At 70.7% G+C, this 45,388-nt stretch carries 42 protein-coding genes and 3 pseudogenes; 28 read left to right on the plus strand and 17 right to left on the minus strand.

Features of this window, described 5'->3' with window-relative positions; translation table 11 throughout:
- Position 1 precedes the first annotated feature (1 nt).
- Complete coding sequence (locus VFO26_RS05480; RefSeq protein WP_325113895.1) at positions 2–271, minus strand: hypothetical protein; 270 nt, start codon at positions 269–271, stop codon at positions 2–4.
- Between the two features lie 896 nt (positions 272–1,167).
- On the opposite strand from VFO26_RS05480, the pseudogene VFO26_RS05485 reads away from it, so the two are divergent.
- Positions 1,168–2,582, plus strand: a pseudogene (locus VFO26_RS05485) (GH1 family beta-glucosidase).
- A 238-nt stretch (positions 2,583–2,820) separates the two neighbouring features.
- Here the strand turns inward: VFO26_RS05485 and VFO26_RS05490 are convergent.
- On the minus strand, positions 2,821–3,081 hold the full coding sequence (locus VFO26_RS05490; protein ID WP_325113897.1) for a hypothetical protein: 261 nt from the start codon (positions 3,079–3,081) through the stop codon (positions 2,821–2,823).
- A 224-nt stretch (positions 3,082–3,305) separates the two neighbouring features.
- Between VFO26_RS05490 and VFO26_RS05495 the strand changes: the two genes are divergently transcribed.
- Entirely contained in the window at positions 3,306–3,695 is a 390-nt protein-coding gene (locus VFO26_RS05495) for a nuclear transport factor 2 family protein (RefSeq protein ID WP_325113899.1), read from the plus strand.
- A gap of 196 nt (positions 3,696–3,891) precedes the next feature.
- A complete protein-coding gene (locus tag VFO26_RS05500; RefSeq protein ID WP_325113900.1) occupies positions 3,892–4,140 on the plus strand; it encodes a DUF378 domain-containing protein in 249 nt (82 codons plus the stop codon).
- A gap of 97 nt (positions 4,141–4,237) precedes the next feature.
- Here VFO26_RS05500 and VFO26_RS05505 read toward each other — a convergent pair whose 3' ends face one another.
- Positions 4,238–4,741 (minus strand): pyridoxamine 5'-phosphate oxidase family protein, encoded by a 504-nt coding sequence (locus tag VFO26_RS05505; RefSeq protein ID WP_325113901.1) that lies wholly within the window; start codon positions 4,739–4,741, stop codon positions 4,238–4,240.
- 165 nt (positions 4,742–4,906) lie between these two features.
- On the opposite strand from VFO26_RS05505, the gene VFO26_RS05510 reads away from it, so the two are divergent.
- Together VFO26_RS05510 and VFO26_RS05515 are read left to right on the plus strand one after the other, a co-directional pair.
- Entirely contained in the window at positions 4,907–5,392 is a 486-nt protein-coding gene (locus VFO26_RS05510) for a hypothetical protein (protein WP_325113902.1), read from the plus strand.
- A gap of 40 nt (positions 5,393–5,432) precedes the next feature.
- Positions 5,433–6,104, plus strand: a complete 672-nt coding sequence (locus tag VFO26_RS05515) for a L,D-transpeptidase family protein (RefSeq protein ID WP_325113903.1) — start codon at positions 5,433–5,435, stop codon at positions 6,102–6,104.
- Here the strand turns inward: VFO26_RS05515 and VFO26_RS05520 are convergent, their stop codons facing one another.
- Entirely contained in the window at positions 6,105–8,708 is a 2,604-nt protein-coding gene (locus VFO26_RS05520) for a DUF11 domain-containing protein (RefSeq protein ID WP_325113904.1), read from the minus strand. It lies immediately after the preceding gene.
- Positions 8,709–8,826: 118 nt separating this feature from the next.
- Between VFO26_RS05520 and VFO26_RS05525 the strand changes: the two genes are divergently transcribed.
- The 6 genes from VFO26_RS05525 to VFO26_RS05550 are packed head-to-tail and all read left to right on the plus strand — an operon-like array spanning position 8,827 to position 14,244.
- The gene (locus VFO26_RS05525; protein ID WP_325113905.1) at positions 8,827–9,765 is read left to right on the plus strand and encodes a UDP-glucuronic acid decarboxylase family protein; all 939 of its coding nucleotides are present in this window, start codon (positions 8,827–8,829) and stop codon (positions 9,763–9,765) included.
- Positions 9,758–10,918, plus strand: a complete 1,161-nt coding sequence (locus VFO26_RS05530) for a DUF5722 domain-containing protein (RefSeq protein WP_325113906.1) — start codon at positions 9,758–9,760, stop codon at positions 10,916–10,918. Before VFO26_RS05525 ends, VFO26_RS05530 begins: the two co-directional genes overlap by 8 nt.
- A 21-nt stretch (positions 10,919–10,939) precedes the next feature.
- Positions 10,940–11,170, plus strand: a complete 231-nt coding sequence (locus VFO26_RS05535; RefSeq protein WP_325113907.1) for a hypothetical protein — start codon at positions 10,940–10,942, stop codon at positions 11,168–11,170.
- A gap of 40 nt (positions 11,171–11,210) precedes the next feature.
- Complete coding sequence (locus VFO26_RS05540; RefSeq protein WP_325113908.1) at positions 11,211–13,058, plus strand: 2-oxoacid:acceptor oxidoreductase subunit alpha; 1,848 nt, start codon at positions 11,211–11,213, stop codon at positions 13,056–13,058.
- Positions 13,055–13,249, plus strand: a complete 195-nt coding sequence (locus VFO26_RS05545; protein WP_325113909.1) for a hypothetical protein — start codon at positions 13,055–13,057, stop codon at positions 13,247–13,249. The genes VFO26_RS05540 and VFO26_RS05545 overlap by 4 nt, the downstream gene beginning before the upstream one ends.
- Entirely contained in the window at positions 13,246–14,244 is a 999-nt protein-coding gene (locus VFO26_RS05550) for a 2-oxoacid:ferredoxin oxidoreductase subunit beta (RefSeq protein ID WP_325113910.1), read from the plus strand. The genes VFO26_RS05545 and VFO26_RS05550 overlap by 4 nt, the downstream gene beginning before the upstream one ends.
- A gap of 42 nt (positions 14,245–14,286) precedes the next feature.
- Here the strand turns inward: VFO26_RS05550 and VFO26_RS05555 are convergent, their stop codons facing one another.
- Both VFO26_RS05555 and VFO26_RS05560 read right to left on the minus strand, forming a co-directional pair.
- Positions 14,287–14,730, minus strand: a complete 444-nt coding sequence (locus VFO26_RS05555) for a MarR family winged helix-turn-helix transcriptional regulator (protein ID WP_325113911.1) — start codon at positions 14,728–14,730, stop codon at positions 14,287–14,289.
- Entirely contained in the window at positions 14,727–16,163 is a 1,437-nt protein-coding gene (locus VFO26_RS05560; RefSeq protein WP_325113912.1) for an MFS transporter, read from the minus strand. Before VFO26_RS05560 ends, VFO26_RS05555 begins: the two co-directional genes overlap by 4 nt.
- Before the next feature lie 187 nt (positions 16,164–16,350).
- Here VFO26_RS05560 and VFO26_RS05565 point away from each other — a divergent pair, with 187 nt between their 5' ends.
- Both VFO26_RS05565 and VFO26_RS05570 read left to right on the plus strand, forming a co-directional pair.
- Positions 16,351–17,118 (plus strand): hypothetical protein, encoded by a 768-nt coding sequence (locus VFO26_RS05565; protein WP_325113913.1) that lies wholly within the window; start codon positions 16,351–16,353, stop codon positions 17,116–17,118.
- A gap of 14 nt (positions 17,119–17,132) precedes the next feature.
- Positions 17,133–17,585 carry a class E sortase gene (locus tag VFO26_RS05570; protein ID WP_325113914.1) on the plus strand — a complete coding sequence of 151 codons (453 nt, stop codon included), beginning with the start codon at positions 17,133–17,135 and terminating at the stop codon, positions 17,583–17,585.
- Between the two features lie 117 nt (positions 17,586–17,702).
- Here the strand turns inward: VFO26_RS05570 and VFO26_RS05575 are convergent, their stop codons facing one another.
- From VFO26_RS05575 to VFO26_RS05590, 4 genes are all read right to left on the minus strand, one after another.
- Positions 17,703–18,953 carry an MFS transporter gene (locus VFO26_RS05575; RefSeq protein ID WP_325113915.1) on the minus strand — a complete coding sequence of 417 codons (1,251 nt, stop codon included), beginning with the start codon at positions 18,951–18,953 and terminating at the stop codon, positions 17,703–17,705.
- Positions 18,950–19,399 (minus strand): MarR family winged helix-turn-helix transcriptional regulator, encoded by a 450-nt coding sequence (locus tag VFO26_RS05580; RefSeq protein WP_325113916.1) that lies wholly within the window; start codon positions 19,397–19,399, stop codon positions 18,950–18,952. The genes VFO26_RS05575 and VFO26_RS05580 overlap by 4 nt, the downstream gene beginning before the upstream one ends.
- A gap of 182 nt (positions 19,400–19,581) precedes the next feature.
- A complete protein-coding gene (locus VFO26_RS05585; protein ID WP_325113917.1) occupies positions 19,582–20,277 on the minus strand; it encodes a response regulator transcription factor in 696 nt (231 codons plus the stop codon).
- A gap of 138 nt (positions 20,278–20,415) precedes the next feature.
- Positions 20,416–21,057, minus strand: coding sequence for a calcium-binding protein (locus VFO26_RS05590; protein ID WP_325113918.1), 642 nt, complete (start codon positions 21,055–21,057; stop codon positions 20,416–20,418).
- A gap of 105 nt (positions 21,058–21,162) precedes the next feature.
- Here VFO26_RS05590 and VFO26_RS05595 point away from each other — a divergent pair, with 105 nt between their 5' ends.
- The 7 genes from VFO26_RS05595 (at position 21,163) to VFO26_RS05625 (ending at position 27,676) form a co-directional block, all read left to right on the plus strand.
- Entirely contained in the window at positions 21,163–22,089 is a 927-nt protein-coding gene (locus tag VFO26_RS05595) for a sensor histidine kinase (protein WP_325113919.1), read from the plus strand.
- Positions 22,090–22,231: 142 nt separating this feature from the next.
- On the plus strand, positions 22,232–23,164 hold the full coding sequence (locus tag VFO26_RS05600; protein WP_349259049.1) for a PstS family phosphate ABC transporter substrate-binding protein: 933 nt from the start codon (positions 22,232–22,234) through the stop codon (positions 23,162–23,164).
- A gap of 3 nt (positions 23,165–23,167) precedes the next feature.
- Complete coding sequence (pstC, locus tag VFO26_RS05605) at positions 23,168–24,115, plus strand: phosphate ABC transporter permease subunit PstC (protein ID WP_325113921.1); 948 nt, start codon at positions 23,168–23,170, stop codon at positions 24,113–24,115.
- Positions 24,115–24,957, plus strand: coding sequence for a phosphate ABC transporter permease PstA (pstA, locus tag VFO26_RS05610; protein WP_325113922.1), 843 nt, complete (start codon positions 24,115–24,117; stop codon positions 24,955–24,957). Before pstC ends, pstA begins: the two co-directional genes overlap by 1 nt.
- A gap of 8 nt (positions 24,958–24,965) precedes the next feature.
- Complete coding sequence (pstB, locus tag VFO26_RS05615) at positions 24,966–25,874, plus strand: phosphate ABC transporter ATP-binding protein PstB (RefSeq protein WP_414653053.1); 909 nt, start codon at positions 24,966–24,968, stop codon at positions 25,872–25,874.
- On the plus strand, positions 25,871–26,533 hold the full coding sequence (phoU, locus tag VFO26_RS05620) for a phosphate signaling complex protein PhoU (RefSeq protein WP_325113924.1): 663 nt from the start codon (positions 25,871–25,873) through the stop codon (positions 26,531–26,533). Before pstB ends, phoU begins: the two co-directional genes overlap by 4 nt.
- Positions 26,534–26,680: 147 nt before the next feature.
- Complete coding sequence (locus VFO26_RS05625) at positions 26,681–27,676, plus strand: PstS family phosphate ABC transporter substrate-binding protein (RefSeq protein ID WP_325113925.1); 996 nt, start codon at positions 26,681–26,683, stop codon at positions 27,674–27,676.
- Positions 27,677–27,740: 64 nt separating this feature from the next.
- Here VFO26_RS05625 and VFO26_RS05630 read toward each other — a convergent pair whose 3' ends face one another.
- Together VFO26_RS05630 and VFO26_RS05635 are read right to left on the minus strand one after the other, a co-directional pair.
- Positions 27,741–28,853, minus strand: coding sequence for an inorganic phosphate transporter (locus VFO26_RS05630; protein WP_325113926.1), 1,113 nt, complete (start codon positions 28,851–28,853; stop codon positions 27,741–27,743).
- A 13-nt stretch (positions 28,854–28,866) separates the two neighbouring features.
- Positions 28,867–29,487 carry a DUF47 domain-containing protein gene (locus tag VFO26_RS05635; RefSeq protein ID WP_325113927.1) on the minus strand — a complete coding sequence of 207 codons (621 nt, stop codon included), beginning with the start codon at positions 29,485–29,487 and terminating at the stop codon, positions 28,867–28,869.
- 77 nt (positions 29,488–29,564) lie between these two features.
- Between VFO26_RS05635 and VFO26_RS05640 the strand changes: the two genes are divergently transcribed.
- The 4 genes from VFO26_RS05640 (at position 29,565) to VFO26_RS05655 (ending at position 34,094) form a co-directional block, all read left to right on the plus strand.
- Complete coding sequence (locus VFO26_RS05640; protein ID WP_325113928.1) at positions 29,565–30,968, plus strand: CYTH and CHAD domain-containing protein; 1,404 nt, start codon at positions 29,565–29,567, stop codon at positions 30,966–30,968.
- A complete protein-coding gene (locus VFO26_RS05645) occupies positions 30,965–31,351 on the plus strand; it encodes an NUDIX hydrolase (RefSeq protein ID WP_325113929.1) in 387 nt (128 codons plus the stop codon). Before VFO26_RS05640 ends, VFO26_RS05645 begins: the two co-directional genes overlap by 4 nt.
- A gap of 105 nt (positions 31,352–31,456) precedes the next feature.
- The gene (ettA, locus tag VFO26_RS05650) at positions 31,457–33,130 is read left to right on the plus strand and encodes an energy-dependent translational throttle protein EttA (protein ID WP_325113930.1); all 1,674 of its coding nucleotides are present in this window, start codon (positions 31,457–31,459) and stop codon (positions 33,128–33,130) included.
- A 70-nt stretch (positions 33,131–33,200) separates the two neighbouring features.
- A complete protein-coding gene (locus VFO26_RS05655; protein ID WP_325113931.1) occupies positions 33,201–34,094 on the plus strand; it encodes a hypothetical protein in 894 nt (297 codons plus the stop codon).
- 38 nt (positions 34,095–34,132) lie between these two features.
- Here the strand turns inward: VFO26_RS05655 and ppk1 are convergent, their stop codons facing one another.
- Positions 34,133–36,199, minus strand: coding sequence for a polyphosphate kinase 1 (gene ppk1, locus VFO26_RS05660; RefSeq protein ID WP_325113932.1), 2,067 nt, complete (start codon positions 36,197–36,199; stop codon positions 34,133–34,135).
- A gap of 80 nt (positions 36,200–36,279) precedes the next feature.
- On the minus strand, positions 36,280–37,359 hold the full coding sequence (locus VFO26_RS05665) for an aromatic ring-hydroxylating dioxygenase subunit alpha (RefSeq protein WP_325113933.1): 1,080 nt from the start codon (positions 37,357–37,359) through the stop codon (positions 36,280–36,282).
- Positions 37,360–37,480: 121 nt separating this feature from the next.
- Between VFO26_RS05665 and VFO26_RS05670 the strand changes: the two genes are divergently transcribed.
- Both VFO26_RS05670 and VFO26_RS05675 read left to right on the plus strand, forming a co-directional pair.
- A complete protein-coding gene (locus VFO26_RS05670; protein ID WP_325113934.1) occupies positions 37,481–38,500 on the plus strand; it encodes an imelysin family protein in 1,020 nt (339 codons plus the stop codon).
- Between the two features lie 708 nt (positions 38,501–39,208).
- Positions 39,209–40,615 (plus strand): annotated as a pseudogene (locus VFO26_RS05675) (FTR1 family protein); the annotation flags it as partial.
- Positions 40,616–40,840: 225 nt separating this feature from the next.
- On the opposite strand, the gene VFO26_RS05680 reads toward VFO26_RS05675, so the two are convergent.
- Positions 40,841–41,344: a molybdenum cofactor biosynthesis protein B gene (locus VFO26_RS05680; protein ID WP_325113935.1), complete on the minus strand. Its 504-nt coding sequence runs from the start codon at positions 41,342–41,344 to the stop codon at positions 40,841–40,843.
- A gap of 57 nt (positions 41,345–41,401) precedes the next feature.
- Between VFO26_RS05680 and VFO26_RS05685 the strand changes: the two genes are divergently transcribed.
- Positions 41,402–42,985 (plus strand): M2 family metallopeptidase, encoded by a 1,584-nt coding sequence (locus VFO26_RS05685; protein WP_325113936.1) that lies wholly within the window; start codon positions 41,402–41,404, stop codon positions 42,983–42,985.
- Positions 42,986–42,987: 2 nt separating this feature from the next.
- On the plus strand, positions 42,988–43,461 hold the full coding sequence (locus VFO26_RS05690; RefSeq protein ID WP_325113937.1) for a VOC family protein: 474 nt from the start codon (positions 42,988–42,990) through the stop codon (positions 43,459–43,461).
- Here the strand turns inward: VFO26_RS05690 and VFO26_RS05695 are convergent.
- On the minus strand, positions 43,458–45,149 hold the full coding sequence (locus tag VFO26_RS05695; protein WP_325113938.1) for an FAD-dependent oxidoreductase: 1,692 nt from the start codon (positions 45,147–45,149) through the stop codon (positions 43,458–43,460). The genes VFO26_RS05690 and VFO26_RS05695 overlap by 4 nt on opposite strands.
- A gap of 16 nt (positions 45,150–45,165) precedes the next feature.
- Positions 45,166–45,388, minus strand: a pseudogene (locus VFO26_RS05700) (hypothetical protein); the annotation flags it as partial.

Genomic DNA, 45,388 nt, shown 5'->3' on the forward strand with positions numbered 1-45,388 from the left:
TCTACGCGGCCACCGCGCGGCGCACCGGCGATCGCCGAGGCGACGCGAGCTCGCCGTCCCGCCCACGGGGCGTGTCCGCGACGTGGTAGACCCCGTCTCTGACGAAGCCCTCGCCCGCCACGAAGACCGGCTCCGGCTTCGGCGCGGCGTCCGCGATCGTCCTCGGAGACAGCTCTCGCGGGTCGAATCCAGCGTCCATCCGGTACGCGCCGATGATCTCGAGGACGCGACCGCTCAGCTCCTCGACCTCGATGGGCTCCGTGCCCGTCATTGTTGCCCCCTCTCAGAAGATCCTTGCGGACCGCTTCCTGTGTTCGCGCCGGAGGACGAGGCCCGCGCGGCGCTTCCTCTCGGCCCTCTCGTCCCTCTCGGCCTGGTACGCCTGCTTCCTCGTCGGCTTCCTGGTCGGGCCTCGGCCCCGGTAGACGTGCGCACCGTCGTGCCCGTCGGCCAGGACGCAACGTCCGTCGCGATCGTCCGAGGTTCCCGGGTACACGGCGTCACACGTCCCGTCGTGGTGCGCGATGGGACCGCGCCTCAGCCGGTATCGCCGGGCGCCCTCCACCCATCTCGGTGCGGCGTTCTCGCGGCGCATCGGCATCCCCCCTCGCTCGTACGTTTCACTCACACGCTGCGGTGGCTTCCGCGGCGGTGCATCCGCGAAAGCACCGACGGGCGTTACGTCGATCTACCGAGCCGGAGCATTTGGGTCGGTTCGATCCGGCGTCGCTCCGTTGGCGAATGACCGGAACCGTCGCGCCAGCACCCCTGCTCGTTGCCCGAGATGAGATCGATCGGTCCCTGGAGAGGCATAGAATCCGGCTTGCATGCCGTCTCGTCGAGCGGAACCACCCCCGCCGCTCAACGCGTCGCGCTCTGGCCACGCCGGCGAGCGCCGGGTGATAGCTGCGATCAAGCTTGCCGACCTGATGTCCGCGGCCCTGCCCGTCGTCCTCGTCTCGGCGCCGGCCGGCTACGGCCGGACCGGCAGACCGACTTCCGATCCGCTGCCCGGCCCGTCGCGACCGATCGCCTCGTTCCGGCTCGGACCATCGGAAGCGCGAAGGGCTTGTCCCGGGGAGGCGCCGTCGAAGAGGCGGTGCGGCTGACGGCTGCGGCAGTTGAACGAGACCCTCGCAACCGCTGGCTCGTAGGAAGGAGAACGTGATGGCCGCCCCCAGTGAAGCCCCCACCTCGGTCGCCCGCCGCTTTCCCGACGGTTTCTTCTGGGGCGTCGCGACGTCGTCGTACCAGATCGAGGGCGCGTGGGACGAGGACGGCAAGGGCGCGTCGATCTGGGAACGTACGCGCACACCCCCGGGAACATCGAGAACGACGAGAACGGCGACGTCGCGAACGACCACTACCACCGGTACGAGGAGGATGTCGCGCTGATGAAGTCGATCGGTGCGACCGCCTACCGCTTCTCGGTCGCGTGGCCGCGGATCTTCCCCAACGGCACCGGTAAACCGAACGCGAAGGGTCTCGACTTCTACAGCCGCGTCGTGGACGCGCTGCTCGAGGCCGGGATCGAGCCGTTCGCGACGCTGTACCACTGGGACCTGCCGCAGACGCTTCAGGACGAGCACGGCGGCTGGCAGTCAGCCGAGACGGCGAAGGCGTTCGCGGAGTACGCGGGGTACGTGGCCGAGCAGCTCGGCGACCGGGTGAAGCATTACTTCACGATCAACGAGTTCGCGTCGTTCGTCGAAGGCGGCTATCAGGGGCTCGACGTGGAGGTCGGCGGCGGCAAGACGGTGCACCTGGGGGCCGCCCCGGGGCTCAGGCTCTCCGACTCGGAGCTGAAGCAGGTCCGGCACCACGCCGTGCTCGGCCACGGCCTCGCCGTTCAGGCGATCCGCGCCCACGGCCCGGCGGGCACGAGGGTCGGGTTCGCCGAGAACATTCGCGTCGCGGTTCCGCTGATGGACTCCCCCGAGTACGTCGAGGCGGCAGAGAAGGCGACGCGCGACCGGAACGCCGGCTTCATGACCGTGATGCTGGAGGGGCGCTACACCGACGCATACCTCGCCGAGGCGGGGGGAGGCTCGCCGACGTTCACCGACGACGAGTTGAAGACGATCGCCTCTCCGCTCGACTTCGTCGGGATCAACGTCTACAAGCCCGGCTGGTACGTGGAGCCGTCGGCGGAGCCGCCCGGCTATCACGACATCCCGATCAACGCATCACACCCGAAGATGCAGTCGTCGTGGCACGTGCTCGACCCGGAGGTCATGTACTGGGCGCCGAAGCAGATGCAGTCGATCTGGGGCGCGAAGTCGATCTTCATCACCGAGAACGGCTGCGGGGCGTCGGACACGGTCGCGGAGGACGGCAGGGTCTACGACTCCGACCGCGTGATGTTCCTGCGCGCGTGCCTGGGTCAGCTGCAGCGCGCTACGTCCGAAGGCGTGCCCGTCGACGGATATTTCCTCTGGAGTGCCCAGGACAACTTCGAGTGGATGGACGGCTACGGCAACCGCTTCGGAGTGATCTACGTCGACTTCGACACCCTGGAGCGAACGCCGAAGCTCAGCGCGGAGTGGTTCCGCGAGGCCGCTCGCCGGAACGCGGTGGTCTGAAGCGGCTCGGACGGAGCCGCACGCATCCGTGAACGTGGAGGCGTGCGTGCTCGCCGTCGAGACGACGCCGGTGGATCATCGCGATCGGCTTGCTCTGGTGGCGCTCGCGTCGGCACTCGGGCTCGAGGATTGGTTCCTCCGACCGCGGATTCGTCTCATGCTCCGGCACGCGTCCGATTCGGAGGAGATCGGCGACCCGTCACACGGTGCAGCCCGGGGATCGACCGTACGGTCGGCCCTATGAGTCGAAGAACCCGCGAAGGCGGTCGAGCCGGCTGACGTGGCCCCGCCGTTGTCGAGGGGCGAGTGGCTTCGCCTCGACGTGCTGCTGTGTGGTCGAGAGGCTGGTCTCGAGAGCCTCGCGGTCGGCGTCGGGCGTCCCGCTCCACGCGATCAGGGCGCGGAGCTGGTCGGGGCCGAGGACGCCGGCGGGCCGCCGCCAGGCGTCGAGGAGCTCTCTCAGCTGCTCCGGGCTGTACGCGCTCGACGGTTGCCCCACCGGTCAGCCCGCCCTCTCGCGAGCGTCGCCACGGTACGACCCCGGCCGGCCGATCGAGCCGTCCCTGTGAACCGCGTGCAGAAAATCGGACATGAAGCCTCCCGTTCCGCCCGTCCTCTTGCTACCCGACTCCGCTCGGCATCAACCGGTGCGACCCCCACCGACGATGACGGACGTTCCGCCCGTTGCGTTTCTCCGTCCCGACTTCGGGGCCAGAACGCCCCATGGGCCCGGGCACACGGGAGACGGTCGTCCGCTGGCTGCAGGCGCGCTCACGCCGTGACTTCGCACGTCTCGCCGCACTGACGGCGGCAGACGCCCACTGGGAGAGCCCGGTGGCCGGGACCACGGTCGGGCGTGACGCCGTCGTCCGGAACGTGAAGGACGGGTTCGAGGACACCGAGCAGTTCGCCTCCGAGCTCCTCGCGCTCGAGTGTCGTGGCGATCGAGCGGTCGCCGTCGTGCACAACACCGGCCGGAGACAGAACGAGGCGCTGGACTCCCTGCAGACGCTCTTCCTGCGCGTTGACCGCGGGGTGATCTCCGAGGTGAAGGTCGCGGTCGACGACGAGCAGACGGTCGAGGCCTTCTGGGGCGACGGCCCGAACACCTGAGCGAAGGCACGTCCACGCGCTCGAGGGCGAAGAACGCGCTCCGCCGACCCTGGGCAAACATGGTCATCGCCACCCGGGCCTTCGCCGGCGTTTCCGCGCCGAGGGCGGCCTACCGAGGCACAGGGTCGCGCAGCCGTCCAGGTATGTGCTAATGTCTGTATAGATTACGTACAGATTCTAGCCAAGGAGGCAAGGAATGCGAGCTCTCAACGTGACGGCGCTCCTGCTCGTCATCGTCGGCGCCCTCAACTGGGGCCTGGTCGGGCTGTTCGAGCTGGATCTCGTCGCCGAGGTGTTCGGTGAGGAGTTCGGCGCGACCAATCTCGCCAGCCGGATCGTCTACGTCCTGGTCGGTGGAGCGGGCCTCTATCTCGCCGCAACCGTCCTGCCGAGCATGCTCGGCGCGACGGAGCGGCCCGACCCGAATCGGACCGTCCGAGCATGAGCGCAAATGAGGGCGGCCCGGGCTTCCGGGCCGCCCTCGCACGAGTGTCCCCTCGTCCTCGTCGGGGTCGCGGCGAGGCTCCCCGCGCCGCGGTTCTCTAGGCCCCGACCCGGTGGATCTCCCCGACGTCGGGCATCTCGCCGGTCAGCCATCCCTTTGCCAGCTCGTACAGGACGACAGGCTGCGGCTTGTCGACCTCGAGAAACACGGCCGCATGGATGTCGACGCCGATCAACACCAGACGCGGGTCGTCGGGGGTGCCGTGGCGCGGATCGCCCTCGTCGGCGAACCACATCTTCCAGTCGCTCGCGTACAGCTCGCGGATCTTGGCTCGATCGTCCGACAACGTTGCCAGGCCCGAGACCGAGATCCACTCCCGCGTCCGGTCCTTGTAGTACGCGAGGTTGACGTGTGGATCCCCTCGGAGGTCGCGGATCTTTGCCGTCTTGTCGGACGCGACGAACCAGAGGTCGGCGCCTGCGGCCCTCTTCTGGGTCGCCATCGCCCGCGACTCCAGGTGACCGTCCGGTCGCCTGGTCGTCATCATCGCGATCTCGAGCTCGTCGATCAGGGCATAGAGCTTGTCGAGTTCCGGCTTCATGTGGCATCTCCCTCGCTCGTGTGCAGTGGAGTTGAGTCTTCCCGGGAGGCGTGGAACGAACCCTCCCCCTCTCATCACGGGCGGGTCGGACGCCGCGGAGTCGACGTCTTCTCGTCCCGTAGGATGCGGCCTCGAAGCTCGAACCTCGAGGCACCGGGAATGCATGTGACCACGGAGACCGCGGAGTTCCTCTCAGAGCAACGTCACGCGATCCTGCAGGCCGCGGCAGCGGCGCTCGCACGGGCTCACGTCCGCCACTACGAATCGGCCGGCCCCGAGGAGGTGACGCGTCGGCTCGACGCGCTCTACGACCACGTGCTCTCGGCGCTCGCGACACAGAACCTCGGAGCGATGATCGGATACGCGGAGGAGGTTGCGGAGGATCGCTTCGATGCGCGCTACGACCTCCAGGAGGTGCAGGGCGCGTTCAACGCCCTGGAGGAGGCGATCTGGGCGCGTGCGCTGGCCCAGATCGAGCCCTCGCGGTTGGGGGAGACGCTCGGCCTCGTGACCACGATCCTCGGCAGCGGCAAGGATGCGCTCGCCCGCAGGTACGTGTCGCTCGCAGCCGGGGCGCACGCCCCCTCGCTCGACCTGCGAAGCCTCTTCGCCGGTACCGATGGCGTCACGGCCGGCGACCCGCAGCCCTGATCGGAGGAGGCGCGCGCGACGTCGCGCGATCCTGGCGCTGGTGGCGCTGGGCTGCGCGCTCGCTGTCCCACCCACGGTGCATGCCGGCGCAGAGCGGCCGGCGAGGTTCCCGGCTGCGGGAGAGCTCAGGCGCACGGTGGCGGTCAGGTCGGCCCCCGACCCGTCGGCGGCGGTCGTTCGCACGATGCGCCGGTTTCGGTCCGACCTGCAGTTCCAGGTGGTTCTCGCGCTCTCGTCGCGCCGGGGGAGCGACGGAGCGTGGTGGTATCGGCTGAGCCTGCCGGGCCGTCCGAACGGCGCACGCGGCTGGGTGAGGGCCGACGCGGCCGAGGTCAGGCCCGTCGTGAACCGGATCGTCGTCCGGCTCGCAGAGCGCCGTCTCGAAGTGCGGCGCGTCCGGGACGACAAGCTCCTGCTCCGCGCGATCGCGGCCGTCGGCGCGCCGGGCGCGGAGACCCCGCTCGGACGGAGCTTCTACGTGGAGTCCGCCTTCGCTCCGACGGATCCGTTCTACGGCGTCTTCGCCCTCGAGACGAGCGCCCACGCACGGGTCACGGACTGGCCGAGCGACGTCGTCGGGATCCACGGCACGAACCTGCCGGACCTCCTCGGCGAAGCCGTCTCGCACGGGTGCGTCCGCGTCGCCAACCGGGTCGCCGCCCGGCTTCGACGCCTAGCGCCGCTCGGGACGCCGATCGACGTCGTGCGCTAGCTATCCGGTGACGAAGGCAGGGCTCGCCGCGAGGACGCCGAGCGTCGTCTGGCAGTGGTTGCCGACACTCGTCGCGACTCTCGTGTCGGCGGCGAGGAAGAGGAGCCCGAGCCGCGTCGGCGCGACGGTGAGGCGCGCTACCCCGTCGCTGTCGGTGCGAGCGCGGGCGACGACGCCGGCCCCTACCGCGCGAACGGGGTAGCCGGCGAGAGGGCGGCCGAGACGGTTGCGGACCGTCACGCGTACGGTGGACGTCCGTCCGGCGTGAAGCACCCGAGGCGACGCCACGACTGTCCGGCAGACCCTGGTCGCGGTGGGCGGCACCAGCGGACCGATGACGCGCGCGAGCGCGGCAGCGACGTTGTTGGCGTAGTTGGACTCGGGCTCCTCCGAGGCAGCGCGGACAATGTCGACCACGACGCCGACCTGCGTCGCCTCGGTCACGGCGACGACCGTCGCTGTGGCACCGGGAGCTAGACGGCCGAGGTCGCAGGAATACGCCCTGCACGTGCCCTGCGAGGCGCGTAGCGAGATGAGCTTCGTCCGGTACGAGCGCGGGTCGTCGAGCTTCAGGCCGTTCACGTCCGACGCGTCGACCGCAGAGCGGTTCGTCACGGTCATCGTCCAGGTGATCCGGCCACCGACGGCCACGGTCGTCGGCGATGCGGTCTTCGTGACGACGAGGTCCAGCAGGCCCGGCGGCGTCGGCGGCCTCGGCGGCAACGGGGGTTGTGGGGGCTGCGGGGGCTGCGGGGGCTGCGGCGGCTCCGGCTGTGTGCCCTTGCGCGTGTTCGTGAACGTGCAGACGACCACGTCGCCCCGTGCGACCGCGCCGTCGACCTTGGTGCCCGTGACCGAGACCGCCGGTGTGCCGTTGCGCGTGCAGTCGACGCGCGAGTCGTAGTCGGCGAGGCTCGTGCCCGGGGCCGCGGTCTCGCTCACCGTGCCCTCGCCGACGCCGACCAGCAGAGGGCCTGTGGTCGTCCCGTTCCCTCCGCTTCGGACCACGGTGCCGTTCAGCCGCAGGTCGAAGCGACCGGCGTCCGTTGCGGGGACAACGACCTTCCGGAGCTCCACCGACGCCGTGCAGCGCGGCGAGCCAGAGTTTGCCGTCGCGGTCTCACCGGCGAGGTTCCAGGTGAGCGGGCCGCCGCCGGACTCCCAGGTCGTCTGGAGCACGCCGACGAACCTGCCCGGCTCGAAGACGGTGGGCTGCTTCCTATTCGCCGGCGCCGGTTCGAAGCGGTTGTCAGGCCCCACGAGGATCGTGACCGCGTGATCCTGCGGGTTCCGGTAGCCCCAGACCGCCACGTCGAGGCCCGCGTCGTCGAAGACGACGCACTCGAGGATTGGAGTTACGGTCGTGGAGGCGGCCTTCAGCTCATTCGAGATCACGCAGACGATCGCCTGGTTCCGGCGCACGACCACCGGCACGGATGCGTCCTTCGCGGTTGCGATGATGTTGCCAGTCCCGCCGACCTCGCGGCACTCGATCTCGGTGTAGTAGTCCCCCGGCTCGGTCCCGGCGGCGGCAGTCTCGCCCACCGTCCGCCGGCCGGTCTCGACCGCGACCGTGCCCGTCGTTCCGCCGTTGCCGACCGCCGCTGCGCCGCCTGCGACCTCCCCGTCGATGAGCAGGGCGAAGCGGCCCGGATCGTCCTCCGGGGACAGGCGCTTGACGACCGTGATCGAGCCGCGGCAGCGCGGAGACCGGTCAGACGCCTCAACCCGGTTGCCCGTCAGGTGCCAGGTGACGGCTCCGGCGGCGAGATCGACCTGGAACCGGTCCTCGACGCGACCCGGCTCGAACGACTCGGGCTGCCCGCGGTTCTTGAGACCGGGTGTGAAGAAGTTCTGCGTCTCCGGCGGCTGCACCGGTGCCGCGTTGGGGTTGTCGTACCCGAAGTGGGCGAGGAGCCCGGCGCCCGTGTCCTCCACACACTCGAGGATCGGCGTGATGGGCGTCGGGTTCGGCGGCACGGGGACGTCGCAGCCGTGTTCGTAGATCGCCTGACCGGCCTCGGTCCAGTTGTATCCCGGGAAGGTCTGGGTCTTGCCCGCTTGGTCGACGTACGTGTACGGCGGGATGATGTCGCCCCAGTTGGTCGCCGGGTAGACCGGGCCTGTGTGGCCCAGGTGACCGCCCTGCAGGTCGCCGTTGTTCGCGATCGCGGGCGACTCCGCCACGTACGGGTTGGAGCTGGAGCTCGTCGCGTGACAGATCGTCACCTTCTTGTCGTCGTCGGGCGCGGCCGGCTGGGGCGGCTCGCTGCACCCGGCGTCGTAGATGCCCTGTCCCGCGGTGTCCCAGTTCCGCCCCGGAAACGAGGTGGGGTCGCCCAGGGCGGGGTGGTCGACCACGAACGGCGGGACGATGTCGCCGCCGTGGACGCCGTGGCCGGTCACGGTGCCGAAGAAGTCGGTCTCCGGGACGCGTACGGACACATGGCTGCCGTCTCCGTTCGCATGGCAGATGGTCACGAGGTCGCCGCTCCCGTCGCCGTCCGCGGCCACGGCGGGGAACACCGCGAGCGCGGCAAGCAGGATTCCGGTGGCGAGTCCGACGTGACGGCGTGAGACCCGGCGAGGCGGCACCGAGGGCACGTCGCCGACCGTAGCAACACGGTTGCCGAACGGCTATCCCTCGGCGGGGCCCCGCCGAGGGTGAGGAGTTCGTAAACCAACGCGTCGATGCTGCCTTCGGCGGGTAGCATCGCGCGCGATGCCGACGTCGCTCGTCACCGGTGGCGCCGGGTTCCTCGGCTCGCACCTCTGCGAGGCGCTCCTCGAGAAGGGGCACCGGGTGATCTGCCTCGACAACCTCGAGGTCTCGACCCTCGAGAACATCGAGCATCTGCGCGGCGACCCCTTCGCCTTCGTCAACCACGACGTGACCGAGCCGATCGCGGTCGACGAGCCGCTCGACGTCGTCTACCACCTGGCCGCGCTGGCGAGCCCGATCGACTACCTGCGGCTCCCGCTCCACTCGCTGAAGACCGGCTCCTACGGGACCCATCACGCGCTCGGCCTCGCGAAGTGGAAGCGCGCTCGCTTCCTGCTCGCCTCGACGAGCGAGGTGTACGGCGACCCGGAGGTGCACCCGCAGCCCGAGACGTACTGGGGCAACGTCAACCCGATCGGCCCACGCGGCGTCTACGACGAGGCGAAGCGCTACGCCGAGGCGCTGACGATGGCGTACCACCGTCAGCAGGGTGTGGACACTGCGATCGTCAGGATCTTCAACACGTACGGCCCGCGGATGCGGCCCAACGACGGGCGCGCGATCCCGACGTTCATGCGGCAGGCGCTCGACGCGAAGCCGCTCACCGTCTTCGGCGACGGATCGCAGACGCGCAGCTTCTGCTACGTCGACGACCTGATCCGCGGCCTGATCCTGCTCGTCGAGTCCGGCGAGCACATGCCGGTGAACATCGGCAACCCGGGGGAGTACACGATCCTCGAGCTCGCCGAGGCCGTGCTCGCCGCGACCGGATCGTCCAGCTCGATCGTGTACGAGGCCCTGCCGGTCGACGATCCGCAGGTGCGGCAGCCCGACATCACGCGCGCGCGGCAGCTCCTCGGCTGGGAGCCCGAGATCGCGCTGGACGAGGGCCTTCGCCGCACGCTGGCGTCGCTCGCCAGGGACCCCGCGCGTGCGTAGCGCGGTCTCGGCGCTCGCCGCAGCCGCGTTCGGCCTCGCGCTCCTCGTCGCTCCGACCGCGAGCGGCTCGGATTCGCTGCGCGTCGGGATCTTCGACGACGGTGTCGTCCTCTACGGCGAGCCCGACCTGGTCTTCCCGCAGCTGGCCCGGACGGGTGCCGGGCTCCTGCGGGTCAACCTCTGGTGGGCAGGGCCCGGGATCCGGGTCTCGACCAGCAAGCCGAGGCGCCCGGCCGACCCGAACGACCGCGCCTACAACTGGGACACGTACGACCGCACGGTGAGGTTCGCGGTCGTGAACGGGATCGAGCCCGTGTTCTCGATCATCGGCACCCCGCCGTGGGCCAATCGGGCCAGGGGCTGGAACGTCGCCCCGACGAATGCCCGGGACCTGCGACTGTTCGCAGCCGCCGCGCAGAAGCGCTACAGCGGCAGCTTCAAGAACGCCGAAGGCATCACCCTTCCCCGTGTCAGCCTCTGGATGGCGTGGAATGAGCCGAACAACCCCGTCTTCCTGAAGCCGCAGTACCGCCGCACCGGGAGGAGCTGGACGATCCAGTCGGGGCGCGACTACGCGAAGATCTGCAACGCGGTCGTCCAGGGAATCAAGTCCGTCCAGCGCTCGTCGAAGGTGGCGTGCGGCGCCACCGGGCCGCGTGGCAACAACAACCCGAACTCCAGTCGTCCGTCCGTCTCACCGCTGCCCTTCCTTCGTGCGATGAAGGCGGGCGGCGCACGCGGCTTCGACGCCTACGCGCACCATCCGTACTACCAATCCCCCGTGGAGACGCCGTCGACCAAACCGCGGCCGGGACCGCGAGGGCAGGCGCCGACCGCGGTCACGCTCGGGAACATCGACGTCCTGATCAGGGAGCTCACTCGGCTGTACGGGTCCCGCGCGCGCGTCTGGATCACGGAATACGGGTACCAGACGAACCCGCCCGACAGGATCATCGGCGTGACGTACGCGAAACAGGCCACGTACCTCACCCAGGCGGTCGCGATCGCGCGCAGGAACCCCCGGATCGACATGTTTCTCTGGTTCCTGCTCCGCGACGAGCCGCGGCTCGGCGGCTGGCAGTCCGGGCTCACGAGCGTCACGGGCAAGCGCAAGCCGAGCTTCAACGCGTTCCGCCGCGCTGCAGTCGGCTGAGGGCGGGCCTACACTCCGGTCATGGCGAAGGGCTACGCAGAGGGCCCGGCCGCCGAGGAGGCGGAGCGCCGGCGGGAGGAGCTCGAACGCGGTGAAGACGACCGGCCGCGCGAGACGCGCGTCGCGGTCGAGGGCTGCACGCCCGACGAGCCGGAGCGCCACTTCCTCGGCTGGGCGGACGACGTCGACGCCGACGAGCTGTTTGCCTCCGGCGCCGCATGGGGCATCCGTCGCGTCCGCCGCCCCTCCTGACCGGCCCCGGGCGCCCGGAGTCTCGCGCTAGTCTGGTTCCGTGAGCACCAAGAAGGTCGAGCACCTCGAGGGCGTGATCATCCGCTTCGCGGGTGACTCGGGTGACGGGATGCAGCTCACCGGCGACCGCTTCACGAGCGAGACCGCGACGCTCGGGAACGACCTCGCGACGTTCCCCGACTTCCCGGCCGAGATCCGGGCGCCGGCGGGGTCGCTGCCCGGCGTGTCGGGGTTCCAGGTGCACTTCGCCGACCACGACATCCTCACGGCGGGCGATCGCCCGGACGTGCTCGTGGCGATGAACCCCGCAGCGCTGAAGACGAACCTTCGCGACGTGCCCAAGGGCGGCGTGATCATCGTCAACACGGACGCGTTCAACGACCGCACGCTGCAGAAGGCGGGGTACGCCGCCAACCCGCTCCAGGACGGGACGCTCGGCGACTACCACGTCCACGAGGTGGCGCTCACGTCGATGACCGTGGGAGCGCTGAAGGGGATCGAGGGCGTGACGTCGCGCGAGGCGGAGCGCTCGAAGAACTTCTTCGCGCTGGGGCTGATGTCGTGGCTCTACCACCGCCCCACAGAGGGGACGATCGACTTCATCTCCTCCAAGTTCGCGAAGCGCCCCGAGATCGTCGAGGCCAACACGCGGGCGTTCCGGGCGGGCTGGAACTACGGCGAGACGTCGGAGGACTTCGCCGTCTCGTACGAGGTCGCGCCGGCCCCGCTCGCACCGGGGACGTACCGCCAGATCACGGGCAACACGGCGCTCTCGTACGGCCTGATCGCCGCGTCGCGGCTCTCGGGGTTGCCGCTCTTCCTCGGCGCATACCCGATCACGCCCGCGTCGTCGATCCTCGAGGAGCTCGCGGGGCGCAAGGAGTTCGGGGTCGTCACCTTCCAGGCCGAAGACGAGATCGCGGCCGTCGGCGCGGCCCTGGGCGCGGCATTCGGCGGCTCGCTCGGCGTCACCGCCTCCGCCGGGCCGGGAGTCGTCCTCAAGGCCGAGACGGTCGGCCTCGCGATCGCGCTCGAGCTGCCGCTGGTGATCCTCGACATCCAGCGCGCCGGACCGTCGACGGGGATGCCGACCAAGCCCGAGCAGGCCGATCTGCTGATGGTGCTGTTCGGGCGGAACGGCGAGAGCCCCGTGCCCGTGGTCGCCGCGTCCACCCCGTCCCAGTGCTTCGAGGCGGCGATCGAGGCGGCGCGCATCGCCCTCAAGTACCGGACCCCCGTCTACCTCCTCTCGGACGCGTACCTCGCAAACGGCTCCGAGCCCTGGCTGATTCCCGACGTGGGCGGGCTGCCGGACATCTCGACGAGCTTCGCCGAGGCCTCGGGTGAGGCGTTCGAGCCCTATCGCCGTGATCCCGTGACCCTCGCCCGGCCGTGGGCGATCCCCGGAACAGCGGGCCTCGAGCACCGGATCGGCGGTCTCGAGAAGGCGGACGTCAGCGGCACGATCTCGTACGACCCCGACAACCACGACCTGATGGTCCGGCTGCGGGCGCAGAAGGTTGCCGGCATCGCCTCCGACATCCCCGAGCTCGAGGTCGACGACCCCGACGGCGACGCGCCGCTGCTGGTGATCGGATGGGGGTCGACCTACGGCCCGATCGGCGCCGCGGTGCGGCGGGTGCGCAAGCGCGGCATGCGGGTCGCCCGGGCTCACATCCACCACCTGAACCCGCTCCCACGGAACACCGGCGAGGTCCTCCGACGCTATCCCAAGGTGCTCGTCCCCGAGATGAACCTCGGCCAGCTGGCGCTCCTTCTGCGGGCGGAGTTCCTCGTGGACGCCGTCTCGTACACGAAGGTCCGAGGGCGACCGTTGAGCGCCGCCGAGCTCGAGGAGGCGATCCTGGCCATGGCGGGGACGTCGTGAGCGGCTTCACCGCGCTCGTCACCAAGGACGATCGGGTGCTCATCACGCGCGAAGGGCGCACCGTCGCCACCCTCGCCGGCTCGCGTGCGGGGCGCCTCGCCTACGCGCTGACACGGGCTGCCGACGAGGAGGCCCGGCAGCTGCTGCTCGCCCGGGCGACGGGCAACTACCGACGGGGGAACGAGCGATGACGGGTGGAAACGGGCTCGTGCAGCTGACCACGAAGGACTTCAAGTCCGACCAGGAGGTGCGCTGGTGCCCGGGCTGCGGCGACTACGCGATCCTGGCAGGCGTCCAGTCCTTCCTGCCGGAGCTCGGCGTCCCGCGCGAGAACCTCGTCTTCGTCTCGGGGATCGGGTGCGCAGCGCGGCTCCCGTACTACATGGAGACGTACGGCATGCACTCGATCCACGGACGCGCGCCGGCGATCGCGACCGGGCTCGCCACGTCGCGGCCGGACCTCTCGGTCTGGGTCGTGACGGGTGACGGCGACGCGCTCTCCATCGGCGGGAACCACCTGATCCACGCGCTTCGGCGCAACGTCGACATCACGATCCTGCTCTTCAACAACCGGATCTACGGCCTCACGAAGGGCCAGTACTCGCCGACCTCCGAGCTCGGGAAGGTGACGAAGTCGACGCCGCTCGGGTCGGTCGACCAGCCCTTCAACCCGCTCTCGATCGCGATCGGCGCGGAGGCGACCTTCGTCGCGCGCGCGATCGACACGGACAAGCAGGGGACGGCGGAGGTGCTCCGCGCGGCCGCCGCACACCGCGGAGCGGCGTTCGTCGAGATCCTCCAGAACTGCAACATCTACAACGACGGCGCCTTCGACGTGGTTCGCGACGAGAAGGAGAACCGGCTCTACCTCAAGGCGGGTGACGAGGTGCGGTGGGGCGACAAGGGCGTCCGCATGCGCCCCGACGGGACGCTCGAGATCGTCGACGCGTCGGTCGGCGGCCTCCTGCGGCACGACCCGCTGCGCGACGACCCCGGCCTCGCGTTCGCCCTCGCGCGGCTGACCTGGGAGACGGCGGGGGCCGTCCCGCTGGGGGTGTTCCGGTCGGTCGGCCGCCCCGTCTACGAGGATCTCGTCCACGAGCAGGTCCGAACCTCGGTCGAGCAGCGAGGCGAGGGGGACCTCGCAGCGCTGCTGCACGGCTCGGACACCTGGACGATCGGCTGACGCGCCCCGCCACCGCTTCCGGCTGACCGTCGACGCGCGGCGTCAGCGGCGTTCGAGCAGCGCCTGCAGGTCGACGAGCGACGCGGCCACCCGTCGCGTCTCGTCCGCGGACAGATCGCCCAGCGCCCGCTCGGCGAGGCGCACGAGCCGTCGGCGCCGGCGGCGGACGTCCGCTCTCCCCTCTGCGGTGGCGGCCACGATCACGCCGCGCGCGTCCTCCGGGTCGGCACGCCGCTCGACCAGCCCGTGCTGCTCGAGCACGTCGACGGTTCGCGACGCGGTTGCGTCGGTTGTGCGGAGCGTGTCGGCCAGCGATCCGAGGCGCATCGGCCCGCCGTCCGCCAGCGTCGCCAGCGCGATCGACTGGAACGTCGAGAGGATGCCCGGCTCCGGATCGCCCGTCGGATGCCGTTGCCGGGCGAGTGCCGCGACCAGACCCTCGATCGCCTCGGCCACGAGCTTCGCGTCGCCCTCACTGCCCTTCATCCGGTTTCGATCGCGATCGGTGCGCGTCGCCTCCACCGCGTGGGTGTCACGAACACCGCCATCACGGCCGCGAAGGCTGCGGCGATCGCCGCCAGGAGAAACGCGGTCGTGTACGCGCCCTCGGTCGGCACGTCCGTCCCGCTCAGCGTGGTCGCGGTCAGTATGGCCGCGCCGACCTGGGCGCCGATCACGGCGCCGACGGTGCGCATGACCGTGTTGATCCCGGTCGCGATGCCGGTCTCCGTGGGGTCGACGGCCTCCGTGATGAGCGCCGCCATCGCCGCGAACGAGAAGCCGACACCGACGCTGAGGCCCGCCATCGCAACGACGATCTGCCACGGCTCGGCGTGGAGCGCGGCCAGGATCGCCGCCGAGAGGGCGGTGAGGCTCATCCCGATCGCGAGAGGCCACTTCGATCCGAACCGACGCCCCAGCATCCCCGCGGACGGGCCTGCGAAGAGCATCAGGAGCGATCCGGGAAGCAGATAGAGGCCCGTCATCGTGGCGGTTGCGCCGAAGCCGTAGTCGACCTGCGCGGCGATGTCGGGTGGGAGCCCGCCCGGCGCCTCGACGAAACGCGGTACGAGCACGAACGAGCCGAACATTGCGAAGCCCGAGATCACGGCGGTCGCGTTCGTCAGCATCACGGGTCGCTCTGCGAGCACCCGTATGTCGATGAGCGGCTCGTCGATACGGAGCTCGAGGACGACCCAGATGACCGCAGCGACGACGGACGTTGCGAACAGGCCGATGACGGCGGGCGACGTCCAACCCCAGCTTTCGCCCTGGGAGAGGCCCAGCAGCAGGGTGGCCAGCGTGACCGAGAGAAGGACGGCGCCCGGCACATCGATACGTGAGGTCGAGCGGATGGGGGACTCGGGGATGAAGCGATGCACCAGCACGATCGCGATGGCAACGCCCACGGCGCCGATCACGAACATCCACCGCCAGCTGACATGGTCGACGATCAGACCGGAGAGCACGAGACCGAAGCCGCCTCCGATGCCGAACACGGCGGAGAGCAGGCCGATCCCGACCTTCATCCGCTCGGGCGGGAACTCGTCGCGGATGATCCCGAAGCTCAACGGGAACACGGCGCCCGCGGCGCCGGAGACGATCCTGAAGGCGATCAGCGTCCAGATGTCGGGCGCCGCCGCGCAGCCGATGCAGCCGACGAGGAACGTGGCGAGGGAGGCGACGAGCAGGCGCTCCTTGCCGAACCGGTCGCCGAGCTTGCCGAGGATCGGCGTGAGCACCGCTGCCGAGAGGAGGAACCCCGTCAGGACCCACGTCACCCAGGTCGTCGATGCGTCGAGCTCCCGCTGGAGCTCCGGGAGGGCGGGGACGACCATCGTCTGCTGCAGGGCGTACGCCGCTGCCGCCATCGCCAGGATGGCGAGCGTGAGGCCGTAGTGCTGGCGCTTCTCGGGCATGTCGTTACGCAGCGTAACGATCATGGCGCATGGACGCAGGTGATCAGTAGTTCGCGCGGCCGAATTGCGGGCTTCAACGCATTCCGGGCGAGGGGTTCAGGCGCGACGATAGGGGTGATACGACAGCGGTCGCCCTCTCACGCGGGCAGGAGGCCCCAGGGCGGCTGCGAGAGGAGGGGGACGCCCCATGAGACGCGTACTGATCACCCTAGGGCTCGGTGCGCTTGCGGCCGTCGGGATCGCAACGGGGCTGGCAACGGCCGGCCTTGCGGAGACGGATCCACCCAACCAGGGCGATCCCGAGAAGGTGCTGACCGTTCGCTCCGGATACGTCTGCTCGGGCACGATGGTGGCGGGCGAGAAGGTAGAGGGCGGGAACCTCGGGCCGACGATCCCCGTGACGGCGACGTCGCCGATCGTGCAGGTGACCATCAAGTCCGGCTCGAAGGCCGAGCTGATTGCGGCGACGTGGTCGACCGACTTCCTGTCCGGGACGATCACGATCTCACAGGACGTGTCGAACTACGTCGTGTGGACGTGCTCCGGCACGACCACGACGACCGACACGACCGATACGACGCCGACGGACACGACGCCGACCGACACGACGCCGACCACGCCGATCGACACGACGCCGACCGACACGACGCCGACGACGCCGACAGACACCACACCAACGAGCACTCCACCGACGACGACGACGACGGACACCACACCAACGAGCACTCCAGCGACGACGACGACGACGGACACCACACCGACGGCAGCGACGGAGACGACGCCGACCACCCTGCCGGCTGCGCCGTTGACGCCGCCCAAGGCGCCGACGAAGCCGGCAACCAAGCCTACGAGGGTGAAGCAGGCGACTCGCCCCGCGGCGACGCCGACCAAGCCGACCGTCAAGGTCAAGGGCGTGGTCGCGGACAATCCGCCGAAGCTGGCGTACACCCCGTGATCGCAGTCGCGGTCATGGCGACAGCGCTCGCGCTGACTGCCCCCGCCGCCCGACCGGCGGCGGGGGTTCCCTTCGCGACGATCTCGATCCCCGCGATCGGCCTGCACGCGCTTGTGCGCGAGGGCGTGTCCCAGCGCGTGCTCGACCTCGGTCCCGGCCACTATCCCGGCTCGGGCCTGCCCGGCCGCCGCCGGGCGGTCGCGATCGCGGGCCACCGGGTGACGCACACGCGGCCGTTCCTGCGCATCCACGTGTTGAAGCACGGGCAGCGGATCGTGCTCACGCGGCGATCCGAGCGCTTCACCTACCGCGTCTCGGCCATGCGTGTGGTCGAGCCGACCGACGTCTGGCCGATTCGCATGCGCCCCACGGTGCAGAGGCTCGTGCTCACGGCGTGCCACCCGCCGCACTCCGACCGGTACCGCCTGGTGGTGTTCGCGAGGCTCGTCGACGCCGACGCGATCTAGGACCCGCCCGAGCAGAGCGGCATCGCACGTCCGGGATGCCGCGGCGGCGGCGGGGTCACGTCCGTGCGATGCCGCCTGGAACCGTAACGCAGACGGAGGACTTCGCGGTAGCGGAGCTCAGGCCTCGGCGCGCACGGGCGCGAGCCGAGTCGTGAAGAGCTCGTGAGCCGCCCACACGATCACGGCCAGGCCCGAGGTCCCCGCGACCCCGAAGGCGAGCGGCGTGCCGCCCTGCTCGGCCAGCCAGCCCGCCACGAGGCCTCCGATCGGCGCCAGGCCCGCGAAGGCGAAGAGGTAGAGGCTCATCACGCGACCGCGGAGATGGGCGGGCGAGGCGAGCTGCAGGAGGGCGTTGGCGCTGGCCGTGAACAGCGCGAAGCTCAGACCGAGCCCGAACAGGAGGAACAGCGCCACCTCGACGGAGTGGACGAGCGTGAGCGCGAGCATCACGAGGCTGAACCCGATCGCTCCGCCGACGAAGACGCGAGAGCTCGCCTCACGGAGGCTCGCGGTCGCCAGCGCGCCCACGAGCGCTCCCAGGCCGAACCCGGCCGAGAGGATGCCGAACACCTCCGGGCCGACGTCGAGCGTCTGGGACGCGAGCAGGGGGACCAGCACGTGGAAGTTGAAGCCCACCGTGCTGACGACGGTGACGACCACCAGCACGACACGCGCGAGCTGCGAGCGCCACGCCCAGGAAAGCCCCTCGCGGATCCCCGCCACGACGCGTGTCTCGCGGCTCTTCTCCACCGGGAACAGCTCGTCCTCGCGCATCAGGCGCAGCGAGACGAGCACCGACAGGAAGCTGACCGCGTTGACGACGAAGCACATCCCGGTCCCGACCGCGGCGATCACGAGCCCCGCGAGCGCGGGGCCGACCACGCGGGATGCGTTGAACAGCCCCGAATTGAGCGCGACGGCGTTCTGGAGCTCGGACTGACCGACCATCTGGAAGGTCAGCGTCTGCCGTCCGGGAGCGTCGAACACCAGGACGAGCCCGCCCAGCGCCGCCAGTGCGTATACGACCGGAAGCGTCGCGATGCCGGTGAGGGTCACCGCCGCGAGCGCGATCGAGACGGCCATGGCGGCACCCTGGGTCGCGAGCAGCAGGACGCGTGTGTCGAAGCGGTCGACGATGACGCCGGCGACGAGTCCGAGGAGGAGGAACGGCACGAAGCGGCAGAAGGCGAGCGCTCCGACGGCGAGGGCGGACCCGGAGAGCTCGATCACGAGCCAGGCCAGTGCGATGTTCTGCATCCACGTCCCGGCGACCGACACCAGCTGCCCCGTGAAGAAGAGCCGGTAGTTGCGGTGGCGCCTCAGCGAGCGGAACGTCCGTCGGCGGAGCACGAGCGAGATGGCCCTCACGCCGTCGGCCCCGGCTCCAGGAGCGCATGCAGCGCCGGCAGCGCCTGCACGACCCGCTCTCGGTCGTCGTCCGACAGCCTGTCGAGCCGATCGGCGAGCCACGACGTCCGCCGTGCCCTCACGCGCTTCAGGATCGCGCGGCCTTCCGGAGTCAGCTCCAGGCCGACGCGCCGCCGGTCGCCGCTCGAGCGGACCCGGCGCAGCAGCCCCGCGGCCTCGAGGCGGTCGACGTGACCCGAGAGCGAGGGAGCCGAGATGCCTTCCTCGCCGGCGAGCTCACGGAGAGACAGCCCCGGGCGCGAGCGCACGAGCCAGAGGAGCGTCGCCTGGTGCGACGTGACGCCGAGCGCCTCCGTCTCGCGGCGCAGGTTGCGCGCGAGCCGGAGGATCGCCGGTCGCAGCTCGTCGGCGATCTCGAGCGGAGAAAGCGTAGTCTCACTAATCATTCGTGAGGCTAAGTATATCTGATACACGGTCCTGTGCGCAGAGCGCGTCGACGACGTCGCTCGCGGCGGTTGTTCGTCTGCGGCCGGAGGCCGGCTTGCCGGCCGGGAGGCCAGGAGCGCTACCGGCGGGTCACGACCACAAGGAGGGGGCCCGTGGGGGGACCATGGGGTTCCCCCACGTCTTACTTGGGCTCGGGCTCGAGCTTGTAGCCGACGCCGTAGCGGGTCTGGAGGAAGGTGTGCCGCGAGGAGCGGTTGTCGATCTTCTCCCGCAGCTTGCGGACGAAGACGTCGACGGTGCGATCTCGATGCGAGGCACGGCGGCCCCAGACGCGCTGGAGCAGCTCGTCGCGTGTCAACACCCGCCCGGTCTCGAGTGCGAGGGAGTACAGGAGCCGGAACTCGGTCGGCGTCAGGTCGGCACTGCTCCCGTCGACGTACGCCTGGACGTTCCTCGGGTCGAGCCGGAGCTCCTCGATCACGATCTCCTCGCCGCGTCGCGGGTCCTGGGCCCGCGTGCCGCGGCGCGCGGCGGCACCCACCCGCGCGACGAGCTCCTTCATCGAGAACGGCTTCACGAGGTAGTCGTCCGCGCCGATCTCGAGCGCGTGGACCCGATCGTGCTCGGTTCCGCGCGCCGAGACGACGACGATCGGCGTGCCGATCCCCTCTCCGCGCGCCTGCTCGATCACCTTCCAGCCGTCGACCCCGGGAAGCATCAGGTCGAGCACGCAGACGTCCGGGCGCTCGTAGCGAAGTCGCGCCAGGCCGGTCTCGCCGTTCGCGACGCCGACTGCATCGAACCCCGCTGCCTGCAGGTGACGCGCCATGCCCTGGGCGATGACGTCGTCGTCCTCGATGATCAGGATCTTCGCCATCCCGCCCTCGAATGGTGATGAATCGCCGTCGCCTGGTGGGGCGACGGCTGGTGAACGAATGGTATCCAGGTGGTGAACGCCCGGATGGCCTTCCGGCCCTTCGGGGCCACAGGATCTGACTTCGGTCAGACACACCTCTTACCCGGCGTCGGCGTCCCGGTCGCCCTCTGCCGCCGCATCGTCCGTCGACGGTGTCACGACGACGACGATCACCTCGCAGCTCTCGAACGTGGTCGTGGCCCTCTCCGTGCCGCGCACCCGCGCCGTGTCGCGGCCTGCGCCGCAGCGGAGGACGTCCGCGTTCCCGTCCGCGGCGAGTGCATGGAGCACGTCGTCGCCGGGGCCGCCGTGGACCACGTCGGTCCCGGGGCCGGCCCAGAGCCGGTCGTCCCCGGGGCCGCCCCACGCGGTGTCGTCGCCGGAGCCCCCGTGGAGCTCGTCGGGGCCGTAGCCGCCGTGGACGCGGTCGTTCGCCGAGCCGCCCCACGCGACGTCGTCGGCACCGCCCGTGCGGAGCCGGTCGTTGCCCGGGCCGCCGAAGACCATGTCGCTGCCGTTGTCGCCCTGCACGGCGTCGTCGCCGCCCCCTGCCCGGACGAGGTCGTTCCCCGCCCGTGCGTTCACGAAGTCGTTCCCGTCGAAGCCGCGAACCACGTCCGCCCGAGGAGTACCGCGCAGCCGATCGTCACCGGGTGTTCCGTCGATGTTCGCCGCCAGCGCGCTCGAGACGAGCACCAGGGCCGCACCTGCCACGAGGCCGGAGATGCGCTTGCCGTTCATGCCGCTCCCTTCGTCGGTTGTCGCCCTCATTCACCGGCGGCGCGATGAAGCCCGCTTGTGCTCCGTGCAAGCCGTTGGTCAGGCGTCTGTTAGAACGACGTGAGGATGGACGCCGACGCCGCGCGGGGAAGAGTGCTCCTCGAGGAGAGCCGCGAGTCGGTCGTCGTCCTCGACGACGCCGACCGCGTGATCGGGGCCAGCAGGCGCGCGCGGCAGTCGATCCACGGCCTCGAGGAGGGGCGCACGATCCCCGAGGGGCTGCTCTCGGGCGACGCCGGGATCATCCCTCTCGTCGTCCCGTACGACGTCGACGGCCGGAGGGAGCGTCTCGTCTACCTCAGCCGGGGCGGAGACCTCACCGCCTACGAGGAGCTTCGCGCCGGGTTCACCGCCGCCGTCTCCCACGAGCTGCGCACGCCGCTCGCCCGTCTGCTGTCCCTGCTCGAGACGGCGACGCTCCCCGGCGAGGACGTGCCGGACCTCGTCGACCGTGCCCGGTCGGAGGTCGATCAGATCCGTGAGCTGATCGACGAGGTGCTCTTCCTCAGCGAGCTCGAGTCGGGGACGCGGGTCGTGTCGCTCGGCAAGGTGGCCGTTCGGCCCGAGCTCGACGCCGTCGCCTCCGAGCTCGAGGAGCGCGCGAGCAGGGCGGGGGTCGCCCTCGTGGTGGCGGGCGACGCCGGGATCGAGCTCGCGATCCGGCCGCGGATGATCCGGGTCGTCGCGCAGAACCTCGCGGAGAACGCGATCCGCTATGCCGGCCCCGGCGCGACGTTCACGCTCTCGGTCGAGCGCGAGAGCGACTCCGTCGTCCTGCGCGGCACCGACGACGGCGTGGGTGTGGAGGAGTCCCAGCTGCCGAGGCTCTTCGAGCGCTTCTTTCGCGCCGACCGCGCGCGGGCCTCGCGCGGGACGGGCCTCGGGCTCGCGATCGTGAAGCACGTCGTGACGCAGGCCGGCGGCTCCGTGGAGGCGCTCGGCGGTCTTGGCGCCGGCCTCGAGGTCCGCTGCACGTTTCCCTCCGCCGGCTGAGCCGAGAGCGCCGTCGAGGCAGGAGAGGCGTCGTCGTCTCACGGCGGCCGTTCTCCGGTTGTTCACCGGACGTTCACCAGCCCGGCACCCACGCCCCGAGAGGCCGCCGGAACACTGGCCGGACACGACTCGGGAGAGATACATGACACCGCGCAGACTCCTCGCCGTGGGCGCGATCGCCGTGGCCACCCTGATCGTCGCCGGATGCGGCGGCGACGACTCCGACCCGGGGAGCGCAGGGGGCACCATCGCCGCCGACGGCTCCAGCACAGTCGGGCCCTACGTCACCGCCGCGGCCGAGGGGTTCCGCGACGAGGGCGGCGTCGACGTCACCGTCGGCATCTCCGGCACGGGCGGCGGCTTCGAGCGCTTCTGCCGCGGCGAGACCGACCTCTCGAACGCCTCGCGGCCGATCGACGAGGACGAGGTCACGATGTGCGAGCAGAAGGGCGTCGAGTACGTCGAGCTCCAGGTCGCCAACGACGCGCTCACCGTCGTCGTCAACACGGAGAACGACTGGGCCACGTGCCTCACGGTGGACGAGCTGAACGCGATGTGGAAGCCCGGGTCGAAGGTGAGCAACTGGAACCAGATCCGCTCCGACTTCCCGGACGAGGCGCTGAAGCTCTTCGGCGCCGGCACGGACTCGGGCACCTTCGACTACTTCACCGACGTGATCAACGGCGAGGAGGGCGCGAGTCGCACCGACTACTCGGCGAGTGAGGACGACAACGTCACCGTCCAGGGCGTGAGCGGCTCCAAGGGCGGCCTGGGCTACTTCGGCTTCTCCTACTTCGAGGAGAACCAGGACACGCTGAAAGCGGTCGAGATCGACAACGGCTCCGGGTGTGTGGAGCCGAGCGTCGAGACCGCCCAGGCGGGCGACTACGAGCCCCTGTCGCGACCGCTCTTCGTCTACGTCAAGACCGAGTCCCTCGAGCGGGACGAGGTGGCGGACTTCCTGACGTACATGCTCGACAACGAGACCACGATCGCCGAGCAGGCGCAGTTCGTGCCGCTCGACGAGGATCAGCTGGCCGACGCCGAGCAGAAGCTCCAGGACGCGCTCTCCTAGGGCATGAGCGCCTCGGACGCCACGCTGCCGACCCCGGTCTCGACGGGGAGGGAGATCGACCTCTCCCCGTCGAGCCGGCGGATCGGCGAGCTGGTCGTGCGCGGGGTGCTCGGTCTCGCAGCGCTGATCTCGGTGCTGACGACGGTCGGGATCGTCGCGTCGCTGCTCCTCCCGGCGCTCGAGTTCTTCGCGGAGGTCAGCCCGCGGGAGTTCTTCACCGGGACGAACTGGGCGCCGCTCTTCGAGCCGTCCAGCTTCGGGGTCGTGCCGCTGATCGCCGCGACCTTCTCCGTCACGTTCTGGGCACTCCTGGTCGCGATCCCGGCCGGGCTGGGGACGGCGATCTTCCTGAGCGAGTACGCGAGCCCCCGCACGCGCAACGTGCTCAAGCCGGCGCTCGAGATCCTCGCGGGGATCCCGACCGTCGTCTACGGGTACTTCGCGCTCACCGCGGTGACGCCGCTCCTGCGCGAGATCGGCGTGCAGGTGGAGATCTTCAACGTGCTCGCGGGAGGCCTCGTGATGGGCGTGATGCTGATCCCGACCGTCGCCTCGCTCTCGGAGGACGCGATGGGCGCGGTGCCCCAGGCCTTGCGTGACGGCGCGTACGGGCTCGGGGCCGATCGCTTCCAGGTCGCGACGCGCGTCGTCGTGCCGGCCGCCTTCTCGGGGATCATCGCCTCCTTCGTGCTCGCGATCTCGCGCGCCGTCGGCGAGACGATGATCGTGCTGATCGCGGTCGGGCAGCTTCCGCAGCTCACCCTCGATCCCCGTGAGACCGTCGAGACGCTGACGGCCTTCATCGGCGCGACCGGGAACGGCGACGTGCCCACCGGGTCGATCGAGTACAAGACGATCTTCGCGGTCGGGCTGACGCTGTTCGTCATGACCTTCGTGATGAACGTGATCTCGATCAGGATGGTGCGGCGCTTCCGCGAGGTGTACGACTGATGTCCCGCCGGACGAAGAGCCGCCTCTTCGTGGGCTTCATGACGCTGTGCCTGGCCGTCTCGTTCGGGACGCTCGGCTGGCTCCTCGTCACGACCCTGATCGACGGCCTGCCCGCGATCACGGGGAAGCTCTTCACCGAGCCGCCGTCCACGCAACCCGAAGAGGCCGGCGCGCGCCCCGCGATCCTCGCGACCCTGTACCTCGCCGTCCTGCTGCTCGCGATGACGGTGCCCATCGGAGTCGCGACCGCGATCTACCTCGAGGAGTACGCGCGCAAGGAACGGTGGTACAACCGCCTCCTCGAGCTCAACATCCAGAACCTCGCGGCGGTCCCGGCGATCGTCTACGGGATCCTCGGGCTCGCCTTCGTCGTGCGGGGGCCATTCGGCATCGATCGGGTGCTGCTCGCCGGCGCGATCATCCTCACGCTCGTCGTCCTGCCGACGGTGATCATCGCGTCACGCGAGGCGATCCGCGCCGTGCCGGACTCGATCCGCCAGGGCGGTTACGCGCTCGGGGCGACGAAGTGGCAGGTGGTCTGGCGTCAGGTGCTGCCGGCCTCGATCCCCGGGATCGCGACGGGCTCGATCCTCGCGCTCTCGCGCGCGATCGGCGAGACCGCGCCGCTCCTCCTGATCGGCGCACTCCAGTACGTCGCCTTCGACCCGACGGTGCTCGGGGCGTTCACCGCCCTCCCGGTACAGATCTACACCTGGGTCAAGCTCCCCGACCCGGCGTTCCAGACCCTCGCCGCGGGGGCGATCATCGTGCTGCTCGGGATCGTGCTCACGATGAACGCACTCGCGATCTTCCTACGCAGCCGCTTCCGACAGAACTGGTGAGAGAGGTCATGCCACAGATGACGACCGAGGGAGACCCGACGACGACCCACCCGCGCCTCGCGCCCGACGCGCCGTCCATCTCGAGCGCGCGCATCGCCGAGGTCTCGCTCGGCACGACGCGGTGGGACGTCGAGCGCCGCGAGACCGTGTTCCACGTCGCCGACCTGGACGTCTCGTACAACGGCAAGCTCGCGCTGAAGGGCGTCGGTGTCGACATCCACGAGAAGACCGTGACGGCGTTCATCGGGCCGTCCGGGTGCGGCAAGTCGACGTTCATCCGCTGCTTCAACCGGATGAACGACTTGATCCCGGGGGCGACCGTCGAGGGCACCGTGACGTATCACGGCAAGGATCTCTACGCACGGAACGTCGACCCGGTCGAGGTCCGCCGCCGGATCGGCATGGTCTTCCAGAAGCCGAACCCGTTCCCCAAGTCGATCTACGACAACGTCGCCTTCGGGCCCCGCGCGCTCGGGCTGAAGCACGACCTGGACGAGCGCATCGAGTCCTGCCTGCGCCGCGCCGCGCTCTGGGACGAGGTCAAGGACCGGCTGAAGGACTCCGCGTTCGGCCTCTCGGGCGGCCAGCAGCAGCGGCTGTGCATCGCTCGCGCCCTCGCGACGGAGCCCGACGTCCTCCTCATGGACGAGCCCGCCTCGGCGCTCGACCCGATCGCGACCGCCGCGATCGAGGACCTGATGCACAACCTGAAGCGCGAGTACACGATCATCGTGGTCACCCACAACATGCAGCAGGCCGCCCGCGTCGCCGACATGACGGCGTTCTTCTCGGTCGACATGCACCCCGACGGCAGGGGGCGGCACGGGATCCTCGTCGAGTACGACGCGACGACGAAGATCTTCACGCAGCCCTCCGACAAGCGGACCGAGGACTACGTCACCGGGAGGTTCGGATGAGGGTCGAGTACCGGCAGCGCCTCGAAGGGCTCGAGGCGAGCCTGCAGGAGCAGGGCGACGTCTGCCTGCGAGCCCTGCGCGGCGCGCTCGACGCGCTCGAGGCGCAGGACGCCGAGCTCTGCGACGAGGTGATCGCGTTCGACGACGAGATCGACGAGCGCTACCACCGGATCGAGAAGCTGGTCGAGGAGATCCTCGCCCTCGAGACCCCCGTCGCCGGCGACCTGCGACTCGTGCTCGCGATCCTCCACGACTCGATCCACCTCGAGCGGATCGGCGACCAGTCGGTCACGATCGCAAAGCTGACGAAGCTCACGGCGGACCTCGAGACCCGCCACGACCTCGTCGAGGGGCTGCGTGAGATGGGCGAGCGATGCGAGGAGATGGTGCGGATCGCTCTCGACTCGTTCGCCGAGCGCGACCTCGAGCGGGCACGCTCCCTCCACGTCCTCGACGAGCTCGTCGACCGCACCAACCGGAGGGTCACCGGGAAGGTGCTCGAGATGGCCCCCTCGCCCGGCCTCCAGGAGTGGGGGATGCGGATGATCATCGTCGCCCGGTGCCTCGAGCGGGTCGGTGACAACGCGGTCGACATCGGCGAGCAGACCGCCTTCGTCGTGACCGGCGAGTTCCAGGAGTTCTCGGACGCCAGCCACTAGTGGGGTGGGGGAACCCCTGGTTCCCCACCGGCCCCCGCGATGGGTTTCACCAGTCCGTCACCGCCTCCTCACCACGCGCATGCCCACGCGCGCCCTGCATGGGGGCACCCTCGCGTCGAGCAAGCGCAAGCGAGAGAAGGGGAAGGAATGAGGCACTCATCCAGGCTGCGCCGAGCGGTCGTGGCGGTCGCGGCCGTCGCCCTCGTCGGCACGCTCGCGTCGTTCGCCGCAGCGGCGAAGGCGCCCACGCTGACCAAGGCCGCGCTGTCCAGGCTCTCCGGGACGATCACCGCGGACGGGTCGTCCACGGTCGGCCCGTACACGACCGCCGCCGCGGAGCTCTTCCGCAGGGCGGGGGCGGGCAAGGTCGACATCACCGTCGGGATCTCCGGGACCGGCGGCGGCTTCGAGCGCTTCTGTCGCGGGGAGATCGACCTCTCCGACGCGTCCCGTCCGATGCGGAACCGGGAGGCATCGGTCTGCAAGGACAACAACGTCGGCTCGTGGCGCGCGTTCACCGTCGCCAACGACGCGCTGACCGTGGTCGTCAGCCGCGAGAACACCTGGGCGACGTGCCTCACGGTCGCGGAGCTGAAGAAGATCTGGGAGCCCGGCTCGAAGGTGAGCAACTGGCGCGACGTCCGCTCGACGTTCCCGAACGAGCGGCTCGAGCTGTTCGGGCCCGGTACCGACTCGGGCACGTTCGAGTACTTCACCGAGGCGATCAACGGCCGGGCGCGGGCGAGTCGCTCTGACTACTCCGCGTCCGAGGACGACAACGTCCTCGTGCAGGGAGTCGCAGGCACCAAGGGCGGCCTCGGCTACTTCGGCTTCTCGTACTACGAGGAGAACCAGAGCCGTCTCAAGGCTCTGCAGGTCGAGAACCCGAAGACCGGGAAGTGCGTGACCCCGTCGGTGGCGACCGCGCAGTCGAACGCATACAAGCCGCTCTCGCGGCCGCTCTTCGTCTACGCCAAGGGCTCGTCGTTCAGGCGGCCCGCCGTGCAGGCGTTCCTCGCCTACATCTTCGCCAACGAGAAGGCGATCGCAACCCGGGCCGGGTTCGTGCCGCTGACGACGGCGCAGCTCGCGCGGGCGCGAGTCAACTTCGATCTGGCCGTCAAGGCCGCGAACCGCGTCTGAGCCTGCCGGCGGGGGAGGGAAGGGGGCGGCCACGCGGCCGCCCCCTTCGTCGTCCGGTGCCGCTCTACGCAGCTGACGGCGCCGTCACGGGCCGCGCTACCGTGGAGAGGCGCCGCCGTTCCAACCGCCTTGCTGCGAATGCGGCCGCCGAGATCAGTACCGCGAGCGCGAACACGATCGCGTCCCCGGCAGGGAGCCGCGTGACGTACTCCATGGACGCGCCGACGACCGCCGCCGCCGGAAGGGTCAGGATCCACGCGACGAGGATGTTCCCGGCGACGCCCCAGCGCACCGCCGAGAAGCCGCGGATCGCACCGGCCCCGAGCACCGAGCCGGAGATCGTGTGGGTGGTCGAGACGGGGAAGCCAAAATGCGCCGTGCCCCAGAGGATCGAGGCGCACGCGGTCTGTGCGGCGAAGCCCTGCGGAGGGTCGATCTTCGCGATCCGCTGACCGAGCGTCTTGATGATCCGCCAGCCGCCCGCGTACGTGCCGGCGCCCATCGCGAGCGCGGCGGATGCGATCACCCAGGTCGGCGGCCGCTCGAAATCCGCGTCCAGGTGGCCCGAGGCGACCAGCGCCAGCGCGATGATCCCCATCGTCTTCTGTGCGTCGTTCGTTCCGTGCGTGAAGGCGACGAACGCCCCCGAGACGAGCTGTGCGCGCCGGAAGCCGCGGTTCACCTTCGAGGGCGCTCGCTTCGCGATGAACCTCGTGATGACCACGATCAGCACGAATGCGATCGCGACGCCGAGGAAGGGCGCGATCAGGGAGGGGATCAGCACGTTGTCCTTGATCCCTCCCCACTGGACGACGTCCGACCCGCCGGCCGCCATCGCGGACCCCACCATGCCCCCGATCAGCGCGTGGCTCGAGCTGGAGGGAAGGCCGACGAACCAGGTGATCAGGTTCCAGGTGATCGCTCCGACGAGGCCGGCCATCACGACGTCGAGCGTGATCACCTCCTGGTCGACGATCCCTTTCGCGATCGTCGCCGCGACCTCGATCGAGACGAACGCGCCCGCAAAGTTGAGGACCGCGGCGCTCGCCACGGCGGCGCGGGGGGACAGCGCCTTCGTCGAGACGCTCGTCGCGATCGAGTTTGCCGTGTCGTGGAACCCGTTCGTGAAGTCGAAGAAGAGCGCGACGGCGACGACCGCCCAGAGCGTGAGCTCCATCAGCGGAAGACCACTATGCGTTCTTGACGACGATGTTCGCGATCGTGTTCGCCGCCGTCTCGCAGCTGTCGAGCGCGCCCTCGAGCCGCTCGTAGACGTCCTTCCAGCGGATCACCATCAGCGGATCGATCCGGTCGTCGCGGAACAGCGAGGCGAGCCCCTCACGTTGCACGCGGTCGCCCTCGTCCTCGAGGCGCTTGAGCTCGACGAGCGCCTCCTGGACGCCGGAGAAGCTCTTCAGGTTGTCGCACGCGATCACCAGCTGCTCTGCGGCCGCGACGATCAGGCCGGTCTGCTGGACGGCGTGCTTCGTCGGCATGTCGATGCCGTAGAGCCCGAGCAGGTCGGAGGCCTCCTCGAGTTCGTCGACGACGTCGTCGAGCTCGATCGCGAGCATGTAGATGTCGTCGCGGTCGAACGGCGTGAGGTACTGCGTGTTGAGCAGGGTGATCAGGTCGTGCGTGATCGTGTCGCCCTCGGTCTCCTCCGCCTTCACCTGCTCCTGGGTGATGCCCGAGTTCGGGTGCTCGCGGAAGCGCCGGTCGACGAGGCGCGCCACCTCGAGCGCGTTCGCGGCGGCCCGGGCGAAGAGGACGTAGAACTCGCTCGTCTTCGGCGTGAGCGACAGGCGCACGGGCGCGCACGTTAACCGAAACGAGGCATGTGTGAACGCCCTGGAGACATCGCCGCTCACCCGGTTAGGCTCCGAGCGTGAAGGAGACGCTCGAGCATGAGGTGAAGCTCGCACCCCCCGCGGGATTCGTTCTGCCGGACCTCGGTGGGGAGGTGCGGCCCACCCGCGTGTTCGTCTCCACGTATCACGACACGGACGACCTCGCGCTCGCCCGTCACGGGATCACGCTCCGCCACCGGCTCGAGAGAGGGACCGGGGTCTGGCAGCTGAAGCTTCCGCGCGGGGCTGCGCGGATCCAGCTCGAGCAGCCCGGCCCGCCTGCACGGCCGCCGCTCGAGCTTTCGTCGCTCCTCTTCGCACATCTCCGCGGCCGTAACCTCGTACCGGTCGCGAAGCTCAGGACCCGGCGGGAGGCCGTGGTCTCGGACGGAGCCGAGATCGTCGACGATTCGGTGTCCGTGATGTCCGGGCAGCGTGTCACGCGGCGCTTTCGGGAGATCGAGGTCGAGCTCGTCGACGGGGACGAGCGCTCGCTTCGGCGGCTCGCGAAAGAGCTTCGCCGCGCGGGTGCCTCACCGTCCCACGAGCTGCGTCCGAAGCTCTACCGCGCGCTCGACCTCGCGGTTCCCGCTCCAACCGCGATCCCGCCTCGGGGAACGCCTCCGGGCGCTGCGCTCGGACTCGCCCTCGAAGAGCAGGTGCGGCGCCTTCTCGGCCACGACCCGGGTGTCCGCCTCGGCTCCGACCCCGAGGACCTCCACCAGCTTCGTGTGGCGACCCGCCGGCTGCGCGCGTTCCTCCGCGCCGGGCGGGACCTGCTCGACCTTTCGTGGTCGGAGCCGCTCCGCGACGAGCTCCGCTGGCTGGGCCGCGCGCTCGGCCCGGCCCGGGATCTCGACGTGCTGATCGAGCGCCTGACCGTCGACCTCGCCGCGCTCGGCGACGGTGCGAAGTCGCTCGGCGGGCTGCTCGACGAGCTGGACGCAGAGCGGGCCCAGGCTCGCGTCGTCGTCGTCGGTGCGCTGTCGAGTGACCGGTACCTCGAGCTTCTCGCACGCCTGGAGCACGTGTCCGAGCCGGAGCTCAGCGGCGAGGACATGGCCCTCGGCGACATCTGGCGCGCGGAGTGGGGCCGGACACGGAAGGCGATGGCACGGCTCGGCGACGACTCGTCCGACACGGAGCTCCACGCCGGGCGGATCCGCGTGAAGCGCGCCCGGTACGCGGCAGAGCTGGGAGCGCACGACCTTGGCAAGCGAGGGAGCCGGTTCGTCGAAGCCGCGAAGCTGCTCCAGGACGTCCTCGGCGAGCATCAGGACGCGACCGTCGCAGAGGCCCGGATCCGGTCGTGGGCGGCCGACGGTGTGGGCGGCGCCGCGACCCGGCTCGTCGAGCGCGAGCGGGAGCGCAAGGCTGCGGCACGGGCCGCCTGGCCTTCTGCCTGGAAGGCCCTGCGCAAGGCCGCGAAGCCGATCGCGTGAGCGTCGTCCGCGCCGCGGGCGGAGCTCCGGTCCGATCCGTGCCCGACGGGATCGAGGTCCTCGTCGTCCATCGCCCGAGCTACGGCGACTGGACGTTCCCCAAGGGCAAGTGCGAGCCGGGAGAGAGCGACGAGGCCTGCGCCCTGCGCGAGGTGGCCGAGGAGACCGGCCTCGAGTGCGTGCTCGAGGACGAGCTGCCCTCAACCTCGTACACCGACTCCCGGGGCCGGCCCAAGCGGGTCCGCTACTGGCGGCTACGCGTCGTCGGTGGAGGGCTTCGGTTCGACCACGAGGTCGACGGGGGCAGGTGGGTGACCCCCGCCGAGGCCGAGGAGCTCCTCACGTACGGGCGAGACCTCGACGTCCTGCGCGCCCTGGCGTGAGGTCCGTCCCCCGGAGGGGAGTGACCCGGCGACGCTGCCGACCTCCTGTGAGGGTCGCAGGGGACAGGCCCTGTGGGGCCGGTTCCCGCTGCTAGCCTCGCCGCCGTGAGCGCGGACGTGATCTACACGATGTACCGGGTCGACAAGTTCTACGGCCCTGACCGGCAGGTTCTCTCGAACATCTCGCTGTCGTTCCTGCACGGCGCCAAGATCGGCGTGCTGGGGCCGAACGGAGCCGGTAAGTCGACGCTGCTGCGGATCATGGCCGGGCTCGAGGAGCCGTCCTCCGGCGTCGCCGAGCTCGACCCGAAGGCGAGCGTCGGGTTCCTCCCCCAGGAGCCGGAGCTCGACCCCGCGAAGGACGTGCGCGCGAACGTCGAGGACGGCGTGCGGGAGCTGCGCGACCTGCTCGACCGGTTCAACGCGATCTCGGCCGCGTTCGCCGAGGCCGACGCCGACTTCGACGCGCTCCTTGCCGAGCAGGCCGAGGTGCAGGATCGGATCGACCGCGCGGACGCCTGGAGCCTCGACCAGACGCTCGACCGCGCCATGGACGCGCTGCGGCTCCCCGAAGGCGATCGCGACGTCACGACACTGTCGGGAGGCGAGCGGCGGCGCGTCGCGCTCTGCCGGCTCTTGCTCTCGGCGCCCGACCTGCTGCTCCTCGACGAGCCGACCAACCACCTCGACGCGGAGTCCGTCGCGTGGCTCGAGCGGCACCTCGAGAGCTACAAGGGCACCGTCATCGCGGTCACCCACGACCGGTACTTCCTCGACAACGTCGCAGGCTGGATCCTCGAGCTCGACCGTGGGAAGGGCATCCCCTTCCAGGGGAACTACTCCTCGTGGCTCGAGCAGAAGGAGGCACGGCTCGGCGTGGAGGAGAAGCAGAACGCCGCACGACGCCGGACACTGCAACGCGAGCTCGAGTGGGTGCGGATGAGCCCGACCGCGCGACACGCGAAGTCGAAGGCGCGACTCGCCGCGTACGAGAAGCTCCTGGCCGAGGACCAGGCAAAGCGGCTGGACACGGTCGAGATCCACATACCCGCCGGCGCGCGTCTGGGTGACGTGGTCGTCCGCGCGGAGCACGTGCAGAAGGGCTTCGGCGACCGTCTCCTGATGGAGGACCTCACGTTCGACCTGCCCCCCGGGGGGATCGTCGGCGTGATCGGGCCGAACGGGGCGGGCAAGACGACGCTCTTCCGCATGATCGCCGGGGAGGAGAAGGCCGACTCGGGCTCGCTGGAGGTGGGCGATACGGTCGAGCTCGCATACGTCGACCAGTCCCGAAGCTCGCTCGAGGGACAGAACACGGTCTGGAAGGAGATCTCGGGCAACCAGGATGTGATCCGGCTGGGCAAGCGCGAGGTCAACTCGCGCCAGTACGTGTCGTGGTTCAACTTCCGGGGCGGCGACCAGCAGAAGCTCGTCAAGGACCTCTCCGGCGGAGAGCGGAACCGCGTCCATCTCGCAAAGCTCCTCCGCTCGGGCGGCAACCTGCTGCTCCTCGACGAGCCGACCAACGACCTCGACGTCGACACCCTGCGCGCCCTCGAGGAGGCTCTCCTCGACTTCGCCGGATGCGCCGTCGTGATCTCGCACGACCGCTGGTTCCTCGACCGCGTCGCCACGCACATGCTCGCGTTCGAGGGGGACTCGCAAGTGACGTGGTTCGAAGGCTCGCACCAGGAGTACTGCGACTGGGTGCGGGAGACGCGCGGCGCCGAAGCGCTCGAGCCGCACCGGATCGCCTACAAGCCGCTCGTGCGCCCCTGACGCGGCGTCGCGTGCCCGCTGTCCGCGCTCGGGGCCCGGCACGTCCGGAGCACGAGTCAGGATCGTCGCGATGCGCGTTGCGGTCGTCGACGTCGGATCGAACACCGCGCGCGTCCTCGTGGCGGACGTCTCCCCGGACGGTCGCGTGACGGCAGTCGAGGAGAAGCGGGAGCGGCTCGGATTGGGCTCGGAGATCGCACGCACCGGGACGCTTTCGCGGGACACGGTGAAGACGGTCGCCCGCACGTGCCGCGGTTACGCGAAGCTCGCACGATTGCTGGGGGCGGAGCGCGCTCAGACGATCGTCACCGCCCCCGGGCGTCAGGGGCGCGCGCCCGGGTTGCTCGTGTCTGCCCTTGCGAAGGAGACGCGGCTGCCCGTACGGGTGCTGTCCGCGGACGACGAGGGTCGCTTCGCGTACGACGGCGCGGTCGCACGAGCCGGCCGTCTGGCGTCGCGTACCGTCGGGGTGGTGGACGTCGGCGGCGGCTCGACGGAGATCGTCCTGGGGAGCCCACGACGTGGCGCCGACTGGGTGCGCTCGGTCGATCTCGGCTCGATCCGCCTGACCCGCCAGCACCTCCACGGAGACCCGCCGAGTGCGGGCGAGATCGCCTCCGCCCGCGGGGCGGTCCGCGAGGCGATGGCGGCCATCTCGCCGCCGCAGCCCGAGGTCGCGCTCGCCACGGGGGGCAGCGCAAGAGCCGTTGCCAAGCTCGTCGGCCTCTCCTTCGACCAGGACGACGTCGAGGATGCGATCGCGCTCCTCTCACGCCGGGCGTCGGTGAAGGTCGGCCGGGACGCGGGGATCCATCCGGTGCGAGCGGCATCGGTGCTGGGAGGGGCGCTGCTGCTGGCCGAGGCCGCCCGCCTGCTCGACCGACCCCTCGTGCTCGCGCGCGGCGGGGTACGGGAGGGCGCGGCGCTCGACCTCGCGAGCGGCAGCGTCTCCGCGGCCGCCTAGATCACCGGCCCGCGGATCGGCGACGGGAGGTGCAGCCCCTATGAACGCGTGCGCCGTGCGCGACCTCTCGCGCGGCGCATCATCGCCTCCTGGTGCGAGTGAGGCTTCTTGCCCTTCCGCTCGAGACGGCGCCAGTCGCCGTCCGGCCCCAACTCCCACGTGTTGGTGGTGTCCGAGAAGGCGCTGTCCAGGATCGCGCCGACCTCCGCACGAGCGCGGGCGTTCTCGACGGGAGCCAGGACCTCGATCCTGCGGTCGAGGTTGCGCGGCATCAGGTCCGCGCTGCCCATGTACACGCTCGCCTCGTCGTCGACCTCGAACGAGTAGATGCGGCTGTGCTCGAGGAAGCGGCCGACGATCGACGTGACGCGGATCGTCTCCGAGAGCCCCTTCACCCCGGGCCGCAGCATGCAGATCGAGCGGGCCATGACCTCGATCGGGACGCCTGCCGCCGAGGCGGCATACAGCTCTTCGATGATCGTCGGGTCGACCAGCGCGTTCAGCTTCAGCCGGATCCGGGCCGGGCGCCCCTCGGCTACCGCGGCCGAGACCCGGCGAATCTCGTCCACGAGCCGCGCCCGCATCGCGAAGGGCGCGACGAGCAGCTTGCGGAACCGCTGCGGCCTGCCGAAGCCGGTCACGTGGTTGAAGAGGTCTGCCACGTCCGCAGAGATCTCCTCGTCCGCCGTGAAGAGGCCGACGTCCTCGTAGAGCCGCGCGGTCGAGGCGTTGTAATTGCCGGTGCCGACGTGCACGTAGCGGCGGAGGCCGCCCGCCTCGCGACGGACGACGAGCGTCATCTTCGCGTGGATCTTCACGTCCGGGAAACCGTGGACGACATGGACGCCCGCCTCCTCCATCGCGCGCGACCACTCGATGTTCCGCCGCTCGTCGAACCGGGCCTTGAGCTCCACGAGGCACACCGACTGCTTGCCGTCCTCTGCGCACTCGATCAGCGAGCCGATCAGCGAGGACTCGTTGCTCGTCCTGTAGACGGTCGTCTTGATCGCGATCACGTCCGGGTCCCGCGCAGCAGCCTGGGCGAGCGCCTCGAAGCTCGAGCGGAACGAGTCGTAGGGCTGCTGGACCAGGAGGTCGCCCCGCCGGATCTCCTCGAACACGTCGGTCGCGCTCGTCACGCGCGCCCAGCGGGGCGGCACGACCGGGATCCACGGCTCGTGCTTCAGGTCGGGCCGGTCGAGCGAGACGAGCTGCCAGAGCTCCGACTGGTCGAGGAGCCCTTCGATCTCGTAGACCTGGCCCGGGCGCACCCCGAGCCCTTCGATCAGCCGCTCGCGCATGTCGCTCGACGCCGAGGCCGACACCTCGAGCCGCACCACGTCGCCGAAGCGCCGGCGCCGCAGCTCCGACTCGACCGCCTCGAGCAGGTCGTCGGCGTCGTCGGACAGCTCGAAGTCGGCGTCCCGGGTGACGCGGAAGAGCGCCCTCTCCGCGATCTCCATCCCGGGGAAGAGCATCGGGAGGAAGTGGGAGATGACCGACTCGAGCGGCACGAAGCGCTTGCCGATCGCGACGAACCTGTCGAGGACCTCCGGCACCTTGACGCGCGCGAACCGCTCCTCACCGGTGTCGGGGTCGGAGGCGATCACCCCGAGCGAGAGCGAGAGCCCGGACACGTACGGGAAAGGCTGCCCCGGCCCGACCGCGAGCGGCGTGAGGATCGGGTAGACCTCGCGCTCGAAGTAGCGGGCGAGCTTCTCGCGCTCCCGGTCGGTGCACTGCTCGAGCGTCGCGACCTCGATCCCGGCCTTCGCGAGCGCCGGCCGGAGCTCACGCTTCCACAGCCTCCCCTGACGAGCCGTCAGCTCGCCGACGCGCTCGTGGATCGCCGCGAGCGCCTGGCCCGGGGCGAGGCCGTCGACGGAGCGAACGGCAACGTCGGACTCGTCGAGCTCGAGCAGGCCTGCGACGCGGACCATGAAGAACTCGTCGAGGTTCTGCGCGAAGATCGCCGCGAACCGGAGGCGTTCGAGCAGGGGCAGGCGCTCGTCCTCGGCCAGCTCGAGGACACGCGCGTTGAACTCGACCCAGGAAAGCTCGCGGTTGAGCAGCCGGGACTGCGCGGGCTCGGTGACGGTCGCCATCTGTGGATCGTGCCACGGCGGGGACACGCCTGGAGTGTCGGCGTCGCGAACGCGCGCTCCCGGGCCGCTCGGCTCCGGGTTCAGCCAGAGCCCGGATCTGCCGCCAGCGCCTCGAGCACGAGCGCCTGGAAGTGCGCGATCAGCTTCTCCGACTCCGGCAGCAGCGTCCCCGCCTCGAGCCCGCCGCTCGCGATGCCCCGCTGCACGGACTCGACGAGCCTCCGATCCTCTGCGCCGACCTGCTCGTCGAGCGCGAGGTAGTCGGCCGTCCACCCCTCGTCGACGTCGGGGGCGACGAAGTAGTCGAGAAACCGGTAGGTCCGCTCCGGCCCACGCGGGACGACGGGGCCGATCGAGAGGTTCGGCGGTCCGGGCATGACGTTGACGACCGTGCCCGGGAAGAGCAGATGGAATTGCGCGCCCTCGACCTGGCCGCTCGCGTCGTAGACACCGCCGCCGCCGTTCCGCGTGACCCCGAACTGGCTTGCGAGCCGGCCGCGGGCCTCGAGCCCGTAGGCCTCCGGCGAGACGTTCAGAGCCTTGGCGAGGGTCGGGTGCGCGACGGCACAGTGGTAGCACTCGAGGAAGTTCTCGACGCACACCTTCCAGTTGCAGACGTACTCGTCCGACTCGGCGCGCGCGTGGAACCGGAGCTCGTCGACGTCGAGGCCGTCCGCCGCGAGCAGGCGCGGCAGCTCCCCGAGGTAGCCGGCGAGGGGCTCCGCCTCGGTGTCCGGGTTGACGAACACGAAGGGGCCCCAGGCGTCGACCGCGACGGGGACGAGGCCGAGCGAGGAGGCGTCGAAGCCCGGTTCCCGGTCGGCGCGCGGCGCGTGTCGCAGCGCGCCGTCCAGGTCGTACGTCCACGCGTGGTAGGGGCACTGGATCGTCTCGCGCCTGGCGTCGCCCTCGCACAAGAGGTTGCCACGGTGCCGGCAGACGTTGACGAAGCCGCGGAGCTGGCCGTCGCGAGCACGTGCCAGCACGACGGGGAGCGTGCCCGCGTAGGCGGTGGTGAGCTGCCCGGGCTCCGCGACCTGGTCGAAGCGGGCGGCGTACTGCCACGACCTGGCGAAGATGCGCTCCTGCTCGAGCCGCAGCACCGCAGGGTCGGAGTACCATTCGTACGGCAGCGTGCGGGTTCCGCCGACCGTGGCCACCGGCCCAATCTATCGCCCTCGCGGGCGCGTGCCGGTTGCGCTGCTGCGCATGTCACGGTCTGTGTAAGGTGCGCCTTACATGAACCTGCGCATGTGCCTTACGCTGTGTTGTGCGGCTGCGGTGGCGGCTCTGACGGCGGTTACGGCGGCGCCGGCACCCGCTGCCACGACACCTGGCCCGTTCGGCCCGGTCAAGAGCTACCTCCTGCGTCATACGGCCCAGCTCGAAGGCTTCACCAAGGACTTCCGCGCAGTCGCCGATCGCTACTACGCGACCGCGCGGGAAAGCGGGTTCGCCTACGGGCGGCTCGCACGTGACCCGGCTGTCCGCCGCGACCTGGCCCGTGCACGAGCCCTCTGGGTGAAGGGGAACCCGTACTACGAGCGCGTCGAGGGGATCGTCGCCGGGACCCCGTCGCTCGCCGTCTACGACGTGATCCTCGATGCCGGCTCGAGCGCGGAGGAGGACCCCGCGAGCGCGGTGCCCTTCGACCTGAGGCTTCCGAACGGCAAAGTGCTCCACAAGCCCGGGAACCTGTTCAACCTCACGGAGGGGATGCTGTGGGGCACGTTGCCCTCGCTCGTCGCGGCTCGCCCCGACCTCGACCGCGACGGCAGGCGCGAGTTCGGCGAGGCACTGCCCGACGCGCACGCGCTGAAGGCGGCGGCGGGAGCGTTCGCCTTCTACGCAGACAAGCTCGACCGCTCGGCACGAGCCTGGAGACCGACCGCCTCGGACGCGTTCACCGCCGTGGTCGTGATGGTGCCGACGATGAGCGAGTACTTCGGGCAGTGGAAGACGTCGCGCTTCGTGCTGGGTGAGAAGGCGAGCTCGCAGTCGTTCAACGTCGTCTCCCGGCTCTCGGACATCGGCGACATCCTCGGCGGCCTCCGCGTCATCTTCACGGGGATCCGCCCGTCGATCGTGAAGGTCTCCGCTGCGCAGGCCGCGCAGACGAAGCGCGACCTCGACTCACTCCACGCGTACGTCTCTCGGCTGCTGGCGCACGAGCGAGCCGGCAGGCGGTTCACGCCGCAGCAGGCCGACATCCTCGGCCGGGAGGCGCAGGAGCGCGCGACCGCGATCGCGGGTCAGGTCTCCCAGGCCGCGGCGCGGCTCAAGGTGAAGATCGTCCAGTAGGCGATGCGCGTCCCGGCGTCGATCGCGCTCGTGGTCGCGGTGGGCCTGTGGCTCGCCGCTGTCGGTCACGCGTCCGGGCGCGAGCCGTGGCAGGCGGCCCTCGACGTTCGCGACGCCCTGGCGGACGCAGAGACCGAGCTCGTGCTCGGCGGCTCGGGAAGGGCGGCCGAGAGCGTCGCCGTCGCCCGCACGGCTGTGGAGCGCGTCCTCGCCGACCGCCCACGCGAGCTCGCAGCCGGCCGGGCGGCGCTCGACTCCGCGCGAGCCGCCGTTGAGCGAGACGACGTGCGCGGCTTCGCGGCGGCCCGCGGGTCGGTGTGGACGACGATCCTGCGCGCCTCGTATCTCGAGGCGACGACCGCGTCTGCGCGCGGCGATGCCCGCGCGGCGAGCAGCTGGCTGCTCGTGCGGGAGTTCCGTCCCCCGACCCGCTTCTCCCGTGCCGGCGCGGACGCCACGCTCGCGGTCGACCGCCTCGGGGCCGGGACGTGGCGACCCGCTCGGGCCGCCTCGGCCGTCCGCATCGACCTCCTGGACACGTACGACGGCAGGCTGCGCACGTCGGTCGCCGCCGTCCGGCACGCGAGCCTGGCCGGCTTCGACGCGAGGAGGGCCGAGGCTGCGAGCTCCGCCGCGGGGTACTGGCGGATCCTTCTCCCTGCCTACCGGGCCCAGCGTGGCGCCACGGAGACCGCGGCGACGTCGGCCATGTTCGAGCGCCTCGCCCGAGACGGGACGGCGGGGCGCGATACCGCGACCGTCCTCCGGAAGATCGACCGCGCGCTCGAAGGGTTCCGCGCCGCCCCGCTGAGCGATCGCGAGCAGGTGCGCCGTGCGGGCCAGCTCGAGCGGTTCCTCGAGCTGGTGCCGATCGAGTACGGCCGCGGGGTCGAGAGCGGCAGGGTCGTCCGCGACTTCGAGATCCAGGAGGCGATCACCTTCCGCGACGGCGCGGCCGCCGCGTTCGCGGATCTCCAGCCCATCCTGTTGCGTCGCGACGCGGCGGCGACCAGGCGGATCGGGGCTGCGCTGGGCACCCTCGACGACGCGCTCGCCGTAGCGTCGCGAGGCAAGGACGTCGCGAGCCCGGACACCCTCTCGGCGACGGTCGACGAGGCCCTCCGCCTCACCGCGGCCGTCTACCCCGATCGCTGGCAGGAGGAGGGCGGCGCCGCGGACTTCGACGTCATCTCGGCAACCCTCGACCGCGTGCAGTCCGCCGCAGCCGAGGGCGAATGGGGGCGGGCCGAGCAGGCTCGGCTCGAGGCGTACGGCATCTTCGAGCTCGGCCCCGAGCAGCGTCTACGCGGGCTCGCGCCCGGTCTCTTCCAGGCGATCGAGGGGCTGTTCTGGTACGGCGACGGCGACGTCGACGGCCTCGTGCAGCTCGTCAAGCGCAAGGCGGCCGCATCGGAGCTCGCCGCCAACCGCGCGGCGCTCGACGCCAAGCTCGCCGAGGCGGAGGAGCGCATCGGCGCAGGCCCCGGCTCGCGCGTCTCGGTCGTCACGAACAGCGCGATCATCGTGTTCCGCGAAGGCCTCGAGGCAGTCCTCATCCTGGCCGCGCTGATGGCGAGCATGGTCGGAGGGCAGCGGCGGTACCGTCGGCCGCTTCTCGGCGGCGTGCTGCTCGCCCTCGTCGCGAGCGCCGTCACGTGGATCGTCGCGCAGACGGTGCTCGGCTCCCTGGCGGGCTGGGGAGAGAAGCTCGAGGCGGCCGTCTCGCTCGTCGCGATCGCCGTGCTGCTGCTGATCCTCAACTGGTTCTACCATCGTGTCTACTGGCAAGAGAACCTGCAGGGCCTCCACCGCCGGAAGAAACGGGTGCTCGCCGGTGCGTCGCTCGGTCTGCTGTCCGCGCAGGCGCTCGGGCTGGTCGCGCTCGGCTTCTCGAGCGTCTACCGGGAGGGATTCGAGACGGTGCTGTTCCTCCAGGCGCTGACGCTCGAGGCCGGCGCGTTCACCGTGCTGCAGGGCGTCGGGCTCGGCTTCGTCGGCGTGCTCGCCGTCTTCGCGCTCGTGGTCGCGCTCGAGCGGCGCCTGCCGCACAAGAAGATGCTCGTCGCGACGGGCGTCCTGATCACGGGCGTCCTCGTAGTCCTGGTCGGTCAGACCGTGCAGACGATGCAGGCGGTCGGCTGGCTGGCCGTGACCCCGGTCGAGGGGCTGACGCTTCCGTACTGGACGGGGACCTGGCTCGGCGTGTTCCCGACCTGGGAAGGCCTCGTGCTCCAGGCTGCGGCCGGCGTGTTCGTCGTCGGCAGCTACCTCGCGGCCGAGGCGCTGCGGGCGCGCCGCCGCGCCCGCATCCTGGCGGCGCCGGTCGTCGCCCGGCCGTCGCTAGCGGCCGACCTCCCAGGCGAGGTGGGCCAGCTCGGGCTCGATCAGCTTCTCCCACGCGAGCGCGACGGCCTTGGGCGAGCCCGGCACCGAGACGACCACGGCGCCGCGATAGGTACCGGCGGTCGCGCGTGACAGCATCGCCGCCGCGCCCACCTGCTCCCAGCTGAGCATGCGGAAGAGCTCGCCGAACCCCGGCAGCGTCTTCTCCAGCATTCCGGCGAGCGTGTCGAAGGTGGTGTCGCGCCGCGAGATGCCGGTGCCCCCGTTGACGACGACGACCTGTGCGGCGCTGACGAGCTCGTCGACGGCCGCGCGGACCTCGTCGGGCTCGTCGCGCACGACGCGATAGCCCGCCACGACCGCGCCCGCCGCCTCGGCATGCTCGCGCAGCCAGAGGCCGTTCGAGTCGTCGTCGGGGGTGCGGGTGTCGCTGACCGTGACGACGCCGAGCGAGACCGGGCCTCGCTCGGCGGCTGCGGCGCGGTGCGCGTCGGTGCCCACGACGAGCGATCCTAAGCCTCCGACTCGGCCCGATGCGCGTCGGGTACGCTCGGCGCCGTGAGCGAGCCCGAGGCAGTCGTCACCCGAGCCGTCGATCGCATTCGGCCCCTGTACCGGGAAGCAGCGCTGTCGTGGTGGGAGGCGAACCTCTCCGCGACGGAGGAGAACGAGCGTCGGCGCGTGGCCGCGGAGCTCGCCCTCTCGGACGCGATGGCGGACGCCGACCTCTACCGCGACGTCGAGGCGGCCAGGTCGCAGAGCGGGAACGGCCTCGTCCGCCGCCAGCTCGACCTGCTTCACCAGAGTCTCGTGCCGCACCAGGTTCCCGAGGCGCTGCGGCATCGGATCGTCGAGCTCGAGGCTGCCGTCGAGTCCCGCTTCGCTCAGCACCGCGGCGAGGTCCGCGGCCGCCCCGTCGACGACAACGAGATCAAGCGCATCCTGCGCTCGAGCGACGACGTCGCCGAGCGCCGCGAGGCGTGGGAGGCCTCGAAGACCATCGGCGCGGCGGTGTCGGACGACGTCCGCGAGCTCGCCCGGCTCCGCAACGAGGCGGCACGCTCGCTGGGCTACCGCGACTGGTTCCAGCTCGCCGTCTCGACGTCGGAGATGGACGAGGACCTGCTGTTCGCGACCCTGGAGGAGTGCGACCAGCTGACCGTCGACGCATTCGCCACCTGGAAGGCGGTGACCGACGCGAGGCTCGCCGGGCGGTTCGGCTGCACGGTGGAGGAGCTCCGGCCGTGGCACTACGAGGATCCGTTCTTCCAGGAGGTGCCGGCGGCCGGCGGCGTCGACCTCGCCGAGGTCTTCGACGGGAAGGACGTGGTCGAGCTCGCGCGCAGGACCTTCGACGAGCTCGGCGTCGACACGGGCCGGATCCTCGACCGCAGCGACCTCTTTCCCCGCGACGGCAAGTCCCAGCACGCGTTCTGCATCGACATCGACCGGGAGGGCGACGTGCGCGTTCTCGCGAACGTCGAGCACGACCGCTACTGGGCCGACACGATGCTGCACGAGCTCGGTCACGGCGTCTACGACCTCGGCTTCGACTCCTCGCTGCCCTGGCTCCTCCGGGACTGCCACCTGACCCTCACCGAGGGGATCGCGATCCTGATGGGCCGCCTCGCCCAGGAAGGCGAGTGGCTGGCGGAGATCGCAGGGGTCGAGCCTGCGGAGGCCGAGGCGCTCGACACGCGCCTGCGCGCGGCGAAGGCTGCGGAGCTCCTGGTCTTCACACGCTGGGTGCTGGTGATGACCAACTTCGAGCGCGCGCTGTATTCCGACCCGGAGGGCGACCTTTCCCAGAAGTGGTGGAGCCTCGTCTCCCGCTACCAGCTCCTCACCCCGCCGGAGGGACGGGACGCTCCCGACTGGGCCGCGAAGATCCACGTCGCCTGCGCCCCCGTCTACTACCACACGTACCTCTACGGCAACCTCGTCGCCTCCCAGCTGCGGGCGGCCCTCGACCGCGTCGCCGGCGGCCTCGTCGGCCGTCGCGAGGCGGGTGCTTTCCTCGCCGAGCGGGTGTTCCGCGCCGGCCAATCGGTCCGGTGGGACCAGTTGCTCCGGGACGCGACCGGCGAGCCGCTCACCGCTGCCCATGCCGCGGCCGACATCGCACGCGGCCTCACGACCTAGAGATGCGGGCCGCCGGGCTCAACCACGTGAGCATCGTGGCGCACGATCTCGAGGAGTCCGTGCGGTTCTACGTCGACCTGTTCGGGCTCGAGCCGCTGCCCACGCCCGACTTCGGGTTCCCGGTGCAGTGGCTGCGCGCGGGCGCGCTCCAGGTGCACCTCTTCGAGCGTCCCGACGACCCGCCCACGTACGCGCACTTCGCGTTCGAGGTGGACGACGTCGTGGCGCTCTACGAGCGAGCGCGGGAGCTCGGGATCCTCGACCGCACCAGCTTCGGCTACGCCATCTCGGAGCTTCCCGGGGGCGAGGCGCAGCTGTACGTCCGCGACCCCGCCGGCAACCTGATCGAGCTCGACCATCCCGAGGGCGCGGCGGCACGCGCGCAGATCGAGGAGATGGTGCTGCTCTCCGAGCGCCGGCCCCAGCCCGACGGCCCCACGCCGCGGCTCTTCATCGCAGACCCGAGCGCGACCTAGGCGCTCCGCGGCTCGGGCACGGCCTGCGACGGCGTCGCCGCGGCGTTCGCGTCGAGCAGGCGATGGACGATCCGGATCGCGATCGAGCCCGCCCCGACGGCGGAGGCGACGCGCTTGACCGATCCGTGGCGCACATCGCCGATCGCGAGGACGCCCGGCATGCTCGTCTCGAGCGGGAACGGCTCTCGCTCGAGCGGCCAGCCGTCCCGCGGCACCTCCGCGCCGGTCAGCAGGAAGCCGTGGTCGTCCCGGGCGATCTCCGGCGGAAGCCAGTCCGTGTGCGGGTTCGCGCCGATCGCGAGAAACAGGCCGTAGGCGTGGACCGTCTCCTCGGCTCCGCTCGCACGGTCGCGCAGCACGAGGTGCGTCAGCCAGCCGTCGCCGCCACCCCCGACGATCTCGGTTCCTAGCCGTACATCGACGTTCGACGTCGCCGCCAGCTGGCGGACGAGGTAGTGCGACATTCCGGCCTCGAGGGACGTGGCGCGCGCGACGAGCGTCAGGCGGCGTGCGTGCCGGGCGAGATGCAGCGCCGCCTGCCCGGCGGAGTTCGCGCCACCGAGGACGTAGACCTCCTGGCCGGCCATCCGGTGGGCGTCCGAGCCCGCGCCCCCGTAGAAGACGCCCGCGCCGCCGAGCGCCTCGAGGGCCGGGATGCCGAGGCGGCGATAGGCGGCGCCGGTCGCGAGCACGGCGGCCCGCGCGCTGACGCGGCCGGACTCCGAGAGCGTCGCGACGAGCCGGTCGCCCTCGCGCTGCAGGCCGGTCACGTGCTGCATGAACGCGAAGCGGGCGCCGAGGATCCACGCCTGCTCGTGCGCCTGCCTGGCGAGCAGGGCACCGCTGATCCCCCTCGGGAAACCGAGGTAGTTGCGGATCATCGAGCTCGACCTCGCCTGGCCGCCGATCCCGACGGCGTCGACGACGAGCGTGCGGAACCCCTCGGACGCGCCGTACACGGCGGCCGACAATCCAGCAGGCCCGGCGCCCACGATCAGGAGGTCGGTCTCCGTGTCCTCCGGCTCGATCGACGTGCCCGTCGCCCGCGTCAGCTCGGCGTCGGTCGGGTTCACGAGCGTCGTGCCGTCGGGGAGGATCACGACCGGCAGCTCGGTGCCCGCGGCGGTGCTCTCGAGCAACGTCCTTCCCTCCTCGGAGTCGGCCAGGCTGAACGCGTGCGGGAAGGCGCACTGCTCGAGGACCGTGCGAAGCGCCGACGCCCGTCCGGTCCACGAGTCGCCGACCACGTGGATCGCGTACGGGACGGCACGCCGCTCCTCCGCCCACTCGAGGAGGAACGTCGAGACGGCCTGGTGGAAGAGCTCGTCCGGCGCCGCCATCGGCCTGACGAGGTAGTGGTCGATCCGACCGTGCTCGATCGCCTCGAGGATCGCGTCGCTCGCGTCGCGAAAGCCCCAATCTCCCCACCCGATCAGCAGCGCGCGCTTGGCGTGCGGATGTGCCTCTCGCACCTCCCCGAGCAGCTCGTTGCAGGCCGTGCGGTCATCCGTGTGCGCCGCGAGCACGAGTGCGACGGGCGCGCGCGCGACCCGGAGCTCTGCCAGGTGGCGGCGCGCCTCCTCCGCCGAGCCGACGCAGAGGACGCGGTAATGGCGCGCATACCGGTCGAGGAGCTCCCGCTCGAGATCCGCCAGGCCGGACGGGTCGCCGTCGACCGCAAGGATCACGGGCGGGATCATCGAGTCATCCCTCGATCGCGTACGTCTCGGCGACGTCAGCCGTCAGGTAGGCGGCGGAGGGGCTGCCGGCGGGAGTGAAGATTCCGAGCACGGCGAGCTCGGAGACCGGATCGGTGTTCTCGACGATATGGACCTCGCGCGGGTGCAGCCGGAACGCGACGCCCGGGGGAAGCGGCGAGACGTCGTCGCCGATGTGCAGCGCGCCTTGGCCTTCGAGCACCCAGACG

Source organism: Gaiella sp. (assembly GCF_035710885.1).
Lineage (GTDB): Bacteria > Actinomycetota > Thermoleophilia > Gaiellales > Gaiellaceae > Gaiella.

Coding starts and splice junctions, on each gene's coding strand:
- ppk1 (WP_325113932.1), bottom strand. CDS start 36,199: ATGGCGACCGTCACCGAGCCCGCGCAGTCCCGGCTGCTCAACCGCGAG.
- pstC (WP_325113921.1), top strand. CDS start 23,168: ATGAGCGCCTCGGACGCCACGCTGCCGACCCCGGTCTCGACGGGGAGG.
- VFO26_RS05495 (WP_325113899.1), top strand. CDS start 3,306: ATGGGCCCGGGCACACGGGAGACGGTCGTCCGCTGGCTGCAGGCGCGC.
- VFO26_RS05500 (WP_325113900.1), top strand. CDS start 3,892: ATGCGAGCTCTCAACGTGACGGCGCTCCTGCTCGTCATCGTCGGCGCC.
- VFO26_RS05600 (WP_349259049.1), top strand. CDS start 22,232: ATGACACCGCGCAGACTCCTCGCCGTGGGCGCGATCGCCGTGGCCACC.
- VFO26_RS05550 (WP_325113910.1), top strand. CDS start 13,246: ATGACGGGTGGAAACGGGCTCGTGCAGCTGACCACGAAGGACTTCAAG.
- VFO26_RS05480 (WP_325113895.1), bottom strand. CDS start 271: ATGACGGGCACGGAGCCCATCGAGGTCGAGGAGCTGAGCGGTCGCGTC.
- VFO26_RS05590 (WP_325113918.1), bottom strand. CDS start 21,057: ATGAACGGCAAGCGCATCTCCGGCCTCGTGGCAGGTGCGGCCCTGGTG.
- VFO26_RS05525 (WP_325113905.1), top strand. CDS start 8,827: ATGCCGACGTCGCTCGTCACCGGTGGCGCCGGGTTCCTCGGCTCGCAC.
- VFO26_RS05625 (WP_325113925.1), top strand. CDS start 26,681: ATGAGGCACTCATCCAGGCTGCGCCGAGCGGTCGTGGCGGTCGCGGCC.
- VFO26_RS05655 (WP_325113931.1), top strand. CDS start 33,201: ATGCGCGTTGCGGTCGTCGACGTCGGATCGAACACCGCGCGCGTCCTC.
- VFO26_RS05505 (WP_325113901.1), bottom strand. CDS start 4,741: ATGAAGCCGGAACTCGACAAGCTCTATGCCCTGATCGACGAGCTCGAG.
- VFO26_RS05630 (WP_325113926.1), bottom strand. CDS start 28,853: ATGGAGCTCACGCTCTGGGCGGTCGTCGCCGTCGCGCTCTTCTTCGAC.
- VFO26_RS05580 (WP_325113916.1), bottom strand. CDS start 19,399: ATGATTAGTGAGACTACGCTTTCTCCGCTCGAGATCGCCGACGAGCTG.
- phoU (WP_325113924.1), top strand. CDS start 25,871: ATGAGGGTCGAGTACCGGCAGCGCCTCGAAGGGCTCGAGGCGAGCCTG.
- VFO26_RS05690 (WP_325113937.1), top strand. CDS start 42,988: ATGCGGGCCGCCGGGCTCAACCACGTGAGCATCGTGGCGCACGATCTC.
- VFO26_RS05560 (WP_325113912.1), bottom strand. CDS start 16,163: ATGCCCGAGAAGCGCCAGCACTACGGCCTCACGCTCGCCATCCTGGCG.
- pstB (WP_414653053.1), top strand. CDS start 24,966: ATGCCACAGATGACGACCGAGGGAGACCCGACGACGACCCACCCGCGC.
- VFO26_RS05565 (WP_325113913.1), top strand. CDS start 16,351: ATGAGACGCGTACTGATCACCCTAGGGCTCGGTGCGCTTGCGGCCGTC.
- VFO26_RS05555 (WP_325113911.1), bottom strand. CDS start 14,730: ATGAAGGGCAGTGAGGGCGACGCGAAGCTCGTGGCCGAGGCGATCGAG.
- pstA (WP_325113922.1), top strand. CDS start 24,115: ATGTCCCGCCGGACGAAGAGCCGCCTCTTCGTGGGCTTCATGACGCTG.
- VFO26_RS05570 (WP_325113914.1), top strand. CDS start 17,133: ATGGCGACAGCGCTCGCGCTGACTGCCCCCGCCGCCCGACCGGCGGCG.
- VFO26_RS05595 (WP_325113919.1), top strand. CDS start 21,163: ATGGACGCCGACGCCGCGCGGGGAAGAGTGCTCCTCGAGGAGAGCCGC.
- VFO26_RS05535 (WP_325113907.1), top strand. CDS start 10,940: ATGGCGAAGGGCTACGCAGAGGGCCCGGCCGCCGAGGAGGCGGAGCGC.
- VFO26_RS05585 (WP_325113917.1), bottom strand. CDS start 20,277: ATGGCGAAGATCCTGATCATCGAGGACGACGACGTCATCGCCCAGGGC.